This is a genomic window from Candidatus Pantoea carbekii (genome assembly GCF_000971765.1).
Classification (GTDB): domain Bacteria; phylum Pseudomonadota; class Gammaproteobacteria; order Enterobacterales; family Enterobacteriaceae; genus Pantoea_A; species Pantoea_A carbekii.
Window position 1 is genome coordinate 652,501 of sequence record NZ_CP010907.1, and the last position, 57,671, is coordinate 710,171.

A 57,671-nucleotide genomic window follows, 5' to 3' on the forward strand; every position below is an offset into this window, starting at 1 on the left:
TCATTATAGTTTTTATAGCAATAGGTAGTCGATGAGGGCCAAGAACAACCAGCCCAATAATACACACGAGTACTAACTCGCTAAAACAAATATTAAACACGACTTTTTGCCTCATTTGTGTTCAGTTTTATTTTTGTTCATTGAGATTTCTTCTTTATTTATTAAAGTTGGTGTCTTAGAATTCGTATCCTGTTCTGTTGTTTGATTTTGTTCATCTTCTTTATTATCGTTTATTGCTTTTCTAAAACCACGAATGGATGACCCTAAATCTGAACCAAAATTTCGTAATTTATCAGTACCAAATAAAATGACAACTATGACAGCAATAATTAGTAATTGCCAGACACTAATCGTACCCATAAAATATTCCTGTAGTAATTATACGTAAATTTTTAATATTCAGCATAAAAAAAATGCATAAATTGGATGCTTAGAGTAAGATACAAAGGTATTTAAATCTTAATCAATAAACAATTCTATACTAAAATTAACTAGTAAACGGGTACATTAGTCATTACTATTAATAACCATAAGATATGTTTAAATAATGCTTAAGAATGTAACTGTACTAATTCATAAAAATAATTTAGTCTCTTTTATATTAAAGGACATTGATGTTGTACATTTAAATGATTCATTACTCTTAATGGAGTAAATGCTTAACAATATGCATTGAAGGTAGGATTTTTAAATTAGGTCATTGTTTAGTTTTAAGCAATCAATTATATCGTACAATACATTACATATATAAGATGTCAATCCTATTTTTTTTGAAATGTTTATGATGTTCTTCAATCTTATATAAACTAATGTTATTAAAATAACGTATTGTTTTAATAAAATTAACTATCTACATACAAATAATAAATATTTTATTTAGCTTTGTTCAGTAAGTTTATGAAATAAAATCAATACTAGATAATAGTAAAGAAAATTTCTCTTTATAGATAATTTAAATATTTTTTTTAAATAGATATAAATAAAAAACAACTATTTTTTTAAAAAGCGCATTTTTGAAAAACCGATTATATATCAAGTTCACAGCATTATTATATGTTAATAGTATGTATTTATTACATAATTACGGTGTTATAACATTAAATACGTTGCTAAATTTATAGCGCATCAATTTCGCGATAGCTTAAACTATAAATATAATTTGAATTTTTATTGTTATACTATGTATATTCTCTTAATGTAATAAAATTTTACTCTCAATTTTTCTTAACTATAAGCGAAATGAAACTTTTAAAACAACAACGAATATATTATCGGTGATAATATATTCAATTATTGATAGTTTGATGACTCTTTAAACATATTGAACAGATTTTTTATTATTTAACACATTTTTTCTTTAAAATTATATTTTTTTGTTTTATCTGAAATGAAATATTTTATTTCATAATTCTGTTTGTGCTTGTTCAACTAATTTGGGATCAATAGGTCGTTTAGTTTCTACGCCCAGTGAACGAAAAGCTTCAATTTGTGCAATTAGATTTCCACGTCCTTCAATAAGTTTTTTCATAGCCATGTGATAGCTTTGTTGAGCCTTATCAAGATTGTAACCAATAGTACTCATATCATCAATGAACAAACGTATTTTATCATATAGCTTTGTAGCACGCTCAGCAATATCCTGCGCGTTACGATTTTGATGTTCATAACGCCATAGATTATTAATAGTACGTAAAGCGACCATTAACGTGGTAGGACTAACTAGCATAATATTATATTTCATTGCCTCGGCTATTAACTCTGGTTGTCTATTAATCGCCAATAGAAATGCAGGTTCTATTGGAATAAACATTAGAATATAATCTAAGGAATTTATACCAGGTAATTTTTCATAATCTTTACTTCCCAATAATTTAATATGATTACGCACTGAATGAAGATGGTCTTGCATAGCTTGTTCGCGTATAAATTCATCTTCGGTATTGAAATAGCGTTCATAAGCTACAAGTGTCATTTTAGCGTCAATCACTACATCTTTGCCTTTAGGAAGATGAACAATTACATCAGGTTGAATTCTACCTTTTTGTTCTACTTTTACACTTACTTGTATTTCATATTCATAACCTTCTCGCAAACCAGAAGCTTGTAATACCCGATCTAGTACCATTTCTCCCCATCCTCCTTGAATTTTATTATTTCCTTTTAATGCGTTAGTAAGATTAATTGCTTCTTTAGTCATTTGTTCGTTAAGCTGCTGTAATTGGCGAATTTCATATGTTAACGCATAACGTTCACGCGCTTCTTGTCCGAAACTATCGCTGATATGCCGATGGAAACCATCTAACTGTTCTCGTAGCGGATTAATTAAATTATGTAAACTTTGTCGATTTTGTTCATCAACACGCCGACCAGTATTTTCAAAAATGCGATTTGCTAAATTTTCAAATTGCGTGCTGAGTCGTTGCTCGCTATTGGTAAGTAATCGCTGTTTTTCTTCAGCAGCTAAACGTGTTTCTTCTAAACGAATAATAACTTCACGTAATTCAGCTGCCTGAGTACTGTTAACTTCCAATTGATTTCGCAAATCATCATTGAGTTTTTCGCTTTTTTCTCGCCAGTAATCTAAGTACTGTAGATTTTCCTGCGCTACTTTCAACATACTACTGACTTGTTGCAATTCTGCTTCTCGCTTTTGTAACTGGTATTGCAATCGATCTGCGCGTTCTTGGCTATGATGTTTTTTTTCTTCTAACAAACGAAATTCTGTAATAAAATTAGTATATTTATAACTAGTTCGCAACTTAGTAATGACCCAGCCTATAGCGAAACCTGAAAGCATAAAAATACTATTAATAATAATTACACGATCCATAATTTTCCTGCGGAACTTATGCCTGAAGGAAAAAGTAAAAATACAGATTTATAGATATTTATATAATTTTAACTTGGCAAATTTCTGATGTTTCATTAACCCCGAACAGTTTTAAACTATAATGATGGACATCAGACAAGTAAAATCATGTTCGTTATGATATTATCTTTTTTGATGAAAATATCAATTTTGTATTTATATCAATGTTTGAATGCTTTAAATTATTTTTATGTTTTAAAATAAAAAGTAAAAAATTAGTTATAAAAAATTATATAATTTTAGAATACATTTTCTTTTCAATTCAGGCATGATTTCAAATAAACATCACCAATAAAAATGCATGATTATTATCTCATCAATATAACAAAAATTTTAGTGGTTGAATCGAAATTAGCACAGTAAACTCTTCTGCAATGTACCATCATTACTTAATTCATATTGAATTACAGAAAAAATTTGATATATTATCAATACATTCATTCCACTATAACAGTATACTTAGTATGTATAGCATCTGTGTTCTGATGATATCAACCATTTTAAATAATGTAGAAAACGTACCTATCATTTTAATAGAGAGTACTATTAAATATCCTAATATCATTTAATAAAATTGAATTAAGAGTATTTAATCTGCTAATTATAAAGGATTAAATTGTTTCTTTTCGTAAATTACGTGCTGCTTGAACCATATTTGATAGGGCTTGACGGGTTTCTATCCAATTGCGCGTTTTTAAACCACAGTCAGGATTAACCCACAAGCGTTCTTTATAAATGCTTTTTGCGGCTTTACGTAATAAATTCTCTATACACTGTATACTAGGTACATTCGGCGAGTGAATATCATATACTCCTGGACCAATTGCATTTGGATATTCAAATTCTGTAAAAGCATCGAGTAAATCCATATGAGAACGTGCAGTTTCGATTGTAATCACATCTGCATCTAATGCAGCAATAGAACTAATAATATCATTAAACTCACAGTAACACATATGAGTATGTATCTGAGTACTATCTTGTGCTATACCCGCAACAAGGCGAAAAGTATTGACTGCCCAAGTCAAATATGTCGGCCAATCAGATTCATGCAATGGCAAACCTTCACGTAATGCTGGCTCATCAATCTGAATTATACCGATACCTGCCTTTTCTAAATCTGCTATTTCATCTCGTAACGCTAGCGCAATTTGCTTCGCAATAGTTTCGTAATTGATATCTTCGCGAGGGAAAGACCAAAAAAGCATAGTTAACGGACCAGTTAGCATACCCTTTACCGGTTTACAAGTTATTGATTGTGCATATTTTATCCACTCTACCGTAATTGCTTTTGGACGACTAATGTCACCAATAATTATCGGTGGTTTTACACATCGTGAACCATAACTTTGTACCCAACCATGTTGAGTAAAAATAATGCCATCAAGATGTTCTCCAAAATATTCTACCATATCGTTACGCTCAGGTTCACCATGTACCAATACATCTAAACCTAATTGTTCTTGTTCTAAAATAACCTGCTTAATCTGTTTAGCGATACCAGTACAATATGTCTGATAGTTAATCTTACCTTCTTTAAAATCACGACGAAAGCTACGGATTTCAGTCGTCTGCGGAAATGAACCAATAGTTGTAGTTGGCCATATAGGCAATCCAAAACGCTTGCGCTGTAATTCGGAACGCTTGCTATACGAGTTAGTACGATTAGTATCCGAACTTTTAATATCTCTCAAACGTTGATTAACTTTTTCATTGTGAACAATAGGTGAATGAACACGTGTTTGAATTGGTTTACTCCAATCGAGAATTACGTTTAAGTCATTATTATTTAAAGCTTCTTTTAATAATTTTAATTCAGTGCACTTTTGTAAAGCGAAAGAGAACCAATTTTTTACCTCATGTTCAAGATTATTTTCTATGTTAACATCAATAGGGCTATGGAGCAAAGAACAGGAAGAACTAATCCATAATTTTGTGCGTAATTTAGTTAATGGATATAAACGCTCAAAACATTTTTTGAGATCCGATCGCCAGATATTACGTCCATTAATAATGCCTACAGATAGTAACCACTCTTGCGGTAATTGTTCGTTTATTCTATAAATATCGTCTTTTCCATGAACTATATCTACGTGTAGTCCTTGTACGCATAGTCCTTTAATGACATCTAAATTTTGATTAATACTATCGAAATACGTAGTTAATAAAATTTTAATATCACTTTTTAAAAAATCGTAAGTAAATTCAAAAGCTTCACGCCATGATGTTAATAGTTCTAAGGATAATACTGGTTCATCTATTTGTACCCATTCTATATCATATTTTTTTATTTCAGATAAAACTTGTTTGTAAATTGGTAAAATTTCTTTTAGCAAAGATAAACGGTCAAATGGCTTACCTTTTACTTTGCCAAGCCATAAATAACTAATCGGTCCAAGCAATATAGGTTTCACGGTATGCCCAAGTGATAATGCTTCTTTTGTTTCATCCAATAATTGCGTCCAACTCAACTTAAATTTTTGATATTTATTAAACTCTGGTACAATATAGTGATAATTAGTATTAAACCATTTAGTCATTTCACAGGCAGAAGCTGATTCGCCCGTTGGTGCACAACCACGACCCATACGGAAGAGAGTATCAATGTCTACGGAACCGTCTTTATTTTGATGACGGGATGGTACATTACCTAACATTAAACTAGTAGTTAAAACATGGTCATACCAAGCGAAATCACCAACAGGTAATATATCAATGCCAGCATTTTTTTGCTGTTGCCAATGGCGATTACGTAGTTCACGACCTACAGCTAATAAATCTTCTCTAGGATTTTTACCTGACCAATAATTTTCCTGTGCTTTTTTTAGTTCTCGATATAGACCTATGCGTGGGAAACCGAGCGTATGATTTTCAATACTCATTAAATATTCTCCAAATTCCTAACTATACATCCAACTCTATAACTAAATTAGGTACATCTAAATTACCAAAGTGAAATAGTTAGATGAAAACAAAACTAAAAATAAGATAAATGAAAAAAAGGATTAATTAAAATTGCAATCTTCCAAATATTTACATCGCTATGATCTATAAGTATCATATATTTTCAAGCGTAATTTTTTAATTTCGATGTGAAGGACTCTCATGATTGAACTCAAACACCTGAGAACCTTGCAGGCGTTGCAAAATACTGGCTCATTAGCTGGCGCTGCGGCTCAATTGCATCAAACACAATCAGCTTTATCTCATCAATTTAGCGATTTAGAAAAAAGATTAGGTTTTCGTCTTTTTGTTCGAAAAAGTCAACCGCTTCAGTTTACTCCACAGGGCAACATTTTATTGCAGTTAGCTGAGCAGATTTTACCGCAAATTCAGCATGCCTTACAAACATGTCAAAAACCTTATCAAACTACACTGCGCATTGGTATTGAATGTCATAGCTATATTCAATGGTTACTATCAGCATTAAAAAACTTTCGCAAGAATTGGCCACAGGTAGTAATGGACTTTAAATCTAATCTAACTTTCGATCTACAGCCAGCTCTACAAAAAGGAAAACTGGATTTAGTGTTAACTTCAGATATCTTCCCACAAAGCGAATTATTTTATTTGCCTATGTTTGATTTTGAGGTACGTTTAGTATTAGCTCCTAATCATCCTTTAGCACAATATGAACATATTTCACCGAAAGATTTAGCTAATGAAGTATTTATGATCTATCCGGTACAGCTTCAACGTCTTGATATATGGCGTAATTTTTTACAACCAGCTGGTATTAATCCTGCATTGAAAAGTGTAGATAATACTCTTTTATTAATTCAAATGGTATCGGTACATATGGGTATAACAGCATTACCGCATTGGGTAGTAGAAAACTTTGAAAATCAAGGACTTGTAGTAACTAAAAAATTAGGAAAAGGATTATGGAGTCGTTTATATGCAGCAGTACGTGATGGAGAACAACGTCAGCCAGTACTAGCAACTTTTATACGTTTTGCTTGTCAACATGCTTGTGAACATCTTCCTTCTGTGCGTAATCTTTCATATTGAAATTTTTTATAGCTAATTTCATATATGTTGTTATCTAAGCATCTGTTATTATGAATGGAATTTTTTTAAAGCGATTCTACATGTCAGATTTAGTACTTAGAAAATAATTTTTTTAAATAATCGAATTAAATTAGCAGATTATTCCGATAATGTTAAATTAATCAAAAAATATGCTAACTATAAAACGTTAGAAAAGCAATGATATGCTATGTAATATGAATTTTTCATGTAAAATTAATTGTTATTAATCTATTATTCATATACCTATTCATTTAATATTGTTTTCTATTTTAAGACCAATTGACGCAAAAATGCAGTACTGCATCTTCTGCATTGCTACCGATTATTTCAATAAATGGCAGTATATCTTTTAAGCATTGCTGTGCATCATAATACATTCTTTACCAACCATACCAAGCATTTCTAACTGATTCATACCGTTGCCCGGTTGCCAAAAGCAATACATGCTTGAAGTCAATAACTAAGCTGTTTTGCTACTATTTTTAGTGCATGTCCTTTGGAAACACTACTAGCCATGACTTCTAAACAGGTTGGTAAAGAAAAACTAATGTTAAGACAATTACTCTAGCGTTTCTCAATAATTTATTCTAAAGTAATAAGCCATGGGTCATCACGATAAACATGCGTTAGTATAGCTCTGGGTCATAATATTTTAGACAGTATGATTGGCTAGTAATATCAGCATCAATATTATAACTAAATACCAATTCAACTTTAATATTATGTACACGTGCATCATTATAAGCAATCATATAAGCTGAAGTACCAATTTCATCACATATTTGCTTTGCGTCAATATAATGCCATCTATTTCTGAAAACAAAATGAATATTACAAGCTACTAATCGTTGTAATGTAGGGCGAGCACAAGTAGTTAATCGATGATCTGGTAAAAGAAATGTACCGTCCAAATCAGAGGCAACTATACAATACATGTAATTCTCTAATATTTTCAGGTTAAATTTTAATATATATATTAAAATTTAACCTGAAAATATTCACAATATAAAATATATAATTTTTTTGAGAAATTTTCAGTAATATTTTATTAAATACGGTATATATGTATTCATATAATCAGGAAATTAGTTTCTTCTTTCGATTATTACAGAAACCGTTACAAAAATATTATTTAATAATATTTTTCTCAAAAACTACATTTATATCTTTATGGACAAACTATCACTCTATTTATACTAAAGTTAATGAATGATATATCAAAACTGATATATTAGTAATTAATAGAGAAAAAATCACATCAACGTCCTTATTTATGTAGCAATATCAGAAAAATCATGTATAAGAATAATATATATGATTATTATACTGCACCTACCATCTTGAATGGTTTTCGGTGTGCAGCGCAATTATAAAATAAATATTTTATAGCAAAAAAATTTTTAATATAAAATCTATACTTTTCATTACTTAATTGAATGTAATTTGATGCAGATAATCATGTTTTATATCAGATGAACTATTTATTAAAATAAATATAAAAATTTTTTAAAATATCACGACATAATAAACATACCATGATTCATCAAAATATGGATCATGAATTAAATTTTGACAATTTTTTGCATAATAAAGTATTAACTCAGTGGGTAGTCTTTTTTTTAAACTGCTCATATTAGATTCGATTGATTCAATTAAATAAGCAAGAACTTTAAATTATAATGGTACGATAAATAACATGTAATTCGTCCCATCATAATTTGTATCTACATATATTAAGGGATTTATTTTATTCCAATGAATTAAATTCATATTTTTTATTAATGCAGTAATAAAGCGCATTTGTGCAATAAATTTACAACCATTTTTTGCGCTTAAAATATAGATAAGGTGCTAAACCTGCTAACAGCATTAATGTAATAGCATATGGATAACCAAGATTCCATTTTAACTCAGGCATTGAATCAAAGTTCATTCCGTAGCTAGAAGCTACTAAGGTAGGTGGCAAAAAAACCACTGAAACTACAGAAAAAATTTTAATAATGCGATTTTGCTCAATATTAATAAAGCCCATTGCCGCCTGCATCAAGAAGTTTACTTTTTGAAATAACGATTCATTATGTGGTAAAAGAGATTCAATATCCCTTATAATTTCACGAGCTTGTTCTAGCTGATTAACTGGTAAACGTGTCTTCTTGACTAAAAAATTAAGCGCACGCTGCGTATCCATTAGACAAAGACGTACTTTCCAAGCAATATCTTCCATTTCTGCTAATCTTGAAAGTGCTTCGTCATACTCTTCATCTTGCTGACCTTCCATTATTATACGACTAAGTTTTTCTAATGCACTGTAAATATTTTCAATTTCATCAGCTAATTGTTCAATTTTAGTTTCAAATAAATCTAATAATAATTCGTAAGCATTACCATCAGTTAATATTTGATTACGTGCTCTCATGCGGTATAGACGAAATGCTGGAAGCTCACGTTCACGTAGTGTATAGAGACGATCGTGTTTAATAGTAAAAGCTACAGTAGAATTACCAGCGTGATCTTGTGCATCTTCAAAAAAGAAAAAGGAATGGATATGCAATCCGTCTTCATCCTCAAAAAAACGCGCAGATGCTTCTATATCTTCTAGCTCGGGACGTGTTACTAAACTTTGTCCGAGTTCAGATTGTATTCGATCACGTTCGCTATCATCTGGCTCGACCAGATCGACCCACACTGACATATTAAGTTTATCGTTTTTATTCTCGAGATCGATGCGAGTCAAGATATTATGATCAAGTTTAAATGCGCTCAGCATAGCAATACTACTCCCATTGTTTACCTAAATGGAAAAAGATAGTGAAGCTCGTTTTATGATAGAAATATATAACGAGTATAAACATAATGCCTTAAATTAAAAAAATTTTTGCTTTTAAGAGAGTAGGTAAATCAGCATTAATGCATGCGATCAGATAACATACATTACTGACAACCAACAAAAGGTAGTCCTAATATAGTTTGAATCGTAAACTAAATATACTAAGCAGCACCCACTATATATACGTAACCAAGTCATTTTTAATCTATAATCAATATATATTACGCTGAGATAGAAGAACCGTCAAGTCAAGAAAAAAATAGGCTCTACACTTTTTTTAAACAAGCATATTCTGCTACCATCCATTTCACTCCGTAATTTTGAAATGCCACTTGAAAACAACTTTGTTTACCGCTTCCTTTGAAATTAATTACTGTTCCTTGACCAAACTTTGCGTGGTGAACACGTTGACCAACAGTAAATATATTATTGATATTATTTGCTATATTTTTGTTTTTAACATTTAATAAATAATTAGCATCATTCAAATTTATTTCTTTTAAACACTCTGACGGTATTTCACTAATAAACCGTGATGGATAATGACATATTTTTTTACCATACAGACGACGTGTTGCGGCATATGTTAATGTCAATTTTTTCATAGCTCGTGTTACACCAACATAAGCTAAACGACGCTCTTCTTCTAAATGTCCCATTTCATCCAGTGACATCTGATTTGGAAACATTCCTTCTTCCATACCTACTATAAATACTAAACTAAATTCTAAACCCTTTGCAGCATGTAAGGTCATTAATTGTACTGCATCCTGCCATTGATCAGGCTGGTTTTCATCTGCTTCTAATGATACGTATGATAAAAATGCTTGTAATGGTGTCAAACTATTATCTTGATCCTCATAGATAAATTGACGTGTTGCTGTTACAAGTTCTTTAAGATTTTCAATGCGTGTTTTACTGTGATCTTCTTTATCCTTCTCATACATTAGCCATAAACCACTATCTTTAATCACACGATTTGTTTGCACATAAAGTGGAACATTTTTAGTTTCAGTCGCCAGAGTATCTATTAACTTACAGAAACGATATAATTTTATCGCTACATGAGTACATAATACTTTAGATTGTAATAACTCAAAGGTAGCTTGCCATAACGTAATTTTTTCTTCTTGTGCTTTTTGCCGAATAATACTCAAAGTGCGATTGCCTATACCACGCATAGGTGTGTTAATTATACGTTCAAAAGCAGTGTCATCATAACGATTTGCTATTAGACGCAAATAAGCGAGTACATCTTTAATTTCTTGACGTTCAAAAAATCGCATACCACTATAAATACGGTAAGGTACTCTTGATTTTAATAAATATTCTTCTAACACACGCGACTGAGCATTACTGCGATATAAAATACTACAATGAGCTAATTGATTACCATCTTTTCTCCACTCTTGGATACACTTGACTACAAAACGTGCTTCTTCTAATTCATTTAAAGCACAATACAATGAAATTGCTTCTCCTTCATTGCTATTAGTCCAAAGTTTTTTACCTAAACGAAGATTATTTTTAGAAATTAAACTATTAGCAGCTTTTAGAATATTATTAGTTGAACGGTAGTTTTGTTCTAAACGAATAATTATTGCATCTGAAAAATCTTCTAAAAATTTTTTAATATTTTTGATCTGTGCACCACGCCAACTATAAATTGATTGATCGTCATCACCAACTATAGTAATATGACCAGTATTACCTACCAGCATACGAATCCACGCGTACTGGATATTGTTAGTATCTTGAAATTCATCTACTAAAATATTGGAAAAACGCTCTTGGTAGTTATTAAGAATATTTGGTTTATTCAACCACAGCTCATACGAACGTAGCAGAAGTTCGGAAAAGTCTACCAATCCAGAACGATCGCAAGTTTCTTGATAGAATTGATAGATAAGCAGCCAGGTTTTTTCGATTGTTTGACCGTGTTTTTCAATGTCATGAGGTCGAATTCCTTCATCTTTTTTGCTATTAATATATCTGATAACTTGTTTTGCCGACCATTTTTTTTCATCTAAATTCATATTTTTTATTAAACGTTTTGTCAAACGTAATTGATCTTCATCATCAAGAATTTGAAAATGTTGGGGCAAATTAGCATCACGATAGTGAAGACGTAATAGTCGATGTGCCAAGCCATGAAATGTGCCAATCCACATATTTTTTTGATTACCATTCACTAATCGATTAATGCGTTGTCGCATCTCTGCTGCTGCTTTATTAGTAAATGTAACTGCCAAGATTGAGCAAGGCGAATATTTTTCTACTAATAATAACCACGCAATCCGATGAATGAGCACACGGGTTTTTCCACTGCCTGCTCCAGCTAATACTAATAATTTACTACATTTTGTAACAACTGCTTCGCGTTGTTTATCATTTAAACTATCAAACAGATTAAGAACGTTCATAGGTACCATTCACAAAAAGAATATGCCAAATAATACAAAATTAACTACTGTAATAAGTAAGTTAATGAAGTTAATGAAGCCAATTGTGAGATTTCTACATGAGGCAACAAACGCGCTTTTTTATCTTGTATTAAATTATTAACAGCACGAAAATTTAGCCAACAAGCTTGCATACCAGCATTTAACGAACCAACAACATCAGTCATAAGATCATCACCAACATGTAAAATATGTAATGGTTGAATACCCAAACGTTCAGCCGCAAGATAATACATATCTTTGCAAGGTTTAGCGCGTCCATCAGGGCCAGCACGCAGTGTGAATTTAAAATATTGATTAATGCCAAGTTTATAGGGATCAGCATTACCATTGCTAATCGCAACTAAAGGCACATATTTCCCTAATGTCGTTAAGGTATTATGTGTTTCTTCTGGTATATGTACTAAATTACGCCAACTATGAAATATTTTCATTACTTCATGAGCACCATGAGCAGCTTCTTTAATCGATAATCCGACTTTAATTAAAGCAAGTTCAAAAGCACGGTAACGCCATTGAGAAACATCATGATAAATATTTGGTTCACACTGCAGTAATTCATGACGTAGCATCTCATAATGTTCTAAAGTAAAATTATACAATGCTGGATGATATTTTTGAAGTGCTGCATGTGATTCAATGACTGTTCTATAAATTACCGGATAATTATCATATAAAGTATCATCCAGATCAAAGCTGATGGCTTTCATTGGATGCAGTGAGCGATAAAAATGCATTTCAAGTTTCCTTGTCTACCACTAGACATAGTACATTTTATGATTTAATTTTTAATTTAAAAACAAATTTTAAAGATCACTATGATATATTTGATAAATATGCTAATACCGAATTTTCTTTATTAGAAAATTTGTGAAAATTAGTCTTGCAATAGCTATTAATTTTACTAAAATATCTGCAATATTAAATTCGTTGTTTTTAAAATAATTAATTGGATTACAGCAATAAATATTAATTTCGACTCTGCAACGTTATTAAATTGATATTTAACTATACGTAAGCTTGATTCATTTGTTTTAGCTCATTCAATTTGTAAACGTAGATAAAGGCTTTTGTCTAAAAATATTTGTTGCGCAATAATACTTATACTAATAGTAGTATAGTATTAGCATTAGAATAATGAGAAAAACAGTGTAATATAATGCAATGCATGGGATGATCTAGCTTAACTAGAATATAAGCATTTACTATATTAAAATAATTGAATGTAGATTATGAATACCATCTTTATACAGAGAAGCTGTAACTAAAATATTGTTAAAAGAATTATAAGAATATTCCTGCATTGTATAATAACCTTTAATTAAAATCTTAATGATGTTTATATGTTTATTATATTGATTTATTCATCCTGTTTTAATCAATACGCATATTTATATACCTAGTTAGTAACTAGAATGTTACATTAACATAATTTATATTCAATCTTAAGGTAAAAGATTTTTTATGATTGTAAATTTTTAGACACACAGTATGAACTAGTGATTAGTAGTATGATATAGCATTTAATTTTGTAAATTTTTAAAAAATTAATGCGTTTAGTGCGATAAATAAACCAGAGCATATTATAGAAATATTGCGGCTTAAGTGTCTATTTTTTTATATAGTGTATATGCTGTGTTTCTTTCTGAACGGATATGATGTTTGTTTTGTCGTATGCCATTAGTTATTATTTTTATTAGTTTGAAATAAAATTAGATTATATACTAATACAACCATCATAAACATGTATTGCAGGTCCAATCATAGATAGAGGTTTTCCTGTACCTTTCCAAGAAATCTGTAAGGGGCCATTTGGCAAATCTACTCGAACGGTTTCAAATAAAAAACCTCGTTGAATGCCATATGCTACTGCAGCACACGCACCACTACCACAAGCCTGTGTTTCACCAACTCCTCGTTCGTATACACGCAAGTAAATATGCTTAGGATTAATTATTTCCATAAAACCAACGTTAATACGATTGGGAAAACATTGATGATTTTCTAACAATGGACCAAGTATTTTTAAAGGAGCAGTTTTTATATTTTCGACTTGGATAACACAGTGCGGATTACCTATTGAAACCACTCCAAATATTACATTTTGATTAGCGATGTTTAGGAGGTAACAATCTTGAATTGTATTTGTATTAAACGGTATGGACTGTGGTTCAAATTTAGGCTCACCCATATTTACTTTTACTAATTTTTCATTGAGCACACTTAAAATCATACGACCAGTTTGCGTACTCACGTAAATATTGCTTTTTTGAGTTAATCCTTGTAAATGTACAAAACGAGCAAAACAACGAGCACCGTTTCCACATTGACCTGCTTCACTACCATCAGCATTAAAAATTTGATAATGAAAATCTAGATCAGGATCATAAGGAGGTTCAACAATTAATAGTTGATCAAAACCAATGCCTATGTGTCTATCCGCTAAACGACGAATAAGGTGTTGTGAGAAAAAAATATTTTGTCTTACAGCATCTACAACCATAAAATCGTTACCGAGACCATGCATTTTCGAAAAACATATTTTTTGTTTTACGAAACGATTATCCATAAAAATTATAAATCCTTTATATTATTTATCAAAAAATTTGATGTTTTTTAAAAATCTTTTGCTTTTCCAATGCGTATTGTGTGTGTTTTTTTTGAACCTTACATTGTGAAGAAAGGTACAGGGGACCTTTTAAACCACACCCTAATATGCTGAACATTGTCAATATAACACTTAGTTGTACTATCGATCGTATCATTTTATATATTTTTAATTTAAATAAGATTCTATGGTAAAATTTGAAATTTTTATAGTTCTTTAAAATATTTTGAAAATATTATTGATATTTCGTTCTTTAATAAAAAGAATGCTTATTTATTGCTTAATAAAATCTATCGCAATTAAATATATTATTTAAATTTATATCATTTTGATTTTTATAAAAATACAACTTTCTTACTGTAACAATATATTTTACAAAATCAAATCGTATGGAAATTTCCTAATAAATTTTATATATATAAATTTATTTAAAATAATAAGTTATTATTAATGAATTGCTTCAATCTATAAATACAATCTAAAATTAATATGTTACAAGATTGTGATTTAATTAATACTATCAATTGGTTAATATATATGCCAACATGCTAGTATTCCATATGCTAATGATTAAAAAAATTATTACATTATATTTAGTGCGCATTCATTATATGAATTAATTCACATGTAAAATTAAGTTTCCAACATATATTTAACTGTTTAATTTTTCAATTTTTTATAGCTTGCTAATAAAAAAAGCTCTATTCTAGCTAACGATCGTTTATTTTTTGAAATAAATTTTTAATTCTCTTCAATGATATAAGCATCAACTAAATTGACATGCAAGATGCTGGTGAATATAATCATAGACAGACAATAAAAAATTATTTTATATATATTTATAATATTCATTTTCAATTTATTCTGTAAATCTTTTTTAAAGATTTATCTTAAATAATAAGGTTTTTAAGATTTTTCATATGCTATATACTATAAAAATGCACAACCTTCAACGTTATCTGATTATTATACGCTAGTCTTAAAGTGTTTTACAGGAGATAAGATACTAAAAATATACATAATGGTTATTTTCTTTGATTAGTACTAGCCGATTAAAATAAATGTTACTAATAATCTTATGAATTTTATTAATTATTTAATATTTTATTGTATAGCATAATTCCTAATGATGGGTCGTCATAAGATTTAATTTACTCAATGATCAATCACATTTTACTAAAAACAATTGTAATAGTTCAATAACTGCTTTTCTTTAAACATAATATTATTTTATGGATCTACCTACAAAAGATTAACTATCAATAGTGATTAAGGACAAAAGATCAATTTTTTCGTTCGCAATATTACGCTATAGTTTCAATTTTTTTAATTATTTTATATGAATTTTGTGGTGCAATTCATATAGAAGATATTTATTGATGCATGATATTTATAGATTAAGATTAATAACAATATTTATATAGATGCTTTAAGACAAGATAAACGTTCAAAAGATTATTACAATTGCATCGTGTTCATTCTATAATTTTTAATTATTTTGTATATTAAAGTTTCGCCTAAATTATATAACTAATTAATAATTATAAATAAATGAAAATTCATTACAATTAAAACGCTAAAATTTCATTGATTTCAAATTATATAATCAATGCTGCTTTTTTATAATTTAATTAAATTCATGTTAATGAAATCAAGTATTAATTTACAAATATTAAAATAATTAATGAATCATTATAAGCGATGTAAAATATGTTAGAAAAACGTTTCAAAATTGCCACAAGAAAAAGTCCTTTAGCATTATGGCAAGCGCAATATGTTAAAAATCAATTAATTAAAGCATATCCCTACCTACATTTTGACCTTGTTCCAATAATTACTAAAGGTGATATCAAGATAGACAGACAATCAGTAAAAATAGGTGGAAAAGGACTATTTATCAAAGAACTTCAGCAAGCAATATTAGAAAAACGAGCCGATCTTGCCGTACACTCTATCAAAGACATTACAATGAATTTTCCAAAAGGCCTTGGTCTAACAATCATTTGCAAACGAGAAGATCCATACGATACATTTGTTTCTAAGAATTATGATTCTATTGAAACATTACCAAGAGGTGCAACTATTGGTACATCTAGCTTGCGTCGTCAATGCCAAATCCGCATGTTTCGTCCAGATCTAGCAATACGCCCTATACGAGGTAATATTGATACGCGTCTCAGTCAATTAGATCACGGTGAATATGATGCTATCATTTTAGCGGCTGCTGGACTGAAACGTTTAGGTCTATCTAATCGTATTAGACATACATTATCGGCTGAACTTTCTTTGCCAGCTGTAGGCCAAGGTGCAATTGGTATAGAATGCCGACTCGATGATACAGAACTAATTACATTACTTCAAGTCCTAAATCATACTGATACTGCCGTTTGCATACATGCTGAGCGAGCGCTGAATATTCATTTGGGAGGTGGTTGTCAAGTACCTATTGCTAGTTTTGCTATACTAGAAAATAATCAGATTTGGCTACGTGGTTTAGTTTGTTCACCTGATGGAATGAAAATAGTCATCGGTGAGCGTAGAGGAGCATATAGTAATGCTGAACAGATAGGTATCTCACTAGCTGAAGAATTATTAGACAACGGCGCACGTACTATTCTACATCAGTTTTATCAAGCATCACATCCCCTATGAGTATCTTAATCACCCGTCCTGAACCTGCGGCCAGCGAATTACTTTTACGCCTCTATAAATTAGGTAAAATTGCTTGGACACTTCCTTTAATTGAATTTATACCGGGACGTGATTTACAGCAGTTACCAGAAAAACTAGCAACATTACAGCCTGGTGATTTAGTGTTCTTCATGTCACAACAAGCAGTAAAGTTTGCTAATCCTATTTTACAATATAACAAAATGATATGGCCTAAATTGCTTCAATATTATGCTATTGGAAGAAGTACTGCACTAGCTATTAATAGAGTAACTAATATAAAAGTATATTACCCTCATAAACAAGAAAATAGTGAAGAGCTAATAAAAATTAAATGTTTGCAACGAATTAAAGGGAAGAACGCTTTGATTTTACGTAGTAAAATAGGACGTGAATTGTTAGCAGACACTCTCAAGGCACGAGGCGTAAAAGTACAGTACAGTGAATGTTATCAGCGCTGTAAAAAAAAATATGATCATACAATTGAAAAGAATCGTTGGCGTAATCGTAATATTAATACAATAATCATAACTAGTGGTGAAATATTACAACAACTATTTACTTTATTTACACCTATCAATCATGAAGAATGGCTCTTATCCTGTAAGCTATTGGTTGTAAGCGAACGTTTAGCCAATCAAGCTGCTAAATTAGGTTGGAAAAATATTCATATAGCTGACAGTGCACATAACGATGCGCTAATACGTGCATTAGAATAAATAAAATAATTTTTTTTAATTAAGAAAGAGTTTTTAATAAAAACTTTCTAAATATTCAAAAAATGTATTTAATGACATAGTCGGAATGATGACATTGATAATGTTTAGTGTTTAGTTGTGCTTAACTAAGCGATAGCAAATTTATTTATCATCTTGAGATAATAAAATCAAAAAAAAAGTCAAAGACATTGCATGAAATAATGCCTATGATACCTAACAATCATTTAATTTATATCTTGTAGAAATATCCATATTATTTAGCAAAATTAGCAGCTTGCAAACAAATTTTTAATAAAATATTAGTATAGTAGGTTTATTAAAAATATGCTTATAACCTACTTCAAAAAAAATTGTCGCTCAACATAATGAATGTTAAATATGAATTAATTGATTTTTATCAAGGTATTACATGTTTTTCATCAAAGATTATAAATTAAAACTATAATAGTGTAGAAAATTAATATATCAAAAATATCTATAAGCTTCACTAAACTAAAATACTATCTAATATTTTTGAGCCAGTACATAGACAATGATATTCTCTATGTACTGCATAATTACCGTTAAAATTCAAAAAAACTGGCAATGTAATGATTTTATAAAATTTTTTTACTATGCATCGTTGTACTTAATTTATTTAAAATTTTATGAATCTGCGATCAATTTTTAAAGAAGATATTAGGTAAATTAAAATATTAGTTTATGATTACTAACTATCATTCTATCAATATTTTATCATTATATGATAATTTAAAAAATTTCTTTTATACGCTTTAAAAATGGCTTTGCATTTGATAGAATCATAGATTAAAATATTATTTTAATATCACTTAAAAAGATAGATGTACTAATATAAAAAATATTTATATTAATTTTGTAGATACGTTATAATCCATTGTTAAAAATGCTAATATGCTTAAATGTTTTTATGCTGTACGAGATTATTGTTGAATAAATGAATGTTATTAGTCAAAGATATTTATTTATTTCCCCCCAATGTCTGCAATATCGCAATCAATATAATTAGATTAATAATTATTTTATTTCTTAATTTATTAGTACTTTGTTATCGCAATTTTATAAAGTAAATTCTGGTATAATTTTAATTCTGGTATACTATTTTAACAATTACATAGATCTGACTAAATCAGCTAAAATCAATTACGAACTAAGTTGGTAAGCTAATATTGATAAATGCTCAATAATCTAACTAAGCATTTATCAAATATTTATTCGATATTAACACTGCATGGTAATATAATAATCAAATATCGCAAGTCAATATCTAAAGATATTGTAAACTATTTCCACATCATAACATTCTAGTAGAAATTGCACGCATAAGATTATTATTCAAAAATAAAAACAGTGCGTCTTTCAAGATCAAAATATTAATGAATTATTAAAATAAGCACCACACACAAGTGCCTCAAGCTCTAAAAATACTGCCCTTTACACAACTATTTGTATCTCCCTGTAAGTAATTGAGAGCGACTTCGTCCATTACTGTTGTTTATCACATCAAATTACAAATAAACGATGCAGTAGTTATAAAAAAAATTAAAAAATAAGCTTAAAATAAGTCTAATAAATTAGATATCTTACAGATTATAATCAAATTAGCAAAGAATCAAAAATGTGGTATAAACCTCAGGACTTTAAAAAATTTAGTATATAGGTCTAGAGCTATTTGTAACATACAAACTAATTCAAATTAATAATCATTATATTGCGTAATGAATTGTACTTAGGTGATAAAATTCAATTGTCATAAAGCTTAATAATTTTTAATATCTACAATCAAAGTAACAAGCCTCCTAAAATATTCAATGTATCTAAAAAGATATAAAATAAAAGAGTACGTTAATGAGACTCAGTACTTTTTATACATTATTATCTATCTGAATAGATAGTAACATTACTAGAAATCTTTTAAAAAAAATCAAAAAGATAAAGAATTAACTAATACTTTTGGCATACCTATTTTGCTATGTATAGACAACATACATATTGTTATACACATGGAGTTAAAATATGTATGAAATATACGCATCAATTGCTCTATCGTTTTTTTTTAAAGATGATAATCAGTACATATTATAAAATCATGCTCTAAATTAATCCGAATCGGCGAGAGAGGATTTGAACCTCCGACCCACTGGTCCCAAACCAGTTACGCTACCAAACTGCGCTACTCGCCGCATTTTTTAACAAACAAATTTATACGATGATTAATGCGAAGAAAGGGATTTGAACCCTTACATCCATAAGGATACTAGCACCTGAAGCTAGAGCGTCTACCGTATTCCGCCATCTTCGCTCGCATATTCTATAGTTTTGGTTAGGGTGGTTAATGGGATTCGAACCCACGACAACTGGAATCACAATCCAGGGCTCTACCAGCTGAGCTATAACCACCACTTTTTTAATAAAATTTTTATAAATCTTTCTATATTATCACTATATATGTATAGCATATCTGGCGCATATTGAATTATGCGCCCGACAGGATTCGAACCTGAGACCTTTGCCTTCGGAGGGCAGTGCTCTATCCATCTGAGCTACGGACGCAAAAAAATCCAATCGTCTACAATAGAATACAGACGTATATTTATTTTGTCTAGTATTTTTATAAAAATTCCTATTCGCATTAAAATCTAAATTTAGTAGATTATATAAAATAAAATGAATTTGGAATAATGTCATGAATTCTTATTCAGAAATACACGATTAATTCTCGTATGCTCAAGAAACTAAACGAAATTTACATACGATCATCCTTCTATATGCTGTTCAAGCAAATTATTGATATAAAAATTATATTGATTACTACTTAATTGGAATATAACGTTTTAAGAGCGTTTCATCATATTAAAGAATTCATCATTAGTTTTGGTCATTGCTAATTTATTAATAAGGAACTCCATGGCATCAGTTTCACCCATAGGATGAATTATTTTACGCAAAATCCACATTTTCTGCAGTTCTTCCTGAGAGGTTAATAGTTCTTCTTTACGCGTTCCGGAACGATTGTAGTCAATAGCAGGAAATACTCGCTTTTCAGCAATCTTACGTGATAGATGTAACTCCATGTTGCCTGTGCCTTTAAATTCTTCGTAAATCACTTCATCCATTTTAGAACCAGTATCCACTAATGCAGTTGCAATAATAGTTAAACTACCACCTTCTTCTACGTTACGTGCCGCACCAAAAAAACGTTTTGGACGATGCAAAGCATTTGCATCAACACCTCCGGTTAATATTTTACCAGAAGCTGGTACTACCGTATTATAAGCACGAGCTAAACGGGTGATGGAATCAAGTAAAATTATAACATCTTTTTTATGTTCAACTAATCGCTTTGCTTTTTCAATCATCATTTCGGCTACTTGTACATGCCGTGACGCAGGCTCATCAAATGTTGAAGCAATGACTTCACCTTTTACTAAACGCCTCATTTCTGTTACTTCTTCTGGACGTTCATCAATTAATAAAACCATTAAAACACAGTCTGGATAATTATATGCAATACTTTGTGCAATATTTTGTAATAAAATAGTTTTACCAGCTTTAGGTGGTGCTACTATCAAACCACGCTGACCACGCCCTATTGGAGAAGCTAGATCTAATACACGCGCCGTTAAATCTTCAGTTGATCCATTACCTCTCTCCATACGTAAACGATTATTAGCGTGCAATGGCGTAAGATTTTCGAAAAGAATTTTACTGCGAGCATTTTCTGGTTTATCGTAGTTAACCTCATTAACCTTGAGCAATGCAAAATAACGTTCCCCTTCTTTTGGCGGACGAATTTTCCCAGATATTGTATCTCCAGTGCGAAGGTTAAAACGTCGAATTTGGCTGGGAGAAACGTAGATATCATCAGGACCAGCAAGATAGGAACTATCTCCAGAACGCAGGAAACCAAATCCATCTTGTAATATTTCCAGTACACCATCACCGAAAATATCTTCACCACCTTTAGCATGCTGTTTTAAAATGGCAAAAATGATATCCTGTTTACGCATACGTGCTAGGTTTTCCAGCCCCATATTCTCGCCGAGAGCAATTAGCTCAGAAACCGGCGTATTTTTCAATTCGGTAAGATTCATAGTGATGGATTCTTAAACTCGGGATAATTCTCGCAAAATGTTTGTCTTCAAGTAGTATAAAAATTCATACCTATTAACAATTCTTTTAAAGTCGACTTACTGTCGATTCATACTTGACTATTAAGAATCAACTAAAACTTCAAAAAGATGACGCCGAATTTGCTAGTCGTCAGATTACTGAAATATAAAAATGTTCAAAGCGAACAAATTCCGACAAGGAAAACCCTAGGTTCAAACTACTAGGTAAGTTGCGTTAGTGCAGTAATAAAACGGCAGTAATATATTAGTAATAATAATAACACACACAAACAAAGACGTCCACAGTAGCGGATACATTCCCTACCGTGGATAAATATCAGATTCTAGATTTAGTTTAAATTAGCGTTTAAGAATTCTTGGAGTTGGGTTTTAGACAATGCACCAACTTTTGTAGCTACGACTTCTGCATTTTTAAATAACAGCAGTGTTGGAATACCACGTATACCATATTTAGATGCAGTATCAGGGTTGTCATCAATATTTAACTTCGCTACAGTAAGTTTATCATTGTATTCTTCAGCAATTTCGTTAAGAATTGGAGCAATCATTTTGCAAGGACCGCACCATTCAGCCCAAAAATCCACCAGAATAAAATTCTCTGCTTTTAATACATCATTGTCAAAACTTTGATCAGTTAGGTAAACGATTTTATCGCTGCTCATCTTTAACTCCATAAGATTGTTTCTAGCGAATTGACGTAAAGTATACCAAAATAGGTTAACTTTATTTCAAGGGATAAATTTTAGCAAAGTAACAGTTAATTAACACTATATCATAACACATTCAACCTAAGAGAAATTTCCTGAGTTTGTACTGTATAGTTTAAAGATAGAGAATTTGATCAGTCGAGAGTGATTAACGCTGTATTTTATAATTACTAAAAATTATCGTATTAATTGTTGAATGTGCGGCTTTTTAGCTTTTTATAGTACATGGTTTCATTTAATTAATTCTTTTATTTTTTCTGAAAATTGTACTCAAAATTCATAATTAATATTATGTCTAAATTAAGCAATTCAGTAAAATAGTTTACAACTATAATCCATCGATTTTATCCTCTTACTAAAAACTATAAATTATACATGCTATGCAAATATCTACTTGATTGCATGCTTAAGAAAACATAGATAGTCTCTATATTTCAAATTATGCTACTTTATATATACATTACAGTGATAATTAAATTCTATTCAATTTGTCTATAAATTTTAGTGAAAATGTGATATTCTCATATCATATCAGTTCATTTAGTCTTTTTACTATACTTTAATTATTTTTTAAAATTAAAAGCAACGTTTAACACTATTTATTGTTTATTTGATATACTTGTGCTTAAAAATTGAAATAAACAAAAAACGCTTAAGCTAATTAAAATAACTGCAAAATTACTAAGTGTAATGCATAAAAAATGCGCAATATTAAATACCTTTACATTTTAACTAAAATCAACCAGTTTATTTTGCTTTATAGTAGAAATGAAGTTACATTTGAATTGTATAACCACTACAATTTGACATAAATTTTTAGATACATATAGAAAATAGTTTATTAAAATAAAGGGTGAAGCAATAAAATATTTATATTCCTGTATTAGCAGTAACATTGAATCGAGCCGATAAACTAATGGAGTATCAAACGTATAGATAAATGATTAAATCAATATTCACTATAAATATAATACGCATATAGCGAAAATATTTGATACTGTTTTATCTATTAATGCTATATAAATTCATTTTTACAACATTTTAAAAAATTAGTCAAGGAAAACTACAAGGCCATATCAATTAAATTTACATTATGTCATATATTTAATTATAATATAATGATTTCATAGACCTAATTTAAAATCTTAATCAAAAAATCAATAATATTATATTATAAAATATAAATATAATAAAATTTACATGCGTATTTATATTTGATAAATTTAAATAAAGAAAATTATTATCTCCATATCGTCTAATTACATTAGACATGTATCTTATCGAATAACAGTTATTATTAAATATTTTATTATATTTGATAATAACTGTTATTTTTATTTATAGATTGAATGTAATGCATTAATTTAATTAAAACTCATGCGTTTTTGACTTAATGTAAAAATGCTCAGTACTAAAAACAAGATTTTACATTAAAATCATTTCACAGATAAGTAATTAATACCGAATTTTGTAAGTTTTCATAATACAATATAGTTTGATATATCTATATATGACTGCAGTATTGAGCTAGTAAGTTAAAAAAATAACATGCAACATGAATGATATGTGATTCATAAAAAAATATATATCATTTTCACCTATACTAATAATAACATAAACATCAATACTGAAAATATTTTTAATTAGTTCAGTAATATAACTATTATATCAGCATATATTTCTATAACTTACTATTTTAGTATATAAACAATCGAAGCATTTAGTGTTAATTAAATAATTAAATTCGATTTTGCGATCTATTCTTTAAAACTCTTCGTTAAAAACATATTCTTTGGATCGCTGATTGATTTTATTCACTTATTTTTTATTATTTTTTCTATGTTTACTCTACTAGCAATTAAATTAGATCAATCTCCATAAAATTCCTTAGATCAAATAATCAAGAAACTTTTACGTAAACTGAATTAGCCTTACTACACCGTGCACGTTCAAGTGGACAATGTCAAGCACGATTAGTAAAGTCATTTATTGAATTGAAATAAAATTTTTAACAGTAATAACCTGAGAAATAAATGTCGCTTTATAAGTAAAAAAAATTTTAAGAACCATTTTTATTTAATTAAACAAATAACTTATAATATTACTTAGATACTACTAATGTTTTTACAACTAATTTGTGCATATGATTTAATATGTTTAGAAACGAAAATGAATAAAATCTTGCTAAAATAATGGATGATTTCTTTGAAATCGCTAAGATAGCAAACTGAATTAAGCCTATGTAATGCAAATATGGCAATTATTCTGAGTACTATAACTAAAAATATTATAATAATTAACGTATAATGTAAATTATTAATGCCATATTTAATGATACTATCTGATATCTGCTAATAAAAAAAGCTCAACACCGAATACATCTATTTTTATTGATTGTGCTACAGAGATATTTGATAAATATTCGATATATATAAAAATATTTTTCAAAAAATGTAATGTAAAGACAAATAAAATTTCAAACTAATTAGTAGTATTTTAAAATAGATTCAATTCCCTTCGTTAAAGCATGTAATTACTTGTATGTTATGCATATATGAATTACAGTACAATACTGTAATTCATATTAATTATTTTAATAATTTTATAAAGATACTGCACAATCACAATATTTGCATTGATTGAAAATAAAAAATTCTAACTAAAACATTGAAAATACTAGAGATTAATTAAAAATTAATTGGTTGAAATAATAAGAATTTCTATAACATAAATCAATTCAAGCAAGAGGCTAATTTTTATTAGCAGTATGTAGTATTACATTAACATGCATATAAATAGTTATAAATTAAAAAAACAAATAGGACAAAAAAAATCATAATATTTAAATAAAATTAATATGATTTTAATCATATCACATTATGATTTTTATAATGTTAAACCGAAAAATTTAGCATAGTAATAAAATAATTCTTCAATTGAATCTGATGTATCTAATAGTTATCTCTAATTTAAAATCATCATTCTATATCATGAATTTTGAAAAATTATTTAATAATTTTATTATGTTCTTTCATGAATTTAAAGATAGTATGATGAAAAATACAAGCTATTCGTTAGACATGTATTCAATTAACATCTTGCAAATGGATATCATGAAATTATTTATACTAAGTTAATTCAATAAAAATGAAATACATCACTATATTATGAAATAATGCCAAGTTTTGTTCTATACAAAAAATATTATTTTCTCATTTATAACTACATTTTCCTGCAGTATATTTTTTATTATTGCAGTTAGGTAATATATACAAATGATCAGATAACTATTCATTGATAGAATATATATATATATTTTCAAGATTTATTTTATTTAAATAAAATAAATACAAAATTTGTCAAAACATTAAATAGAATATTTCATTCCAAATATCTCAAAACATTTACAAAAACAAAATATTAGTCAATTTATCTTACTATATATAAATAAAAAATTACTTTTTTATATAATTTAAAATTATTTAATAAATATTTCAAAAATAAAATATAAAATAGTCATTTATAGTATGTTATTAAAATAGGTCATGTCATAAGCAAATCAATTTTTTGGCAAACCATCCAAAAATTTTATAATTAAATTATACTTAAATCAATTAATTAGTATTCTTATTTATTTCCATCAATGCCACAATTGCAATAAATATATCAGTTTTTATTTCATGGTGTTTTGAACCTTAGCCAATATACAAAAGTTCATACTTAACTGAATACTTATATATTTAATACCTAATGATAACATATCCAATAAATATATTTAATTACCTATTGTAATGAATTTAATAGCTTTAAATTCATTACAATAGGTACATATTAATCTAGTATTATTTGAAACAACATTTAACTGCTTCATAAAACTTTAATTTTAATCTATTATTTGATTCTCTTCTTGATCAACTGCAAAACAGGCAATTTTTTGATCACTATACTGCTTAAGTTGTGGTTTAAATTTAAAACATTTATCGAAACGACGATGACAACGTGTATTGAAAGAACATCCTTGAGGAGGATTCAATGGGCTAGGTAATTCACCATATAGCTTAATACGTTTTTGATATTTATTCGGATTAAGACGTGGAATAGACGATAATAAAACTTGTGTGTAAGGATGACGGGGATTATTAAAAATAGTTGTTTTATTCCCTTGTTCTACGCAGCGACCAAGATACATAACTATTACTTCATCAGCAATATGTTCTACTACTGATAAATCATGTGAAATAAATATATAAGATACACCTAATTTTTCCTGAAAATCCATCATCAAATTTAATATCTGTGCACGTATCGATACATCTAAAGCCGAAACCGGTTCATCAGCAATAAGAAGTTCCGGATCTAAAATCATACCTCGCGCAATAGCTATACGTTGTCGTTGACCACCTGAGAACATATGAGGATAACGATTATAATGCTCACTTTTCAGACCAACTTTCTCCATTATTTCTAAAATTCTTTCTCGACGTTCTACTTTGTTTAAATTAGTGTGGATTAATAACGGTTCTGCAAGAATATAACTAATTTTTTTACGTGGGTTTAAAGAAGCATAGGGATTCTGAAATACAATTTGAATTTTCTGACGTCTTAGTTTTCGAAACTGTATATTCGAACCTATTTTAAATAAATCTTGACTATTCCAATAGAGTTGCCCTTCTGTTGGTGTTTCAATCATTGTCAACAAACGACAAAGAGTTGATTTACCACATCCTGATTCTCCTACTACCGCTAATGTTTTACCACGTTCAAGATTAAATGATATACCATCAAGCGATTTTACTAATTGCTTATTAGAAAAAAAACCTTTATTCAAAAAATAATATTTTTTTAAATTAATTGCTTGTAGCAAATAACCCTTCATTTCTTTCTTCAAATTCATACATGGGTTTTCCAAAATCATCTAATGGAAAATGACATTTTGATTGACGACCTAAAATATCATGTAATTTAGGTTCTTCATAGCAGCAACGAATAGAAACATAAGGACAGCGTGGACTTAGTAGGCAACCTATGGGACGATCATATTCACTAGGCACTACCCCTGGTAATGCATCTAAACGTACTTTATTAGGACTAAATTCTGGCAGAGTTTTTATTAACGCTTGAGTATATGGATGGCGTGGAATTTTAAAAAAATCGACTGCTTTACCACTTTCTACTATCTGACCAGCATACATTACAATAACATAATGTGCAGCTGTAGCTACCAACGCTAAATCATGACTAATCAAGATTAAAGCCATTTTTTCTTGTTTCTGTAACTTTAACAGCAATTCAATAATTTGTGCCTGTATAGTAACATCGAGCGCCGTTGTAGGCTCATCAGCGATTAATAGTTTAGGTTTACAAGCAATTGCCATTGCAATCATTACGCGTTGACTCATACCACCTGATAGTTGATGCGGGTAAATATTAAAACATGCTTCTGGATCTGCGATTTTTACTTTTTTTAATAAATCAATGACATATTTTTTTCTAACTCGTTTGCTCCCGCCCTGATGAACTTTTAATACTTCCATAATTTGAAAGCCTATGCTAAAGCATGGATTAAGACTAGTCATTGGATCTTGAAAAATCATCGCTATTTCGGATCCTATTAACTTCCGGTATTCTTTTTTACAAATATGTTGTAAACTGCGATGTTCAAATTCTAATTTTTTTGCAAACACACGGCCAAGATAATCAATTAATCCCATAATTGCTAAAACGCTGACTGATTTACCTGAACCAGATTCTCCAACAATACCTATAACTTCTCCTGACATAACATGGTAACTAATACGATCAACCGCAAGAAATGGCATTTTTTTGTGACCAAAAGATACAGAAAGTTCTTTAACCTTTAATAATGGCATTACAATCCCTCGTGCTTATTAGTTTTAGCATCTATTAGATCACGTAAAAAATCACCTAACATATTGAATGATAGCACTGTTAAAAAAATTATTAAACCAGGGAAACTAACAACCCACCAAGCATATTGAGCATATTGCAAAGTATTAGAAAGCATTGTACCCCATTCAGGAGTGGGCGGCTGTGCACCCATACCAAGAAAACCTAATGCTGCTATATCAAGAATAGCACTAGAAAACCCTAAGGATGCCTGGACAATCAACGGTGCTAAGCAATTAGGTAAAATATTAACGAACATCTGACGAAATATTCCAGCACCAATTACACTGGACGCTATAACATATTCTCGATGTCTTTCTACTAATACTACTGCTCGCATAAGTCGTATATAATGCGGTAATGCTACAAAAGTTATTGCTAACGATGCATTATAAAGTGACGGGCCGAAAATAGTTACTAATACCATTGCTAATAATAAACTTGGTAATGCTAACATAATATCAACCAACCTCATTATGGTAATATCTATAATCCCGCCAAAATAACCTGCTATAAGACCAAAAATCACGCCAAAAATTAACGATAAAATTACAACTATCACACTAACTAATAATGATAAACGTGCACCAAAAATTAAACGTGATAATATATCTCTACCTAAATCATCAGTTCCTAGAATATAATTCCAGCTACCACCTTTTTGCCAAATAGGAGGATGTAATAAAGCATTACGAAACTGTTCAGTAGGCGAATAAGGTGACAGGCTATTAGCGAATATAGCCATTAATAACAACACCAATATATAACACAAACTAATAACTGCACTTTTATTATGTATCAAATTATGCCAAAAATTTTGAACAGATGATGTTAATTTTAATGTATTATCAATTTTTGAAAAATTTATAGGATCTATATTAGACATAATTTCGCCCATTACTTATAACGTATACGTGGATTAATCAAACCATACAAAAGATCAACTAATACGTTAAACAAGATAATAAGGATTGCTACAAGCAACACGCCACTCTGTACTACAGGATAGTCACGGCGTTCAATCGATTCAAGAAGCCATCGACCAAGACCTGGCCATGAAAAAATAGTTTCAGTCAGAAGAGCACCTGTCAGTAAACTACCAGTTTGCAATCCTATCACTGTTACGACTGGCAATATTGCGTTACGCAATGCATGCACCATAATTACACGTCTCTGTGTTAATCCTTTAGCACGAGCAGTGCGTATATAATCTTCATTTAATACTTCTAACATAGATGAACGTGTCATGCGTACGATTATCGCTAGTGGAATCGTTCCAAGTACAATAGTTGGTAAAATTAAATGCATTAATGCATCTTTAAAATCACCTAATTCACCCCAAAAAAGAGTATCTATTAACATAAAACCAGTAAGCGGCTTACTTTCGTCAAGAAGAACAATATCGCTTATACGTCCAGAAACCGGAGTTAAATTAAATTTAACTGAAATTAGCATAATTAACATCATACCCCACCAGAAAATTGGCATTGAGTAACCGGTTAAGGATATGCTGACAGCAATATGATCAAAAATTGAACCACGTTTTACTGCTGCTAATACACCTATCGGGATCCCAAGAATAATCGCAAATAACATCGCAAAAATACTTAGCTCTACAGTAGCCTTAAAACGTGGAACGAACTCATCCCATACCGGCATATGACTTTTCAATGAAACACCAAGATTGCCGTGTAGTATTCCATTAATATAATTGATGTACTGTTTCCACAGAGGCTGATCTAAACCAAATTGTGCCATTAATTCAGCATGGTGCTCAGAAGATATACCATGTTCTCCAATCATAATTAGCAAGGGATCGCCAGGAATGAAATGTACAAAAGCAAAGGTTAATAATGTAATACTAACCAATGTTGGGATCATCATTCCTAAACGTCGTAGCACAAAATATAGCATAGGCTAGATTCTCAATTATATATTGCAGTTATATACTGCAAATCTTATATATAAAGAAACGTATAGTACATTGTCATTACAGATAGGTAATATGCAATTATAAGAAATGCATCAAGATAAGTTATCTTACAGATAACCATATTAAAAATGATTCAAAAATTTACCTATTAATTATTTAAAAATCATTTAATATCAACATATTGAAAGTAATGTTTTCCTAATGGATCAATTACATATCCTGTTACTTGCTTACTTACGGGTTCATATATAGTAGAATGAGCTATCATTAATGCTGGAACCTGATCATGCATGATAATTTGAGCTTGTCTATAAAGTTCAAGACGTGTATTTTGATTGGAAGTTCTTCGTGCTGATTGGATTAACTCTTCAAATGGCTTATAGCACCAATGAGAATAATTAGAACCATCTTTGGCTGCAGCACAGCTGAATAAGGTAGCAAAGAAATTATCTGGATCTCCATTGTCCCCAGTCCATCCCATCATTAATGCTTGATGTTTTCCAGCTTTTGCAAGCTTTAAATATTCTCCCCATTCAAATGTAACGATTTTGGTCGTAACTCCAATTTTAGCCCAATCAGCCTGTATCATTTCCGCCATACGTCGCGCATTTGGGTTATAAGGACGTTGTATAGGCATGGCCCATAAATCAATAGAAAATCCCTTGGTTATACCTGCTTGTCTTAAGAGTGCTTTTGCTTTTTTAGGATTATATTGATAATCTTGGACGTCATCATTATAGCCCCATATGGTCGGAGGAATTAAGTTTTTTGCAACTTGTGCAGCGCCTTGATAAACAGCATCAATAATAGCCTGTTTATTTATAGCCATGCTTAATGCCTGACGTACCTTTACATTATTTAACGGTGTTTTTGTAGTATTAAAAGATAGGTACCCTATATTCATGCCTGCTTGTTTTATTAAATTAATTTTTCTATTTTTTTTCATATTAACAATATCGGCTGGATTAGGGTATGGCATAATTTGACACTCACCTTTCTGTAATTTAGCATAACGCACTGATGCATTTGGAGTAATAGAAAAAATTAGATGATTAATTTTTGGCTTTGTACCCCAAAAATTCGGATTTGCTTTATAAACAATACGTGCATCTCTTTGGTATTGTTGTAATATAAAAGGACCAGTACCTACAGGATGGATATCAATTTCTTCTGGTGTGCCTAATTTTAACAAATTATCTGCATACTCTTTTGAAAGAATAGAGGCAAAATCCATACCAAGATCTGTTAGAAAAGGTGCTTCTGAACGAGTTAGTTCAAAACGAACAGTATAATCATCAATTTTTTCAATTTTCCTGATTAATTTAGGCATATCCATACTTTGAAAATATTCATAACTACCACCAGAAATATTATGGTACATATGGTTTTTTTCTAATTGACGATTAAAAGAAAAAAGTACATCATCTGCATTAAAATCACGAGTTGGTTTGAAGTATTTAGTTGTTTGCCATTTTACATGCTTGCGTAAATAAAAAGTATAATTTTTACCATCTCTGCTAATATGCCACTTTTCTGCTAATCCAGGCTGTAGCTGTGTAGTACCAATTTTAAACTCAACGAGACGATTATAAATTTGTACTGAACTAGCATCATAAGTAGTACCCGATGCAAATAACTGTGGATTAAATCCTTCTGGCGAACTTTCTGAACAATAAACGAGAGTTTTTCCCTGGATGCTTGTAGAAAATATTATAGCTATTAGAGTAAGACTGATCTCTAATATCTTAAATTTAGCTAAGGAGTTAACCATTTTTTTCTCCATTGATTAGTATGTATACAAGGCTCATCCAAAGTATTTCATTATATAAGTATTTTATTGTTAGCTTAATAGAATACTATTCTCTAGCAAACTATTTCATATATGCACGTGTAAATTTTTAAAATTCATTGAATTAACGAGTTAAATATATTTCCCAAATATTCATATAAAAATTTCATTTCGACAAATTCAAATAAAGTTGTATACATCTACACTCTGAATAGAATTAAAAATCTAATAAACTATATAATTTATCATAAATGATGATTTAGACAAATTTTCATAAATTATGTCAAAAAGTAATAAAATTAATCCTATATAATAAAGTTAAACATATTATATTATTGCATTTAATAGAGAGGATTATTAATTTACAATCAATCAAACATTAAAAAATAAATACGTTAATTATTATCATGTTCGAAAATTAATTACAAAATTTAAACTATGTATAGATAGAAAATATTTCTGAACTACTTAATTATGCAAATACGAATTTTTCATAAAATGACAATATACAGGCAAAAAGATCTCATAAAACAATATAAAGCAGATTGCATTAATATAGTATTATATAGATACATTTCAATATTACGTAAACATAAAACTATAAGTAGTACGTAAGCAATATTTTAAACTGAAAGTTTACATATACATACTATTTCATAGTATGTATTTTATTCTCTGTAATAAATATTTTTAACATCTTATTCTAATTATATTAGTGTATAAATATAAAAACATATTTCGAAAATTGAATAATATGCTAAAAACAATATGAAATATTAAGTATAATTATACGGTTTTAATATAAAGTGGTCGTATATAATTTTTATAGCAATTTTAAAAACATTAAACATCCAAACACCTTCTAGGCGATTATTAAATAAGCATTGTATTAATATTAAATATCTTCTAATATTAATAATTTCTTTGAAGAAAGATATTTTAATTGTAGAACGTGCTCTGTGAGAGCATATCATTTACATACTTGCCTGATAAATTTGTTTAGTTAAGTTGTCCAATAATGTATATCTACGTCGATACTCAGCTCGTTTCTTGCTAGCAATTGTTTTTAAATCTTTACGTACCATACATAATGGCAATTTAAAAAGACCATCATTTTGAATTTCACCACCTAATGAAAGCCAAAAATCACTGTAACTAGCAAATAATTTATCTCTTTTGCTATAGCGATAACGTAAACTATGAAACACATGCACAGTATCACTAACACCTACAATGTTTCGAACTTTGCATAGTGCCGCTAAAATAAATATAACCTCCATTAGTAAGCGCTTTGGAAATAAACCATGCAAGGATTTAGTTGCAGTACGAATTACTGTATTAGAAATGTTTTTTCGAGGTCCCTGTAAGCCTCCAATTACTATAGTCCATTCCTGATTTTTTCGTAGAATAATAGAAAATGAAAGCGAAGTAATTAATTCTCCCTCAAATTGCAAATATAACATAATTTCGCCTTCCCGCTCAAAAAGTCCAGGACAAAAATTAATTGAAAATTTTTCACCATTTTTACCATCAAAATTGGCTAACATAACGTCATCCTGATTTTGTAAAAGCTGACGTAACTTACAATTATCTAATTTATCGATAAAGGTATAATGGTCAATAATTGCTTGTGCACGTTGCACCATACTTAAACCAATATGCAGATAAGGACGATGCGGTTTTAATACTAACAAACCTTGTACAACTAGTAACTCATGTAGCATAGGTAATTTTGCTAATTTCTTAAAATAATTTATGTTAACAACAGGAAAAACTATAAATCTTAAAAGAAATTTAATACGAAATTTTTTACTTTTCCATAAATTATGTGGTCTAAATTTACCACTTATTAAAGATAAACATATTGATAATAAAGAGCTATTTTTATTAAAATGTATTTTAATAGTAGACATATTTATCTTCAGCTATATGAATCATCATGCAAATTGCTATATAGACATAGTTAGCAATAGTAAATTAATCAATAAGATCTTGAAATAATCAGTAAGACAAATCTAAATTAAGCATTTAGAATGCACAGAAAATAAACAAGAAAACCGATGAAAATCACCGGTTTCATATTATCATCAAATTATAACTTAATTAATTATTTAATATAATTAAAACGTACTGTTGCTTCATCCCAGTTGACAACGTTCCAAAATGCTTTAATGTAATCAATGCGCTTATTTTGATACTTTAAATAGTATGCATGTTCCCAAACATCTAAACCCAAAATAGGATACCCTGATACATTAACAATCGATTGCCCCATAAGCGGGTTATCCTGATTAGCAGTAGAGGTTACAGCTAACTTACCATTATTTTGTTTAATCAACCAAGCCCATCCTGAACCAAAACGAGTTGTTGCTTCATTTTCAAAAGTCTGTTGAAAATTTTGCACACTCCCAAAATCGTTTTCGATAGCGTTTTTAAGTTCTCCGCATAGAAAAGTACCAATTTTTAAACTTTTCCAAAATAAACTATGATTAGCATGACCACCAGCATTATTGCGTATAGTATTTCTTTTATCTGCTGGCAATTCAGATAGTTTAGTAATGAGCTCATCCACAGGTAGATTTTGGAAATTCATATCTTGCAAAGCAATATTAGTATTATTAATATACGTTTGGTGATGTTTGGTATGATGGATTTCCATAGTTTGTTTGTCAAAATACGGCTCTAACGCATCATATGCGTAAGGTAGCGATGGCAGTGAATAACTCATATTTTCCCTCTTGGATTAGTATTAATTACTAACATTCATCTAGTTACTACTTTGAACGTTTCTAATCAAAGTATGGTTAATTAACCATATTAAATAAATTCATGATTTTCATTAATTTATTAATAAATTATCTAATTATTGATCAATAAATTTTTAATTAAATTACGTCAAAATAACATTTTATCTATTTTTAATACTTAAAAAATAGTCATGGTATTTTGATAAGTAACTTATAATTAAATAATAATTTGATATTATTAAAATTTATTTTTAAAATGCACACCTATATTAATAAGTTATTGTTTTATATTAAATATGAATTGATCATATGAATAAATTATAAAAAATACTAAAGATAAAACTGTATATAGAATATTACATTATTAATCACAAGTTTTTCTATTAAAATAACTCTAAAATGTTTGCATAGCACTTTATAAGTTTCATAATATAAAATCTAACAAATAAACAACGATATATAAACCGAATATTATTCATGACGTTAGTTATACTTTCAACAAAATTACATACGATATAATTATATGATATTATAAACAATTTTTTAAAATTAGCATAAATTGTAATTTCGATATCTTAGTTTTCTACTTCAATATGCCATGAAATAGTTTCATCAGATGGAATTTAAATTACATTTTTTAGAAAGATTATTGAATTAACATAAATTTAAATATAAAATAATAAAGAGATCAATGCAAATTCTTTAAACATTTATTATAGTGATTATTACTCAAATAAAGTCCTGCTTAATCAAGCAGTCAGCAATACTTGACCAAAAGACGCTTAATGATATTAACTATAGCAAAAAATTTACTATTTAACGATATAATTTACTTAATAAAAAATTTAAATAAAATATCGCTAAACAAGTTATATTCCGTTCCTGTTAATTATCAGTATAATATGTGCTATTCTAAAGAATCCTTTCTGGATGAGTATAAATGGTAGCACGACCAAGTTTGCTAAAACCTATCAAAGAAACATTGAAACGTTTAGCTATATCCACTGCAAGACAAGTAACGGCGGATACTACAAATAAAATCTCTACACCACACATAGCTGATTTATAAACTATTTCATAACTAGCTCGACTAGACAGTAATACAGCACCTTTATACCACATATTTTTACTGCAATATCCTAGTAACTTATCTAATGCTACATGACGACCTACATCTTCAAATGCTACTAATAAATTACCTTCAGGTGACATCCATGCTGCTATATGTGTACAACCTGTAATATTGCCAATCAACTGATAATCTCGTAACTGTGCTAACCCTATATCAACATTAGCTAAATTAAAATTTTGAGTAAATGCTAAAGGTTTTATATATTTATCAATCTGATCTAATTGCTCAATGCCACACAATCCACAACTAGTACGTCCAAACATTGTACGGCGCTGTTTTTTTAAGGCAATAAAACAACGACTGGATAACTCAATTTTCACTTCAATACCTTTACATACTAATACGACATCGATACCGAAAATATCACTAGGAGATGCGATAATCCCTTCTGATAGCGAAAATCCAAGAGCAAAAATTTCTAAATCATTAGGTGTCGCCATTATTACTACATGAGAAATACCATTGTATATCAATGCGATTGGTATTTCTTCTGCTAACCAATCTACTGTTCTTTTATTAAGATTATGACGTTTCCAGACTGAAACTTTTTGCATGCCAATAATTGTTGTATAATCAATTTTCTGAATATTTCGCTCTTTTTTTTCCACTTTTTTTTATCCAAACTAGTATTAAACAAGCTACTCTATCATCTAAAAATATTTCTATATTTGCTTATATAATTCTATGGAATTAACTATTCAGTGTAGATACCATAACATTTATATTTTCATTTTAAATTAGAGGATAAAAGATTTATCTTTTAGAATAATAGATCTGTTATTTAACAAATCAGTTATATTGTATTAATAAATTTTTATTTACTAATGAATCTTAATTCACATTTATTGTAGATATAAATGCATAAAAATTTTTAAATATATATGAATTAATATATTATAGTATTGCAGTAATATTTAGAATACCATTAAGAAAAAATTTTTACTACGTGCGCAATTTTTTCATTATCTTAATTTAATATAAGTTAAATATACTTTAACTATATTTGATATTTAAACAGTATTAGAGTAAAAAATAATTTTATTGTTAATACTAAAATATAATGCTGTAAACGTTATTTAAAACTAATTTTTATTTACTCTAATTAAAATGAACGTTTCATTTTCTGCATTGTAATGCGATCTGTATTTAATGCTGACTATAAAATTGAAATATCTGCGATCTGTAAAAACAAATCACGTATTTTCGCTAGTAATGTTAAACGATTGATTCGTATATTAGAATCATCTGTATTAACCATAACGTTATTAAAAAAATTATTTATTGGGTCAACCAATTTTGCTAGTTCAATTAATGCTTCCATATAACATCCTTTTTCAAAATGAGGTTGAAGTTTTTCATTTAGCACAGTAATAAAATTAGCTAGTTGAATTTCAGCATTTTCTTTTAAAAGAGCAATTTGTATATTATCATTTAATCGATCAGATAATTTTGACTTTGCTAAAATGTTAGAAATTCTTTTATTAGCAATAACCAATAAGTTCCATTCTTTTAAAAAATACAATTGAGATATTGCTTTTACACGTGCATCAAAGTCTGCTGGGCGAGTTGGCCGACATACCATTACTGCTTGAATAATAGTGATTTCATAACCTTTTTGCTGATACCAAGTATAGAAACGGCCCAATATAAAATCAATGATTTTATTTACAATGTTCACATTATTAATTTTAGCACCATAAAGACGTACCGCTTCTTCTGTTAATGTTTGTAGATCTAAAGGTAGCCGTTTTTCAACAATAATACGTAGTACACCAAGAGCAGAACGACGTAGTGCAAACGGATCCTTGTCACCTTTGGGCGGCTGGTTAACCCCAAAAATACCTGCTAAAGTATCTATTTTATCAGCAATCGCTACAGCACAGGAGACAAGGTTAGCAGGTACATTATCACCCGAAAAACGTGGTTGATAATGTTCGTTAATAGCTACAGCTACATCTTCTACTTCGCCATCACAGCGTGCATAATGCATGCCTATAATACCTTGCATATCAGTGAATTCACAAACCATATTAGTTACTAAATCACATTTAGAAAGCAATGCAGCGCGCGCAGCATGATTAACGTTAGCTCCAATTTTAATAGCTATCCACTTTGCTAATGCTATAATACGGGAAGTTTTTTCACGTAATGTACCTAATTCTTTTTGAAATAAAATATTTTTTAAATTCTTTAAATTATCTTCTAGACTTTGTTTTCGATCTGTATTAAAGAAAAATTTTGCATCAGAAAAACGTGCACGCACTACTTTTTCATTCCCTTTAATTACTTGTTTAACATCTTTCGATTCAATGTTAGCAACAAAAATAAAATATGGTAATAAGTGACCATCGTGAGAATATATAGGAAAATATTTTTGATCAACTTTCATAGTGTAAACTAAAGCTTCAGTTGGTACACTTAAAAACTTCTCTTCAAATTTTGCTCTCAATACTACTGGCCACTCTACTAACGAAGTGACTTCTTCTAATAAATTATCACTCAGATCAACATTGCCATTTAATTGATATGCTATTATTTCAGCAGTTTTTTTAATTTCAGATTTACGTAAATTATAATCAGCAATTACTTTACCACGTTCTAATAAAATTTGAGGATATTGATCAGCATGTTCAAGAATCAGTTTTTGTTTACCCATAAAACGGTGGCCGTAAATTACACGATTGGATTGAACACCTAAGATAGTTGCAGGAATTAACGCATCGTTCAGTAATAATGTCACGGTATGAATTGGCCGAACAAATTGTATGTCACTCGTACCCCATCGCATTAATTTTGGAATTGGCAATTTACTTAATGCAGTAGCTACTATCCCTGGTAAGAGAGATTGAGCTTGTTGACCTTTTATAAATGTATGGTAAGCAAGATATTCTCCTTTTTTATCATTAAAACATTTAGCTTGATTAAGTGTTATCCCATTACGACATGCCCATGCATGAGCTTCTTTAGTAGCTATACCATTAGAATCAAAAGCTTTGGAAATAGGCGGACCTCTATTTTCAATTTCGCGATCTAACTGCATAGTAGCAAGATGAGCTACTTTAAGAGCTAAACGACGTGGCGTGGCAAACCAATTTACTTTTCTATAAGCAAGACCAGCATTATTTAAACCAACAGAAAGGCGTGTAGCAAAAGCTTCTGCTAAGCTACGTAGTACTTTCGGTGGTAATTCTTCAGTACCAATTTCCACCAAAAAAGTTTTTTCATTCATAGTTACTCTTTACTTATTTCTATTGCACATGGGAAATCCAAGTGCTTTACGTGAGGCATAATAAGTTTCGGCAACAGCTTTCATTAAAGTACGAATACGTAAAATATAACGTTGACGTTCAGTCACTGAGATAGCTTGACGCGCATCTAGCAAATTAAAGTTATGGGTAGCTTTTAAAATACATGCATAAGCAGGTGCCAACAAAGGTTTTTCGAAAGCTAATAGTTGTTTAATTTCTTTTTCGTAATGTTCGAAAGAACTAAAGAGAAAATCTAAATCTACACATTCAAAATTATAAGTTGATTGTTCTACTTCATCCTGAAAGAATAACTCTCCATAGGTGATTCGACCCAATGCACTATTACTCCAAATTAAATCATACACACTATTTACACCTTGAATATACATAGCTAACCGTTCCAAACCATAAGTGATCTCACCGGTTATTGGTTTACATTCAAGTCCACCTACTTGTTGAAAATAAGTGAACTGAGTTATTTCCATGCCATTTAACCGTACTTCCCAACCAAGTCCCCAAGCACCCAAGGTTACACTTTCCCAATTATCTTCCAAAAAACGGATATCATGGATTGTTGGATCAATACCTAATGCTTTCAAAGATCCAAGATACAAATCTTGTATATCATGGGGTGATGGTTTAATAATTACTTGGAATTGATAGTAATGCTGTAAACGATTTGGATTTGCACCGTAACGACCATCAGTAGGGCGACGTGAGGGCTGTACATAAGCAGCGGCAATTGGTTCCGGTCCTAATACACGTAAGCAAGTGATGGGATGAAAAGTGCCAGCACCTATTTCCATATCAAATGGTTGAACAATGATACATCCTTGACGTGCCCAATAATTTTGTAAAATCCAGATTAATCCTTGGAAAGTCTCACGATCAAATTTTTGCATGTTATAGTTGCACGCGATACAATTGAATAAAAAGTGTATAATATTATACCTTCTGAGTACAGATTGTGCAGCTAGAAATTATAATTTTATGTAGCTATCGTTACAAATATATTACATATGTAGTTAGCAATAAAAAATAGAATAATGTTTATTGTAAATTTATTTCTTATGAGATGATAAAATTTTTATGATTATATACTATATTATTGATATATAATCATATTTTTTTGTTAATCAGATAAATAGCTCATGTCGTCATATATTCAGGGCTAGGGATTATATCTTTTGCTTTTTATTACATACCATATAAACATCTTTTTAAATTAACTTTTTGAAAGTTATATCTTAAGAAATACTTTTTCATAATAAATGTGCAATTATGTATTAATTAGAGAAATTCAATAATATTAGTGTAAAGTACTTTATAAAAACATGATTTAGTAATACGACAATTGTTATTTTATATAATAATCTAGAAACTACTGATTTTTTTATGCTATTCTTAAAAAGAGAATTATGATAGCGTATTTACATAAAATAATTAAGTATACTATAGATACTCTAAAGAGAGAAAACCCTAATTAATAATATTTTAACTATTTAAAACATATGTATATTTTACTTAATCAAATTTAAACTAAATGAAACAGAAATAATAACGAAAATATTATTATCAAACTATAATTAATAGCATAGAATTAATATTCATCACCTCTTATACGACTGCGATAACTTTCCCAATCAAAACGTACCCATAAACTATTTCCAAGACGCATACGATCCATTACACGCTCACCCAGCAATGCGTTCATACTCGAAGGATCAAGATTTGAAAGCATGCCTGTTGGACGTTTTGAAGAAGAACGACGATCAACAATCTGATTAATTATTACTTTTTCATAACGTGATTCACTTTGTATTCCAATTTCGTCTATTACCAACAAATTAACATGGCTGAGATCATGTAGTAAACGTTGTTCTGTAACACTACTACTTCCATTAAAAGTACTTTTCATACTTGACATTAAATCAGCTACAGTAAGAATTACAACGCTCTTACCGCGTAAAATTAAATCATTACCTATTGCTGCTGAAAGATGATTCTTCCCAGTACCTGGTCTTCCAGTAAAAACAAAACTAGCTATACTGTTTTCAAATTTAGCTGCGTACTCTCGGGCTAGATTTAATGCTTTGCGTTGCCCATTATTTTCTACTCGATAGTTATCAAATGAACAATTCATATACAATTCACGAATACCAGAACGACCCATAACACGTTGCATTTTCATAGCACGATTTTCGAGCAAAATTGCTTCAGAACGTAAGCGACCTTGTTCTTGATTCCAAGCTAACAATTCTTCACCGCTTTCAAATTTTGGTTTGATATTAGACGGTATAAGCTTCTTTAAACGACTAAATAGATCGTTTGGCGTTTTCATTGTTCACCTCGGAAACCATCGGGAATATCGTAATGAGTACTTGCAAATTGACTAATAATTCGTCTTTGGTGTCTATTATTAGCAAAACGATTCATTTGTATATTTCTTGCCAATTTTTATTACCATTGTACATGATGAAAAAAGCGTCCTTCATCTTGCGAATATGCGATAAAAGCGGCGATTTCATGCGCTGTTGGAGATTAACTTACGTTGTTATGCCCCATACTGACTTCTGCTTGACGTTAAAATCATCTTCTGGTTGCCAACCCTCATACATAGCAAACTTACCTCCTTGTGTAAGGACGAGATTATCATAAAAAACACATTTTCATCTAGCGAAACATTGTTAGGCTTCTTAGTTACTGTTTCTGATGCTAATAACAGTGCTAATTGTTGAAGTGTCATGTCAATACATAAAACGTTGGTTCATTATGCTGAAGAAGTGCTAATGTGCCATTATCAGCATTTAGAAAAGCGCTAGATGGATCGTTACAAAAACTATCTAGACCTACTAGCGTTGAAATTAACATTTTGACTAGCATGAAACAACCCAACATTGATGAATATTATGAATTGGTGAAACTGATATTTTATTATTTGACATTCAGTGTATCTGTTTTAGCACAGAATTACTAGAAAAGCATGATAGGATTTTCATGCAACATAGTATAATCTAGATACTTTCATATTTTCGATCTTCTCAATTGACTATTAAAGGTAGATACATTCTACTTTATTACTTTAATAACTATATTAAACATTATAAAACAATAAAAAAACAAAGTTGACTACTATCATTCAATCCAAGTATATCAAAAAATGCAAAATTTAAAAAAATTAAGACGTTATCTTAAATTTGTGTTATTAATAACATGTTTTCATATCAAGACACTCAATATAATACATCTTTTTTTAACAAATGATATGAAGGACAATCTTCAACAAACCAATTAATAAGTCCATATGGTTGTTCAGAGTCAGTGAGTACAGAGCGCTTAATGTAAATTAAAAAATAATTATTTAATTATTTCTATGCGACGTGGTTTTTCTTTTTTTGAAATAAAATGTTCTAAATCAATAATTAATAAACCATTTTCAAGACGTGCATCGCGTACGGTAATTTGTTCAGCCAGTTGAAATTTTTTCTCAAAATTATGTTCAGTAATACCTCGGTATAAATATCTACGATCTTTTTGTTTTGTAGAATCATGTACTCCACACACTACTAAAATATTGTTATGCAAAGTAATATCTAATTCCTCTTCTGCAAAACCTGCTACAGCAACCGTAATACGATAATGGTTTTCGTCATCAGTTAATTCAATATTGTACAAAGGATACCCATCATTAGATTTGTCGTGATTAGATCTAACTATATTAAATGTATCATTAAAATCTACAGAAGACCGATACGAGGGAGAGAGATTAAAATTATGCATCATAAAACTCCTGATAATCAATAAGCTTTGGTAACTTTCCATTATTAAATTATTGATACAAGGTATCTAATTGATCATGGCGACTAAAACATGTTCGCATTCCAAATATAAGGATTTGAAATTAGTTTTCAACTCACGCAATACATATTTTAAAAATTTCACGTAAACTATTTAATTTAAAATTTATAATCTGAAAATAGATCGAAAATATTATATAAATAAGAATTATTAAATATATATTAAATTAATTAATTAAATTATAACACATGTGTTTTTGGAGGTCGTTTGATTTACAACATCATATAATATAAAATTATATGAAAGAAAATAAATAGTTTGCTATAAAATACATAACTAACAAAGGCATTTTTTAATCGCGAGTAAAATCTTGACAGTTTAAATATCAATATTAGAAACTTTCAATGCATTTTCTTCTATAAATGCCCGTCTGGGTTCTACTGCATCACCCATTAATGTAGTGAAAAGTTGATCAGCAGCTATAGCATCTTTAACAGTAACACGTCGCATACATCGACTTTCTGGATCCATAGTAGTAGTCCATAATTGTACTGGATTCATTTCTCCCAAACCTTTATACCTCTGCATATATAAACCACGTTGAGATTCTTTAGCAAGCCATTCAAACGCTTCTTCAAAATTAGTTACTAATTGACGATGTTCGCCGCGTTCTATAAAAGTATTTTCTTTAATTAAACCACGTAATTCGTTACCTAAAAAACAAATTTTACGGTATTCCAACCCATTGATGAAATCAATATTTAGTGCATAATGTCTTTCTATACCATGAGTACGAACTTGCAGTATAGGAAAAAATATATTTAACGTTTTATCCTCTTGTATCTGTACTGTATAAGAGCTGTTCTGTACTTCTGACTTAGCTAGATAACTTACTAAACTTTCCGACCATTTTTTTACTGTATTTTTATTACTCAGATCACTTAAAGCGGGATTATAAATTAGTGCATGTAGTAACGAAAACGGAAAAAAACGTTCCATACGTTTAATCATTCTATAGGTACTATTCAATTCAACGACTAATTTTTTAAGTTCTTCGCCACTTATGATTAACGTATTGTTAATATTTAGCTTAGCACCTTCCAGCGCTATAGAAATCTTATATTTATCCATTGCCTCATCGTCTTTTATATACTGTTCTTGTTTTCCTTTTTTAACTCTATAAAGAGGCGGTTGAGCAATATAAACATGACCTCGTTCAATAATTTCAGGCATTTGGCGATAGAAAAATGTCAATAGCAAAGTACGAATATGCGAACCATCTACGTCTGCATCAGTCATAATTATAATACTATGATAACGTAGTTTGTCTGGATTATACTCATCACGCCCGATACCACAGCCTAAAGCAGTAATTAAAGTAGCTACTTCTTGTGAAGAAAGCATTTTATCAAAGCGCGCTTTTTCAACGTTAAGAATCTTGCCTTTCAGTGGTAAAATCGCTTGATTTTTACGATTGCGCCCTTGTTTTGCGGATCCACCAGCAGAATCTCCCTCAACTAAATATATTTCAGAAAATACTGGATCACGTTCCTGGCAATCTGCTAATTTACCCGGCAATCCAGCTAAATCAAGTACACCTTGACGACGAGTTATTTCTCGTGCTCGACGTGCTGCTTCGCGTGCCCTTGCTGCATCAATAATTTTAGTTATGATTATTTTAGCATCATATGGCCTTTCTAGAAGATATTCTTGTAAAATTTCATTTGTCTGTTGTTCAACTGCGGACTTGACTTCCGACGAAACTAATTTCTCTTTAGTCTGTGAGGAAAATTTTGGATCCGCTACTTTTACCGATATAACTGCCACTAAACCTTCACGTGCATCCTCGCCTGTAATATTAATTTTGTTTTTTTTATTGTATCCTTCCTTCTCTACATATACATTAAATGTACGAGTTACGGCTGCACGAAAACCTGCTAAATGAGAGCCACCATCACGTTGTGGAATATTGTTAGTAAAGCAGTAGATGTTTTCCTGAAAACCATCATTCCACTGCAAAGCAATCTCCATGCTGATATTGTCTTTTTCAGAAGAAAAATAACAAATATTAGCGTGAATGGGATTTTTATTGCGATTTAAATACTCAACAAACGCTTGAATACCTCCTTCATAATGAAAGTGATCTTGCTTATTATTACGTTTATCTTTCAGCCGAATCCAGATGCTAGAATTTAAAAATGACAATTCACGTAAACGTCTTGCTAGAATATCATATTCAAATTCAATTACGTTAGAGAAGATATCATAACTGGGCCAAAAACGTATGCACGTACCGGTTACTGTAGTATTATTGCCAATTATACTTAATGCGCTCTGTGGTACACCATGAATGTAAATTTGTTGGTATATTTTTCCATCACGATGAATGATTAAATCGAGTTTTTGCGACAGTGCGTTTACTACCGAAATACCTACACCGTGTAAACCACCAGAGACCTTATACGAATTATCATCAAATTTACCACCTGCATGTAATACGGTCATAATTACTTCAGCAGCAGAGATCCCTTCTTCAGGATGAATACCAGTTGGGATACCTCGACCATTATCTTCTACTGTTACAGAATTATCTGTATGAATAGTTACAATAATATTATTACATTGGCCAGCGAGCGCTTCATCGATAGCGTTATCTACAACTTCGAATACCATATGATGCAAACCAGTTCCATCATCTGTGTTACCAATATACATACCTGGACGTTTGCGCACTGCATCAAGTCCTTTGAGGACTTTAATACTAGAGGAGTCATAGGAATTCGACATCTAATTTTCTCACTCATGTCATTGTTAGTTAAGATTTAAATTTTTGATTTAGAATAGATTTTATCGATACAATAATAAATTATATTTTTAATTCTCATATTAATCATACTTTACTATCTTATTACTTTAAAAACCAGTGCAATTGAGACTATATGGTTTTTTTTAAGATGATTCAGTCGATTAATATGCGACTGTAATCTACATTTGAATTCTATTAAGATGCTGGAAATACAAATTTTACAATTATATCCTGTGGATACAAAATTTTAATTTAACTAAATAAAATTTTAAATTGTGTTAACTGCTTGTTTTAAATAAAACCATTAGCTTTATTGCAGACTATTGAATACTTGTATTTAAGTACCATGGTCATGGTACTTAAAGTTCTTTAATGCAGAAAGCTAATATAAATATTTTTGCGAGAATAAAATTTAAACGTTAATTGTTATTTTACTCAAAACTAATTTAAATAGCAATTTTTTTCAATTTAATTATTTAGCGTATAACATAGTTACATATTATTAATTTACTTCAGTTTATTCAAAGTAAAAATCATTAATTCTAGTATTACACAAGAGATTAAAACATAGTGAGCAAGCGTATTTCTGCTAAATTTATTAGTATATTTACTATGCAATTAAATTTTATGAAATCAATATAAAAATCTGCCTGCATTGTAAAAATAATAATCAATTTGGATGTTCCAGCATTAATGATTATTAAATATTTCAAAGCAATTATTTACAATCTCGAATTTACTAATTTCAAAATAATTAAATTATTTGATAATAACTAATTATTTGATAATAACTATAATTAGTTATTACTTATTATATTAAATATCAATTTTTATCATCTTGTAAAATCTAATGGTTCTTAAATGTTTTGATAATTACATTTATTCATTATAAATTCTGACACACTGTCAATACTTAAAGCATAAAAATAAATTCACTATATCAACTGATTACTTATCTAATTTTAAAAAATGTATTACATAGCACAAGCATGTATAATGCAGAATTAACTAAAACTGATATATCAAAATAATATATTTAGTTATACTAAAATTAATACGTTCTATAATCTCATTGGCATAATAACGTAAGTCGAAACTGGGTTAATAGCATCTTCTATTTGCATGCTTGAAGCAGAATCAGTTAGCGATAAACGTACAGTTTTACATTTTAATGTATTTAATACATCTAGTAAATAATTAATATTAAACGAAATTTCTAATTCTTCTCCTACATAATGAATATCTAATATTTCTTCTGCTTTTTCGTGTTCTAAATTATTAGCAGTAATTTTAAGCTGATTTTTAATTATATGAATATTTACACTGCGAAATTTTTCATTTGATAAAATTGATACTCGAGTAAATGCTTTTTTCAATAATTCACAGTTTATTTCTAATATTTTATCTGCATTGTTCAATAATACATGACGATAGTCAGGAAAGGACCCATCGACTAATTTACATGTAAAGATAAACTCATCGATACAAGCGCGTATTTTACTACTACCAATCTGTATTTGCAACGTTTTTTCACTGCTATTAAGTAAGCGTACTAGTTCAATCACACCTTTACGTGGTATTATTACAGAATGTTTTTTTAATACCTGCGAAATCTGCTGTGAACAAATGGCTAAACGGTGTCCATCGGTCGCTACAGTACGCAACTCATTATTATTAGTTTCAAACATTATACCATTTAGAAAGTAACGTACATCCTGATTTGCCATAGAAAAAGATGTATCTTCAATAAGACGCTTTAACGTTGCCTGGGAAAGATTAAAATCTATTTTAATTTCCCAATTTTCTATATTAGGAAAGTCACTAGCAGGTAATGTAGAAAGTGAAAAACGGCTACGGTAAGAATAAATTATTATACGATCACCTTTTAAAGTTAGATTAATTTGTGATGCTTCAGGTAGATTACGGCAAATGTCAAGAAATTTGCGAGAAGATACCGTAATAGCTCCTGGATGATACTCTTGGGTTAATACGATACGTGCAACCATTTCTGTTTCTAAATTAGTGCCAGTTAATAATAGTATGCCTTCATTTACCTGAAGCAATATATTGCCAAGGATTGGCAAAATTTGACGTTTGCTAATTAAACTATTAACTTGTTGCAAAGGTCTTAATAATTTTTCGCGCTGTATAATAAATTTCATGGAAATTATGAAGATAAAGTCTGAATAAGATTAGAAAAATCTTTTTTTATATCATTTGTTTCTTCTCGTAACTGCTCAATTTTTCGACAAGCATGCAATACAGTAGTATGATCGCGACCACCAAACGCATGACCAATTTCTGTAAAACTATGATTAGTAAGTTTTTTAGCCATTACCATAGCCATTTGACGTGGACGTACTACAGATCGCGAACGCTGTTTTGATAATAAATCACATACTTTAATTTTATAATATGCAGCTACTGTCTTCTGGATGTTATCGATAGTAACTAATTTTTCTTGTAAAACTAATAAATCACGCAAAGCTTCTCGTACTAAGTCGATAGTAATAGCACGACTGCTAAAATTAGCATTAGCAATGACACGATTTAGTGCACCTTCTAGTTCGCGAACATTAGAACGCAATTGTTTAGCAATAAAAAAAGCTACTTCACATGGTAAGGCGATGTGATTTTCATGCGCTTTTTTCATTAATATTGCTACGCGTGTTTCTAATTCTGGTGGTTCAATAGCAACTGTCAATCCCCAACCAAAACGTGATTTAAGACGATCTTCTACACCGTGAATTTCTTTAGGATAACGATCAGAAGTCAAGATAATTTGTTGATGACCTTCAAACAATGCATTAAAAGTATGAAAAAATTCTTCCTGTGAACGTTCTTTGTTAGCAAAGAATTGAATATCATCGATAAGTAATGCATCTACAGAACGATAATAATACTTGAATTGTTCTATTGCATTGTTTTGAAGAGCTTTTACCATATTCTGAACAAAACGTTCAGAATGCATATAAACTACTCTTGCATTTGATTTGCATATAATAATACAGTTAAATACTGCGTGTAGCAAATGAGTTTTACCGAGACCAGTGGCACCATAAAGAAACAACGGATTATAAGCTCTACCCGGATTATTTGCTACTTGACGTGCTGCTGCCCGTGCTAATTGATTAGATTTACCTTCTATAAAATTATCAAAATTGTGACGATTATTAACATGATCACAATAAGTAACGTCTGCATGGGCTGGCATGGCATTCCAATTTGAGCGTTCCATGGATGTTTTTGCCCAACTATTTTCTAGAAATGTAGAGCTATGGCTAATGTTCTTGAATTTTTCCATTTCGATTTGAGTTTTAGTAGCTTGTTTTATTGAAAACGTGCCTACTTCAAAATGCAGTGATGGAATATTTGAACCACAAAATTTGTTTAATACACTATTAATATTATTAAGATATTTTTCTCGTACCCAGTCGAGTACAAACCGATTGGGTGCATAGAAAGCTAATGTATTGTCCTTGAAGTTAACCCGTAACGGCCGAATCCACATGCTGAATTCAGTAGCAGGAAGTTCATCCTGTAAATACGCAAGACAATGTTGCCAAAACTTAGGTGACACGGCGGACTCCATTTGTACAAAATCGACAAGAATTGTTAGCAATAATAAAAAATACTTTTAATAAATGTATTTAAAAAAAATTGCAAACATGTTTTCATAATATCAACCTTATCGATAATAGGAAATTGTTCAAGATAGGAAGAACAATCATCCAATCAAAGACACAGAGTTCTTAATTTAACCTAATATACTATTATATTCATATGATATTAAAGATGCCATCAAGTTTCTATCTTTCGAATGATTCAGCTGCAATAAATTTTAAAATACTGTAATATTGTTTTTGCCTTTTACCATTTATTCTTCATATAATTTTTTCTTTGTAATTATTTTAATGTCTTATAGTATCACACTCACTAATCTAACATTAGCTAGCTGTACTTAGAATGTGCTATCTAATACGATGAGATAGTATTCTAAATATGGAGTTAATTGACTCTGGAATTTATAATTATTACAATTTCGTTTTCTAACTTACTTAAAAGTAGGTTGAGTACTTAATCATTTTATTTGTAGAATATGTACATTATCTTAATAAAACTTCAAATATAATTATAGAAAGGTCAATATATATGAAACGTACTTTTCAACCGTCTATTTTAAAGCGTATGCGTTCTCATGGTTTTCGTGCCCGTATGGCTACTAAACATGGACGTCAGATTATATCACGTCGCCGTGCTAAAGGTAGAAGACGTTTAACGGTATCTTCTAAAAATTAAAATAATGAATACGTTTAAGTTTCCAAGAGCATTACGTTTGTTAACTTCTGCTCATTTTAGATATGTCTTCCAATATCCGCAACGAGCTAGAAAGAATAATATTACTATACTTAGTCGATGTAATTCGTTAAAATATCCACGAGTTGGTTTAACAGTCGCCAAAAAATATGTAAAAACAGCGCATGAACGCAATCGAATTAAGCGATTAATACGTGAAAGCTTTCGAAAACACCAACACATATTACCTGAAATGGATTTTGTTGTCGTAGCGAAACAAGGAATTGCTAACCTCGATAATAGCACACTTAATAAAATATTAGAGACATTATGGCTTCATCACTGTCTATTGGCACGCGCTTTCTAATTACACTGATATATCTGTATCAGTGTATTATTAGTCCGTTGCTGGGCCCTCACTGCCGCTTTTATCCTACTTGTTCACAGTATGCAATAGAAGCTTTATACCGTTTTGGTATAGCAAAAGGCGCTTGGCTAACAATTAAACGCATATTTAAATGCCATCCTTTTAATGCAGGTGGAGAAGATTTTGTTCCACTAAAAAACCTTAATATAAGAGAACATTAATGATGGATTCGCAGCTTAATCTTTTCCTCATTGCTTTTCTATCGATATCTTTTATAATGTGGCAATCTTGGCAGATAGATCATAGTTCACAGCAACAACAGAGCCAAACTTTGCACAAAAGCAATAGTAGTAATGCAGTGAGTTATATAACAACACCTTTAGATACACTAGGCAATTCTAAATCAATAGTCACAATCAAAACTGATGTATTATTGCTACATGTTAATAGTCGTGGTGGCGATATTGAACAGGCGCAGCTATTAACTTACGCAAATAAATTAGGTTCAGATATACCAATATCACTGCTAGACACTACACCTTCATTTATTTATCAAGCACAAAGTGGATTGATAGGAATTAATGGTCCAGATAATCTAAAGACTAACTATACTCGACCACTATATCAAACTTCTCAAACTCATTTTGAGTTATCAAAAGGACAAAACGAATTACGTATACCATTTCGTTGGAAAGATAACAATGGCGTGGTTTACACTAAAACCTTTTCCTTAAAACGTGGAGAGTTTGTAGTTAACGTCGATTATGATATTAATAATACTACTTCCAAACCACTTGAAGTAATATTATTTGCTCAGTTAAAACAATCTATTAACCTTCCTAAATATCGTGATCATGATAGTAATAATTTTGCTTTGCATACATTTCGTGGTGCTGCATATTCTACAACTAATTTAAAATACGAAAAATATAAATTTGACACTATCATTGATAATCAACATTTGCATGTCATTACTAGAAATGGCTGGGTAGCAATGTTAGAACAATATTTTGCAACAGCTTGGATACCAAAAACAGACGGTAATAATACATTGTATACCAATAATTTAGGCAATGGAATTGTATGTATTGGGTATAAATCTATCCCAATTATTGTAAATTCAGGTCAACAGCGACATACTAGTGCAACTTTATGGATCGGTCCAAAAATTCAAAATGAAATGGCTGCTATTGCTCCGTACTTGGATCTAACCGTTGATTATGGCTGGTTATGGTTTATTGCTCACCCTTTGTTTAAATTGCTTAAATTTTTACATGCTTTTATTGAAAACTGGGGTTTTTCTATAATTTTTATTACGTTTATTGTGCGCGGTATTATGTATCCTCTTACTAAAGCACAGTACACTTCTATGGCAAAAACCCGCATGTTGCAACCAAAGATTAAAGCTATGCGTGATCGTTTAGGAGATGATAAACAAAAAATTAGTCAAGAAATGATTGCATTATATAAATCAGAAAAAGTCAATCCATTAGGCGGTTGTCTTCCTCTTATTATTCAGATGCCTATTTTTCTTGCTTTATACTATATGCTTTCATGTTCGGTAGAACTGCGTCATGCACCATTTATTTTATGGATTCGCGATTTGTCCGCACAAGATCCTTACTATATTCTTCCGATCATGATGGGTATTACAATGTTCTTAATGCAGAAAATGTCGCCTAGTACTGTAACCGATCCGTTGCAACAGAAAATAATGGCTTATATGCCAATAATTTTTATTCTTTTTTTTCTGTGGTTTCCATCAGGTTTAGTATTATATTACATTGTTAGTAATCTATTTACTGTTCTGCAGCAACAAATCATTTATCGTTCTTTAGAAAAGCGCGGTCTTTACAATCGTGATAGCTAAAATATTATTTTCAACTAAATTATGCTATAGGAAATAATATTTATTATTCTTAATTTTTTTAATTAAAACTTAGGGTATGATCTCGATGATAGATACTATTGCCGCTCAAGCCACTCCTGCAGGGCATGGCGGTGTTGGAATTCTGCGTATTTCTGGTAAAAAATCAGCTCAGGTAGCAAAAGCTGTATTAGGAAAATTACCAAATCCACGTTATGCGCACTATTTAGCGTTTTATGATGCCCATGGTAATATAATTGATAAAGGTATTGTTCTGTGGTTTCCGGGTCCACACTCCTTTACTGGTGAAGACGTACTAGAATTACAAGGGCATGGTGGGCCTATCATACTCGATTTATTACTAAAACGTATTATAGCAATACCTGATATTCGTATTGCTAATCCAGGAGAGTTTTTAGAGCGCGCTTTTCTGAATGGTAAGTTGGACTTGGCACAGGCAGAAGCTGTTTCGGATCTAATATATGCTAATTCTGAAAGAGCAGCACATGCTGCAGTTAATTCACTGCAGGGAGCATTTTCTATCCGTGTTAATGCAATGGTAGAAACTCTTACCAATTTACGTGCTTACGTAGAAACTGCTATTGATTTTGTAGATGAAGAAATCAATTTTTTATCTATCGATGAAATTAAAGAACAGTTAAATAAAATTATTGATCAACTTAATACTACACGTAGTATAGCGCATAAAGGTAGTTTGTTACGTGAAGGAATGAAAGTAGTAATTGCCGGATATCCTAATTCCGGAAAATCCAGTCTTTTAAATAGATTAACTGGTCGTGAAACCGCTATTGTGACCAATTTTGCTGGAACTACTCGGGATGTACTGCGAGAACATATTTGTCTTGATGGAATCACATTACATATTGCTGATACAGCAGGTTTACGCGAGACTAGTGATCCAATAGAAGAGATTGGTATTGAACGTGCTTGGAAAGAAATAATACAAGCTGATCATGTATTATTTATGGTTGATGCAAATATTACTAATATTAATATTTGGCCCGATTTTATAACACGTTTACCAACGCAGCTACCAGTTATGCTAATTCGTAATAAAGCAGACATGACTGGTGAACCAATTGGATTGAGGAAATTAAATAATCGTGTATTTATTAGTTTGTCTGTAAGTACAGGGGAGGGTATAGACATACTTTGCAATTACCTTAAACAAGCTATAGAAACTCCTAACAATAATATAGAGGGTGATTTTTTAGCACGTCGCCGCCATTTACACGCTTTAGATTTAGCAAATACTTATTTAAAACAATGCCAAGAACAACTTTTCGAAGGTTTTTCAGTTGAATTATTAGCAGAAAATTTACGCAGTGCACAATTATCACTTAATGAAATTACTGGAAAATTTACATCTAATAATTTACTAAAACGTATTTTCTCAACCTTTTGCATTGGTAAGTAACCATGTTTACGGACATTATTACACTGTTATGCATGAAATTTAAAATTATTCTAAAAATAAAATTAAAGAATGCACTTTCATCATATTAGTTGTTCAGTGCTTATATGCAGTTATAAATCATAATTATGTATATAACATACATCGCACATATCTATGTTTTATGGTTAATAATAAACGTACTGAAAAATCACCTTGGAATTTAATGATATAATACATTGTTCAACAAAAAATTTTCTCTAAACAAATTCACTGAATTATTGTTATAATAATTATTAATTATTTCATAATACCATCATCCTTAACTCGGTATATTTATAGTATTTTTTGTTTTTCATTATTTGAAAATATTTATATTTTTTGCAACTATTATTTAGATGGCAATCCATTATTCTACAGTTACTGATTTTGCCAAATTACGTGGTTGATCAACATTTGTTCCTTTAATTAATCCTACATGATATGAAAGCAACTGAAGTGGTAAAATGTAGAAGATTGGTGCAATTAATTCTTCAACATATGGTAATGAAATAATTTTTATTTTTTCATTTGCTTTAAAACCCGCGTCTTTATCAGTAAAAATATATAACAAACCACCACGAGTACGAACTTCTTCAATATTTGATTTTAATTTTTCCAAAAGTTGATTATTGGGGGCAATTACAATTACTGGGATATTTTCATCGATCAATGCTAATGGTCCATGTTTTAGCTCACCAGCTGCGTAAGCTTCAGCATGAATATAAGAAATTTCTTTCAGTTTTAATGCTCCTTCCATAGCGATTGGGTACTGATCACCTCGGCCTAGAAACAACGCATGATTTTTATCATAAAAACCTTCTGCTAATTTTTGTATAGTTTTTTCCTGTGTTAGAATTTGTTCGATTCGAGTCGGCAATTTTTTTAAAATTTGTACAATTTTATATTCAGTTATTGCTGCCATACCGTGTAATCGAGCTAATTTTACGACTAACATTAATAATACCGTTAACTGAGCAGTAAATGCTTTAGTAGATGCTACACCGATTTCAATCCCAGCTTTAGTCATTAAAGCTAAATCTGATTCACGCACTAAAGAGGAACTCTCTACATTACAAATAGCTAGAGATCCAAGATAGTCCAATTTTTTTGAAAGACGGAGTGCTTCTAAAGTATCTGCCGTTTCGCCTGACTGTGACAAAGCAATAAATAGACTATTTCTGCGCACAGCAGGTTTACGATAGCGGTACTCAGAAGCAATTTCAACATCACAAGGCATATTAGCTAATGATTCAAACCAATAACGGGATACCATACCAGAATTGTATGAAGTGCCACAAGCAATGATCTGGATATGCTCTACTTGATTAAGCAACATTTTAAAATTATCACCTAATTCGCTTAGATTGATCTTATCTTGCTTTAATCGACCGGTGAGTGTATTTTTAATCGCTATAGGTTGTTCATAAATTTCTTTGTGCATATAATGACTATAGTGGCCCTTATCATTTGCGTCATATTGCACATTAGATTTAATTCCAAAACGCTGTACTGGCTTACCATTTTGATTTAAAATTTTTATGTGACCACGTCTTACTTCCGCAATGTCACCTTCTTCTAAATAGATAAAACGGCGCGTTACAGGTAATAACGCTAATTCATCAGAAGCTATAAAGTTCTCACGAATTCCTTGTCCAATTACTAATGGGCTCCCTAAACGAATGGCTAATAGTACTGATGGATCTCGACTGTCCATAACTACTATACCGTAGGCACCTTGTAACTGTGGAATAACACGTAATACTACCTCGGATAACGTACCGCCTTGCATTTGTTGTTCCCAATGAATTAGATGTGCTACTACTTCACTATCGGTTTCAGAGACAAATTCATAACCATGTTCGATTAATTTTACACGCAGAGATGCATGATTTTCAATTATACCATTATGCGCAATAATAATATGCTTAGAAATATGTGGGTGCGCATTAACTTCTGATGGTTGACCATGTGTAGCCCAACGGGTATGTGCAATCCCCGTACCGCCAACTAGAGATAGATGCTCTACAGCTTCTACCAATTTCTGCACTTTCCCTAATCGACGTAAGCGTATTGCATGCCCAGATTCGTTAATTACAGTTAATCCAGCAGAGTCATATCCACGATATTCTAATCGACGTAAACCTTCCAAGAGAATTTCTACGATGTCACGCTGCGCTATTGCAGCAATAATTCCACACATAGTAATTTCTTCCTAGCATGCATAGGATACTGAACCCATGATAGTATTTGTACTATCTAATTTGATAGCCTGTTTTATGGTTTTAAAGGTATTTTTAAAAAACGAAATATAATTTTAATACTACTGTCAAATAGAAATATGATTCTGAATCATCGAAATCTATTTTTTATTAGGACGCTTCCAATTACATTTATGGTGTTGCTCTTTTTTGTTGTAAACTAAATCAGCTGTAAAAATATCTTTCATCACTGTAGTGCCAGCAGCAATAGTTACATTATCTACCACTGTCACCGGTGCCACTAGCTGACTATCAGAACCTATGAAAACATCATTCCCTATAGTGGTTTCAAATTTATTTGAACCGTCATAATTACAAGTAATAGTACCAGCGCCTATATTAACGTTTTGTCCAATTTTTGCATCACCGATATAAGACAAATGACCTGTTTTCGAGTTTTTACCTAATATAGTTTTTTTAATCTCAACAAAATTACCGACGTGTACCCTTTCATCTAATGTGCTTTCTAATCGCAAATGTGCGAATGGACCAACAGTACACGAATTAGCTAAATTTGAATCTTCAATTATTGTATAAGGACTAATCTTACAATCATCAGCTATTATACTATTTTTAATAATACATCCTGTTCCTATGGTGACACGATTTCCTAAAATAACTTGACCTTCAATGATAACATTGCTGTCGATTTTGATATCTCGTCCGTGTTCTAATGTACCACGTAGGTCAAAACGAGTTGGATCGTAAAGTGTTACACCGGCTAATAATAATCTTTCCGCTTGTTCTTTTTGATAAAGTCTTTCAAGCGTAGCAAGTTGTACATGATTATTTACTCCATAAATTTCACTAATACGTTCGGGATGCACGACTTTAATTGAACGTCCTTCACGATATGCTATAGAAATAATATCTGTTATGTAGAATTCTTTTTGTTTATTACAATTATCTAACATTGCTAGCCAACGTTTTAAATCAGCACCGTTAGCAATTAACATACCAGCATTAATTTCGTAAATATTTTTTTCTTTTAAAGAGGCATCTATTTCTTCAACAACTCCTAT

At 30.2% G+C, this 57,671-nt stretch carries 36 protein-coding genes, 4 tRNA genes and 2 pseudogenes (2 of these 42 only partly in view); 8 read left to right on the forward strand and 34 right to left on the reverse strand.

The genetic code is table 11. The features are described 5' to 3' along the window. The 4 genes and pseudogenes from tatB to metE form a co-directional block, all read right to left on the reverse strand. Nucleotides 1-100, reverse strand: partial view of a Sec-independent protein translocase protein TatB gene (gene tatB / locus BMSBPS_RS04460; protein ID WP_158414190.1) — the beginning only. It extends 446 nt beyond the left edge of the window; only the first 100 of its 546 coding nucleotides appear in the window; it begins with the start codon at nt 98-100; its stop codon lies off the left edge, out of view. A 124-nt stretch (nt 101-224) separates the two neighbouring features. Next, nucleotides 225-360: pseudogene (tatA, locus tag BMSBPS_RS04810) on the reverse strand (twin-arginine translocase TatA/TatE family subunit); the annotation flags it as partial. Nucleotides 361-1,402: 1,042 nt separating this feature from the next. Continuing rightward, nucleotides 1,403-2,830, reverse strand: a complete 1,428-nt coding sequence (rmuC, locus tag BMSBPS_RS02325; protein ID WP_022563993.1) for a DNA recombination protein RmuC — start codon at nt 2,828-2,830, stop codon at nt 1,403-1,405. A 650-nt stretch (nt 2,831-3,480) separates the two neighbouring features. Then, nucleotides 3,481-5,751 (reverse strand): 5-methyltetrahydropteroyltriglutamate--homocysteine S-methyltransferase, encoded by a 2,271-nt coding sequence (gene metE, locus BMSBPS_RS02330; RefSeq protein ID WP_046201142.1) that lies wholly within the window; start codon nt 5,749-5,751, stop codon nt 3,481-3,483. A 223-nt stretch (nt 5,752-5,974) separates the two neighbouring features. On the opposite strand from metE, the gene metR reads away from it, so the two are divergent. Further along, nucleotides 5,975-6,880, forward strand: a complete 906-nt coding sequence (metR, locus tag BMSBPS_RS02335) for an HTH-type transcriptional regulator MetR (RefSeq protein WP_022563995.1) — start codon at nt 5,975-5,977, stop codon at nt 6,878-6,880. A 290-nt stretch (nt 6,881-7,170) separates the two neighbouring features. Here metR and BMSBPS_RS04380 read toward each other — a convergent pair. The 6 genes and pseudogenes from BMSBPS_RS04380 to lptM all read right to left on the reverse strand — a co-directional run bounded on the left by BMSBPS_RS04380 (nt 7,171) and on the right by lptM (nt 14,955). Beyond that, nucleotides 7,171-7,836 (reverse strand): annotated as a pseudogene (locus BMSBPS_RS04380) (HAD hydrolase family protein). Nucleotides 7,837-8,714: 878 nt separating this feature from the next. Next, on the reverse strand, nt 8,715-9,668 hold the full coding sequence (gene corA / locus BMSBPS_RS02345) for a magnesium/cobalt transporter CorA (RefSeq protein WP_022563997.1): 954 nt from the start codon (nt 9,666-9,668) through the stop codon (nt 8,715-8,717). Nucleotides 9,669-9,994: 326 nt separating this feature from the next. Continuing rightward, nucleotides 9,995-12,151: a DNA helicase II gene (gene uvrD / locus BMSBPS_RS02350; protein ID WP_044169924.1), complete on the reverse strand. Its 2,157-nt coding sequence runs from the start codon at nt 12,149-12,151 to the stop codon at nt 9,995-9,997. Nucleotides 12,152-12,195: 44 nt separating this feature from the next. After that, on the reverse strand, nt 12,196-12,927 hold the full coding sequence (gene yigB / locus BMSBPS_RS02355) for a 5-amino-6-(5-phospho-D-ribitylamino)uracil phosphatase YigB (protein WP_022563999.1): 732 nt from the start codon (nt 12,925-12,927) through the stop codon (nt 12,196-12,198). A gap of 980 nt (nt 12,928-13,907) precedes the next feature. Then, nucleotides 13,908-14,732, reverse strand: a complete 825-nt coding sequence (dapF, locus tag BMSBPS_RS02360) for a diaminopimelate epimerase (RefSeq protein WP_044170045.1) — start codon at nt 14,730-14,732, stop codon at nt 13,908-13,910. A 55-nt stretch (nt 14,733-14,787) separates the two neighbouring features. Next, complete coding sequence (gene lptM / locus BMSBPS_RS04815) at nt 14,788-14,955, reverse strand: LPS translocon maturation chaperone LptM (RefSeq protein WP_407638101.1); 168 nt, start codon at nt 14,953-14,955, stop codon at nt 14,788-14,790. Nucleotides 14,956-16,508: 1,553 nt separating this feature from the next. On the opposite strand from lptM, the gene hemC reads away from it, so the two are divergent. Next, the gene (hemC, locus tag BMSBPS_RS02365; protein WP_022564001.1) at nt 16,509-17,450 is read left to right on the forward strand and encodes a hydroxymethylbilane synthase; all 942 of its coding nucleotides are present in this window, start codon (nt 16,509-16,511) and stop codon (nt 17,448-17,450) included. After that, nucleotides 17,447-18,187, forward strand: coding sequence for a uroporphyrinogen-III synthase (gene hemD / locus BMSBPS_RS02370; protein WP_022564002.1), 741 nt, complete (start codon nt 17,447-17,449; stop codon nt 18,185-18,187). The genes hemC and hemD overlap by 4 nt, the downstream gene beginning before the upstream one ends. A gap of 2,127 nt (nt 18,188-20,314) precedes the next feature. Here hemD and BMSBPS_RS02375 read toward each other — a convergent pair. The 22 genes from BMSBPS_RS02375 to dnaA form a co-directional block, all read right to left on the reverse strand. Further along, nucleotides 20,315-20,388, reverse strand: a tRNA-Pro gene (locus tag BMSBPS_RS02375). A gap of 34 nt (nt 20,389-20,422) precedes the next feature. After that, nucleotides 20,423-20,507: transfer RNA gene (locus tag BMSBPS_RS02380), tRNA-Leu, on the reverse strand. Nucleotides 20,508-20,532: 25 nt separating this feature from the next. Then, nucleotides 20,533-20,605, reverse strand: a tRNA-His gene (locus tag BMSBPS_RS02385). Nucleotides 20,606-20,684: 79 nt separating this feature from the next. Continuing rightward, a tRNA-Arg gene (locus BMSBPS_RS02390) sits at nt 20,685-20,758 on the reverse strand. A gap of 281 nt (nt 20,759-21,039) precedes the next feature. Then, a complete protein-coding gene (gene rho / locus BMSBPS_RS02395) occupies nt 21,040-22,299 on the reverse strand; it encodes a transcription termination factor Rho (protein WP_022564003.1) in 1,260 nt (419 codons plus the stop codon). A 368-nt stretch (nt 22,300-22,667) separates the two neighbouring features. Further along, nucleotides 22,668-23,000: a thioredoxin TrxA gene (gene trxA, locus BMSBPS_RS02400; protein WP_022564004.1), complete on the reverse strand. Its 333-nt coding sequence runs from the start codon at nt 22,998-23,000 to the stop codon at nt 22,668-22,670. A gap of 3,928 nt (nt 23,001-26,928) precedes the next feature. Further along, nucleotides 26,929-27,939, reverse strand: a complete 1,011-nt coding sequence (locus BMSBPS_RS02405) for a peptide ABC transporter ATP-binding protein (RefSeq protein ID WP_046201143.1) — start codon at nt 27,937-27,939, stop codon at nt 26,929-26,931. After that, nucleotides 27,893-28,915: a dipeptide ABC transporter ATP-binding protein gene (gene dppD, locus BMSBPS_RS02410; RefSeq protein WP_022564006.1), complete on the reverse strand. Its 1,023-nt coding sequence runs from the start codon at nt 28,913-28,915 to the stop codon at nt 27,893-27,895. The genes BMSBPS_RS02405 and dppD overlap by 47 nt, the downstream gene beginning before the upstream one ends. Next, complete coding sequence (gene dppC / locus BMSBPS_RS02415; RefSeq protein ID WP_046201213.1) at nt 28,915-29,838, reverse strand: dipeptide ABC transporter permease DppC; 924 nt, start codon at nt 29,836-29,838, stop codon at nt 28,915-28,917. Before dppC ends, dppD begins: the two co-directional genes overlap by 1 nt. Before the next feature lie 11 nt (nt 29,839-29,849). Then, nucleotides 29,850-30,866, reverse strand: coding sequence for a dipeptide ABC transporter permease DppB (gene dppB / locus BMSBPS_RS02420; protein WP_046201144.1), 1,017 nt, complete (start codon nt 30,864-30,866; stop codon nt 29,850-29,852). Between the two features lie 182 nt (nt 30,867-31,048). Continuing rightward, a complete protein-coding gene (gene dppA / locus BMSBPS_RS02425; protein WP_022564009.1) occupies nt 31,049-32,656 on the reverse strand; it encodes a dipeptide ABC transporter periplasmic-binding protein DppA in 1,608 nt (535 codons plus the stop codon). A 992-nt stretch (nt 32,657-33,648) separates the two neighbouring features. Continuing rightward, nucleotides 33,649-34,587 (reverse strand): VirK/YbjX family protein, encoded by a 939-nt coding sequence (locus BMSBPS_RS02430; RefSeq protein WP_022564011.1) that lies wholly within the window; start codon nt 34,585-34,587, stop codon nt 33,649-33,651. Between the two features lie 194 nt (nt 34,588-34,781). Beyond that, entirely contained in the window at nt 34,782-35,402 is a 621-nt protein-coding gene (gene sodA, locus BMSBPS_RS02435; RefSeq protein WP_046201145.1) for a superoxide dismutase [Mn], read from the reverse strand. A 931-nt stretch (nt 35,403-36,333) separates the two neighbouring features. Beyond that, on the reverse strand, nt 36,334-37,107 hold the full coding sequence (fdhD, locus tag BMSBPS_RS02440) for a formate dehydrogenase accessory sulfurtransferase FdhD (RefSeq protein ID WP_044170049.1): 774 nt from the start codon (nt 37,105-37,107) through the stop codon (nt 36,334-36,336). 602 nt (nt 37,108-37,709) lie between these two features. Then, the gene (gene glyS, locus BMSBPS_RS02445; protein ID WP_046201146.1) at nt 37,710-39,782 is read right to left on the reverse strand and encodes a glycine--tRNA ligase subunit beta; all 2,073 of its coding nucleotides are present in this window, start codon (nt 39,780-39,782) and stop codon (nt 37,710-37,712) included. Between the two features lie 9 nt (nt 39,783-39,791). Beyond that, entirely contained in the window at nt 39,792-40,703 is a 912-nt protein-coding gene (glyQ, locus tag BMSBPS_RS02450; RefSeq protein WP_022564015.1) for a glycine--tRNA ligase subunit alpha, read from the reverse strand. A 698-nt stretch (nt 40,704-41,401) separates the two neighbouring features. Further along, a complete protein-coding gene (dnaC, locus tag BMSBPS_RS02455) occupies nt 41,402-42,142 on the reverse strand; it encodes a DNA replication protein DnaC (protein WP_022564016.1) in 741 nt (246 codons plus the stop codon). Between the two features lie 401 nt (nt 42,143-42,543). Further along, nucleotides 42,544-42,684: a hypothetical protein gene (locus BMSBPS_RS04625; protein WP_158414191.1), complete on the reverse strand. Its 141-nt coding sequence runs from the start codon at nt 42,682-42,684 to the stop codon at nt 42,544-42,546. Between the two features lie 474 nt (nt 42,685-43,158). Further along, entirely contained in the window at nt 43,159-43,581 is a 423-nt protein-coding gene (locus BMSBPS_RS02465) for an Hsp20 family protein (RefSeq protein ID WP_022564018.1), read from the reverse strand. Nucleotides 43,582-43,977: 396 nt separating this feature from the next. Then, entirely contained in the window at nt 43,978-46,386 is a 2,409-nt protein-coding gene (gyrB, locus tag BMSBPS_RS02470; protein WP_022564019.1) for a DNA topoisomerase (ATP-hydrolyzing) subunit B, read from the reverse strand. Nucleotides 46,387-47,466: 1,080 nt separating this feature from the next. After that, nucleotides 47,467-48,567 carry a DNA polymerase III subunit beta gene (gene dnaN / locus BMSBPS_RS02475; RefSeq protein WP_022564020.1) on the reverse strand — a complete coding sequence of 367 codons (1,101 nt, stop codon included), beginning with the start codon at nt 48,565-48,567 and terminating at the stop codon, nt 47,467-47,469. Nucleotides 48,568-48,572: 5 nt separating this feature from the next. After that, a complete protein-coding gene (gene dnaA / locus BMSBPS_RS02480; protein ID WP_046201147.1) occupies nt 48,573-49,985 on the reverse strand; it encodes a chromosomal replication initiator protein DnaA in 1,413 nt (470 codons plus the stop codon). A gap of 572 nt (nt 49,986-50,557) precedes the next feature. Here dnaA and rpmH point away from each other — a divergent pair. The 5 genes from rpmH (at nt 50,558) to mnmE (ending at nt 54,373) form a co-directional block, all read left to right on the forward strand. Then, on the forward strand, nt 50,558-50,704 hold the full coding sequence (gene rpmH, locus BMSBPS_RS02485) for a 50S ribosomal protein L34 (RefSeq protein WP_022564022.1): 147 nt from the start codon (nt 50,558-50,560) through the stop codon (nt 50,702-50,704). 4 nt (nt 50,705-50,708) lie between these two features. Beyond that, nucleotides 50,709-51,068: a ribonuclease P protein component gene (rnpA, locus tag BMSBPS_RS04540; protein ID WP_071880134.1), complete on the forward strand. Its 360-nt coding sequence runs from the start codon at nt 50,709-50,711 to the stop codon at nt 51,066-51,068. Then, a complete protein-coding gene (gene yidD / locus BMSBPS_RS02490; RefSeq protein WP_022564024.1) occupies nt 51,032-51,289 on the forward strand; it encodes a membrane protein insertion efficiency factor YidD in 258 nt (85 codons plus the stop codon). Before rnpA ends, yidD begins: the two co-directional genes overlap by 37 nt. Before the next feature lie 2 nt (nt 51,290-51,291). After that, entirely contained in the window at nt 51,292-52,938 is a 1,647-nt protein-coding gene (yidC, locus tag BMSBPS_RS02495) for a membrane protein insertase YidC (protein WP_044170050.1), read from the forward strand. Between the two features lie 79 nt (nt 52,939-53,017). Continuing rightward, nucleotides 53,018-54,373, forward strand: a complete 1,356-nt coding sequence (gene mnmE / locus BMSBPS_RS02500) for a tRNA uridine-5-carboxymethylaminomethyl(34) synthesis GTPase MnmE (RefSeq protein ID WP_044170052.1) — start codon at nt 53,018-53,020, stop codon at nt 54,371-54,373. A gap of 385 nt (nt 54,374-54,758) precedes the next feature. Here mnmE and glmS read toward each other — a convergent pair whose 3' ends face one another. Continuing rightward, entirely contained in the window at nt 54,759-56,591 is a 1,833-nt protein-coding gene (glmS, locus tag BMSBPS_RS02505) for a glutamine--fructose-6-phosphate transaminase (isomerizing) (protein WP_046201148.1), read from the reverse strand. A 159-nt stretch (nt 56,592-56,750) separates the two neighbouring features. Next, nucleotides 56,751-57,671 carry the 3' portion of a bifunctional UDP-N-acetylglucosamine diphosphorylase/glucosamine-1-phosphate N-acetyltransferase GlmU gene (gene glmU / locus BMSBPS_RS02510; RefSeq protein WP_022564028.1) on the reverse strand. It continues 450 nt past the right edge of the window, so 921 of the gene's 1,371 nt are visible here — the last part of the coding sequence; its start codon lies off the right edge, out of view; the stop codon is at nt 56,751-56,753.

Bases quoted from the DNA above. Each gene is read 5' to 3' on its own strand.
- yigB (WP_022563999.1), bottom strand. From the start codon at position 12,927: ATGCATTTTTATCGCTCACTGCATCCAATGAAAGCCATCAGCTTTGAT.
- dppA (WP_022564009.1), bottom strand. From the start codon at position 32,656: ATGGTTAACTCCTTAGCTAAATTTAAGATATTAGAGATCAGTCTTACT.
- gyrB (WP_022564019.1), bottom strand. From the start codon at position 46,386: ATGTCGAATTCCTATGACTCCTCTAGTATTAAAGTCCTCAAAGGACTT.
- rpmH (WP_022564022.1), top strand. From the start codon at position 50,558: ATGAAACGTACTTTTCAACCGTCTATTTTAAAGCGTATGCGTTCTCAT.
- BMSBPS_RS02430 (WP_022564011.1), bottom strand. From the start codon at position 34,587: ATGTCTACTATTAAAATACATTTTAATAAAAATAGCTCTTTATTATCA.
- metR (WP_022563995.1), top strand. From the start codon at position 5,975: ATGATTGAACTCAAACACCTGAGAACCTTGCAGGCGTTGCAAAATACT.
- BMSBPS_RS02405 (WP_046201143.1), bottom strand. From the start codon at position 27,939: ATGAATTTGAAGAAAGAAATGAAGGGTTATTTGCTACAAGCAATTAAT.
- dnaN (WP_022564020.1), bottom strand. From the start codon at position 48,567: ATGAAATTTATTATACAGCGCGAAAAATTATTAAGACCTTTGCAACAA.
- hemD (WP_022564002.1), top strand. From the start codon at position 17,447: ATGAGTATCTTAATCACCCGTCCTGAACCTGCGGCCAGCGAATTACTT.
- corA (WP_022563997.1), bottom strand. From the start codon at position 9,668: ATGCTGAGCGCATTTAAACTTGATCATAATATCTTGACTCGCATCGAT.
- rnpA (WP_071880134.1), top strand. From the start codon at position 50,709: ATGAATACGTTTAAGTTTCCAAGAGCATTACGTTTGTTAACTTCTGCT.
- glmS (WP_046201148.1), bottom strand. From the start codon at position 56,591: ATGTGTGGAATTATTGCTGCAATAGCGCAGCGTGACATCGTAGAAATT.
- trxA (WP_022564004.1), bottom strand. From the start codon at position 23,000: ATGAGCAGCGATAAAATCGTTTACCTAACTGATCAAAGTTTTGACAAT.
- yidD (WP_022564024.1), top strand. From the start codon at position 51,032: ATGGCTTCATCACTGTCTATTGGCACGCGCTTTCTAATTACACTGATA.
- dnaC (WP_022564016.1), bottom strand. From the start codon at position 42,142: ATGAAAACGCCAAACGATCTATTTAGTCGTTTAAAGAAGCTTATACCG.
- lptM (WP_407638101.1), bottom strand. From the start codon at position 14,955: ATGATACGATCGATAGTACAACTAAGTGTTATATTGACAATGTTCAGC.
- glyS (WP_046201146.1), bottom strand. From the start codon at position 39,782: ATGAATGAAAAAACTTTTTTGGTGGAAATTGGTACTGAAGAATTACCA.
- dppC (WP_046201213.1), bottom strand. From the start codon at position 29,838: ATGTCTAATATAGATCCTATAAATTTTTCAAAAATTGATAATACATTA.
- metE (WP_046201142.1), bottom strand. From the start codon at position 5,751: ATGAGTATTGAAAATCATACGCTCGGTTTCCCACGCATAGGTCTATAT.
- hemC (WP_022564001.1), top strand. From the start codon at position 16,509: ATGTTAGAAAAACGTTTCAAAATTGCCACAAGAAAAAGTCCTTTAGCA.
- dppB (WP_046201144.1), bottom strand. From the start codon at position 30,866: ATGCTATATTTTGTGCTACGACGTTTAGGAATGATGATCCCAACATTG.
- dppD (WP_022564006.1), bottom strand. From the start codon at position 28,915: ATGCCATTATTAAAGGTTAAAGAACTTTCTGTATCTTTTGGTCACAAA.
- BMSBPS_RS04625 (WP_158414191.1), bottom strand. From the start codon at position 42,684: ATGCTAGTCAAAATGTTAATTTCAACGCTAGTAGGTCTAGATAGTTTT.
- sodA (WP_046201145.1), bottom strand. From the start codon at position 35,402: ATGAGTTATTCACTGCCATCGCTACCTTACGCATATGATGCGTTAGAG.
- fdhD (WP_044170049.1), bottom strand. From the start codon at position 37,107: ATGCAAAAAGTTTCAGTCTGGAAACGTCATAATCTTAATAAAAGAACA.
- rmuC (WP_022563993.1), bottom strand. From the start codon at position 2,830: ATGGATCGTGTAATTATTATTAATAGTATTTTTATGCTTTCAGGTTTC.
- yidC (WP_044170050.1), top strand. From the start codon at position 51,292: ATGGATTCGCAGCTTAATCTTTTCCTCATTGCTTTTCTATCGATATCT.
- rho (WP_022564003.1), bottom strand. From the start codon at position 22,299: ATGAATCTTACCGAATTGAAAAATACGCCGGTTTCTGAGCTAATTGCT.
- glyQ (WP_022564015.1), bottom strand. From the start codon at position 40,703: ATGCAAAAATTTGATCGTGAGACTTTCCAAGGATTAATCTGGATTTTA.
- uvrD (WP_044169924.1), bottom strand. From the start codon at position 12,151: ATGAACGTTCTTAATCTGTTTGATAGTTTAAATGATAAACAACGCGAA.
- BMSBPS_RS02465 (WP_022564018.1), bottom strand. From the start codon at position 43,581: ATGCATAATTTTAATCTCTCTCCCTCGTATCGGTCTTCTGTAGATTTT.